Annotated in this window: 46 protein-coding genes and 2 pseudogenes (1 of these 48 running past the window's edge); 30 read left to right on the top strand and 18 right to left on the bottom strand. The window is 60.1% G+C overall.

All coding sequences use genetic code 11. The features are described from left to right. From CEC48_RS20770 to CEC48_RS31895, 6 genes are all read left to right on the top strand, one after another. Window positions 1-620: the 3' portion of a CDP-diacylglycerol diphosphatase gene (locus CEC48_RS20770; protein WP_088425454.1), read on the top strand. It extends 172 nt beyond the left edge of the window; only the last 620 of its 792 coding nucleotides appear in the window; its start codon lies beyond the left edge, outside the window; the stop codon is at window positions 618-620. 103 nt (window positions 621-723) lie between these two features. Beyond that, window positions 724-2,718, top strand: a complete 1,995-nt coding sequence (locus CEC48_RS32045; RefSeq protein ID WP_088425453.1) for an aminotransferase class I/II-fold pyridoxal phosphate-dependent enzyme — start codon at window positions 724-726, stop codon at window positions 2,716-2,718. 25 nt (window positions 2,719-2,743) lie between these two features. Further along, window positions 2,744-3,580 carry a transporter substrate-binding domain-containing protein gene (locus tag CEC48_RS20760; protein ID WP_088425452.1) on the top strand — a complete coding sequence of 279 codons (837 nt, stop codon included), beginning with the start codon at window positions 2,744-2,746 and terminating at the stop codon, window positions 3,578-3,580. Between the two features lie 165 nt (window positions 3,581-3,745). After that, window positions 3,746-4,450, top strand: a complete 705-nt coding sequence (locus CEC48_RS20750; protein WP_088425450.1) for an ABC transporter permease — start codon at window positions 3,746-3,748, stop codon at window positions 4,448-4,450. 7 nt (window positions 4,451-4,457) lie between these two features. Further along, complete coding sequence (locus tag CEC48_RS20745; protein WP_088425449.1) at window positions 4,458-5,156, top strand: ABC transporter permease; 699 nt, start codon at window positions 4,458-4,460, stop codon at window positions 5,154-5,156. Continuing rightward, the gene (locus tag CEC48_RS31895) at window positions 5,153-6,151 is read left to right on the top strand and encodes a DMT family transporter (protein WP_088425448.1); all 999 of its coding nucleotides are present in this window, start codon (window positions 5,153-5,155) and stop codon (window positions 6,149-6,151) included. The genes CEC48_RS20745 and CEC48_RS31895 overlap by 4 nt, the downstream gene beginning before the upstream one ends. Here CEC48_RS31895 and CEC48_RS20735 read toward each other — a convergent pair. Beyond that, window positions 6,107-6,535 (bottom strand): annotated as a pseudogene (locus CEC48_RS20735) (TetR family transcriptional regulator C-terminal domain-containing protein); the annotation flags it as partial. The gene CEC48_RS31895 and the pseudogene CEC48_RS20735 sit on opposite strands and share 45 nt — an antisense overlap. Window positions 6,536-6,693: 158 nt before the next feature. Between CEC48_RS20735 and CEC48_RS20730 the strand changes: the two are divergent. Further along, on the top strand, window positions 6,694-7,689 hold the full coding sequence (locus tag CEC48_RS20730; RefSeq protein ID WP_088425446.1) for a succinylglutamate desuccinylase/aspartoacylase family protein: 996 nt from the start codon (window positions 6,694-6,696) through the stop codon (window positions 7,687-7,689). 25 nt (window positions 7,690-7,714) lie between these two features. Here the strand turns inward: CEC48_RS20730 and CEC48_RS20725 are convergent, their stop codons facing one another. From CEC48_RS20725 to CEC48_RS20715, 3 genes are read right to left on the bottom strand one after another with little or no spacing between them, the layout of a single operon-like run. After that, the gene (locus CEC48_RS20725; RefSeq protein WP_088425445.1) at window positions 7,715-8,968 is read right to left on the bottom strand and encodes an EAL domain-containing response regulator; all 1,254 of its coding nucleotides are present in this window, start codon (window positions 8,966-8,968) and stop codon (window positions 7,715-7,717) included. Between the two features lie 9 nt (window positions 8,969-8,977). Continuing rightward, window positions 8,978-9,361 (bottom strand): response regulator, encoded by a 384-nt coding sequence (locus tag CEC48_RS20720; RefSeq protein ID WP_088425444.1) that lies wholly within the window; start codon window positions 9,359-9,361, stop codon window positions 8,978-8,980. Beyond that, window positions 9,346-10,701: a HAMP domain-containing sensor histidine kinase gene (locus CEC48_RS20715; RefSeq protein ID WP_088425443.1), complete on the bottom strand. Its 1,356-nt coding sequence runs from the start codon at window positions 10,699-10,701 to the stop codon at window positions 9,346-9,348. The genes CEC48_RS20720 and CEC48_RS20715 overlap by 16 nt, the downstream gene beginning before the upstream one ends. Before the next feature lie 412 nt (window positions 10,702-11,113). Between CEC48_RS20715 and CEC48_RS20710 the strand changes: the two genes are divergently transcribed. Genes CEC48_RS20710 through xylB form a run of 5 tightly spaced genes read left to right on the top strand, consistent with a single transcriptional unit; the run spans window position 11,114 to window position 17,106 of the window. After that, window positions 11,114-12,646: a sugar ABC transporter ATP-binding protein gene (locus CEC48_RS20710; protein WP_088425442.1), complete on the top strand. Its 1,533-nt coding sequence runs from the start codon at window positions 11,114-11,116 to the stop codon at window positions 12,644-12,646. A 25-nt stretch (window positions 12,647-12,671) separates the two neighbouring features. Then, window positions 12,672-13,640, top strand: a complete 969-nt coding sequence (locus CEC48_RS20705) for a ribose ABC transporter permease (protein WP_088425441.1) — start codon at window positions 12,672-12,674, stop codon at window positions 13,638-13,640. Window positions 13,641-13,673: 33 nt separating this feature from the next. Beyond that, a complete protein-coding gene (locus CEC48_RS20700) occupies window positions 13,674-14,615 on the top strand; it encodes an ABC transporter substrate-binding protein (protein WP_088425440.1) in 942 nt (313 codons plus the stop codon). A gap of 21 nt (window positions 14,616-14,636) precedes the next feature. Beyond that, complete coding sequence (locus CEC48_RS20695) at window positions 14,637-15,629, top strand: LacI family DNA-binding transcriptional regulator (RefSeq protein ID WP_088425439.1); 993 nt, start codon at window positions 14,637-14,639, stop codon at window positions 15,627-15,629. A gap of 1 nt (window position 15,630) precedes the next feature. Beyond that, window positions 15,631-17,106: a xylulokinase gene (gene xylB, locus CEC48_RS20690; protein ID WP_088425438.1), complete on the top strand. Its 1,476-nt coding sequence runs from the start codon at window positions 15,631-15,633 to the stop codon at window positions 17,104-17,106. Window positions 17,107-17,166: 60 nt separating this feature from the next. Here xylB and CEC48_RS20685 read toward each other — a convergent pair whose 3' ends face one another. Both CEC48_RS20685 and CEC48_RS20680 read right to left on the bottom strand, forming a co-directional pair. Further along, complete coding sequence (locus tag CEC48_RS20685) at window positions 17,167-17,514, bottom strand: hypothetical protein (RefSeq protein WP_256579759.1); 348 nt, start codon at window positions 17,512-17,514, stop codon at window positions 17,167-17,169. Beyond that, window positions 17,511-17,954: an Lrp/AsnC family transcriptional regulator gene (locus tag CEC48_RS20680; protein WP_088425437.1), complete on the bottom strand. Its 444-nt coding sequence runs from the start codon at window positions 17,952-17,954 to the stop codon at window positions 17,511-17,513. The genes CEC48_RS20685 and CEC48_RS20680 overlap by 4 nt, the downstream gene beginning before the upstream one ends. 130 nt (window positions 17,955-18,084) lie before the next feature. On the opposite strand from CEC48_RS20680, the gene CEC48_RS20675 reads away from it, so the two are divergent. Beyond that, entirely contained in the window at window positions 18,085-18,984 is a 900-nt protein-coding gene (locus tag CEC48_RS20675) for a DMT family transporter (protein ID WP_088425436.1), read from the top strand. 19 nt (window positions 18,985-19,003) lie between these two features. Here the strand turns inward: CEC48_RS20675 and CEC48_RS20670 are convergent, their stop codons facing one another. Beyond that, a complete protein-coding gene (locus tag CEC48_RS20670; RefSeq protein ID WP_088425435.1) occupies window positions 19,004-20,992 on the bottom strand; it encodes a U32 family peptidase in 1,989 nt (662 codons plus the stop codon). 190 nt (window positions 20,993-21,182) lie between these two features. Next, a complete protein-coding gene (locus CEC48_RS20665) occupies window positions 21,183-21,563 on the bottom strand; it encodes a RidA family protein (protein ID WP_088425434.1) in 381 nt (126 codons plus the stop codon). An 818-nt stretch (window positions 21,564-22,381) separates the two neighbouring features. Between CEC48_RS20665 and CEC48_RS20660 the strand changes: the two genes are divergently transcribed. Continuing rightward, on the top strand, window positions 22,382-23,323 hold the full coding sequence (locus CEC48_RS20660; RefSeq protein WP_088425433.1) for a cupin: 942 nt from the start codon (window positions 22,382-22,384) through the stop codon (window positions 23,321-23,323). Here CEC48_RS20660 and CEC48_RS20655 read toward each other — a convergent pair. Beyond that, window positions 23,316-24,230: a LysR family transcriptional regulator gene (locus CEC48_RS20655; RefSeq protein WP_088425432.1), complete on the bottom strand. Its 915-nt coding sequence runs from the start codon at window positions 24,228-24,230 to the stop codon at window positions 23,316-23,318. The genes CEC48_RS20660 and CEC48_RS20655 overlap by 8 nt on opposite strands. Window positions 24,231-24,374: 144 nt before the next feature. Between CEC48_RS20655 and treS the strand changes: the two genes are divergently transcribed. Then, a complete protein-coding gene (gene treS / locus CEC48_RS20650) occupies window positions 24,375-26,444 on the top strand; it encodes a maltose alpha-D-glucosyltransferase (protein ID WP_088425431.1) in 2,070 nt (689 codons plus the stop codon). Window positions 26,445-26,613: 169 nt separating this feature from the next. Continuing rightward, complete coding sequence (locus tag CEC48_RS20645) at window positions 26,614-26,859, top strand: DUF2790 domain-containing protein (RefSeq protein ID WP_088425430.1); 246 nt, start codon at window positions 26,614-26,616, stop codon at window positions 26,857-26,859. Here CEC48_RS20645 and CEC48_RS20640 read toward each other — a convergent pair. The 4 genes from CEC48_RS20640 to CEC48_RS20625 all read right to left on the bottom strand — a co-directional run bounded on the left by CEC48_RS20640 (window position 26,856) and on the right by CEC48_RS20625 (window position 35,390). Beyond that, entirely contained in the window at window positions 26,856-29,921 is a 3,066-nt protein-coding gene (locus CEC48_RS20640) for an efflux RND transporter permease subunit (RefSeq protein ID WP_088425429.1), read from the bottom strand. The two genes, CEC48_RS20645 and CEC48_RS20640, sit on opposite strands and share 4 nt — an antisense overlap. 9 nt (window positions 29,922-29,930) lie before the next feature. After that, complete coding sequence (locus CEC48_RS20635) at window positions 29,931-31,118, bottom strand: efflux RND transporter periplasmic adaptor subunit (RefSeq protein ID WP_088425428.1); 1,188 nt, start codon at window positions 31,116-31,118, stop codon at window positions 29,931-29,933. Between the two features lie 29 nt (window positions 31,119-31,147). Continuing rightward, the gene (locus CEC48_RS20630; protein WP_256579758.1) at window positions 31,148-32,773 is read right to left on the bottom strand and encodes an efflux transporter outer membrane subunit; all 1,626 of its coding nucleotides are present in this window, start codon (window positions 32,771-32,773) and stop codon (window positions 31,148-31,150) included. Window positions 32,774-33,017: 244 nt separating this feature from the next. Further along, window positions 33,018-35,390: a response regulator gene (locus CEC48_RS20625; RefSeq protein WP_256579757.1), complete on the bottom strand. Its 2,373-nt coding sequence runs from the start codon at window positions 35,388-35,390 to the stop codon at window positions 33,018-33,020. 338 nt (window positions 35,391-35,728) lie between these two features. On the opposite strand from CEC48_RS20625, the gene CEC48_RS20620 reads away from it, so the two are divergent. Continuing rightward, the gene (locus CEC48_RS20620) at window positions 35,729-35,983 is read left to right on the top strand and encodes an Lpp/OprI family alanine-zipper lipoprotein (RefSeq protein WP_088425426.1); all 255 of its coding nucleotides are present in this window, start codon (window positions 35,729-35,731) and stop codon (window positions 35,981-35,983) included. Next, complete coding sequence (locus CEC48_RS20615) at window positions 35,973-36,398, top strand: hypothetical protein (protein ID WP_256579755.1); 426 nt, start codon at window positions 35,973-35,975, stop codon at window positions 36,396-36,398. The genes CEC48_RS20620 and CEC48_RS20615 overlap by 11 nt, the downstream gene beginning before the upstream one ends. 24 nt (window positions 36,399-36,422) lie before the next feature. Here CEC48_RS20615 and CEC48_RS20610 read toward each other — a convergent pair whose 3' ends face one another. After that, entirely contained in the window at window positions 36,423-37,127 is a 705-nt protein-coding gene (locus CEC48_RS20610) for a VIT family protein (RefSeq protein ID WP_218192535.1), read from the bottom strand. A 162-nt stretch (window positions 37,128-37,289) separates the two neighbouring features. Between CEC48_RS20610 and CEC48_RS20605 the strand changes: the two genes are divergently transcribed. From CEC48_RS20605 to CEC48_RS20575, 7 genes are all read left to right on the top strand, one after another. Further along, on the top strand, window positions 37,290-37,943 hold the full coding sequence (locus CEC48_RS20605) for a BON domain-containing protein (protein ID WP_088425425.1): 654 nt from the start codon (window positions 37,290-37,292) through the stop codon (window positions 37,941-37,943). Between the two features lie 139 nt (window positions 37,944-38,082). Further along, window positions 38,083-39,465, top strand: a complete 1,383-nt coding sequence (locus CEC48_RS20600) for an NAD-dependent succinate-semialdehyde dehydrogenase (RefSeq protein WP_088425424.1) — start codon at window positions 38,083-38,085, stop codon at window positions 39,463-39,465. Between the two features lie 69 nt (window positions 39,466-39,534). Further along, a complete protein-coding gene (adhP, locus tag CEC48_RS20595) occupies window positions 39,535-40,569 on the top strand; it encodes an alcohol dehydrogenase AdhP (RefSeq protein WP_088425423.1) in 1,035 nt (344 codons plus the stop codon). 14 nt (window positions 40,570-40,583) lie between these two features. Further along, a complete protein-coding gene (locus CEC48_RS20590) occupies window positions 40,584-42,071 on the top strand; it encodes an NAD(P)H-hydrate dehydratase (RefSeq protein WP_088425422.1) in 1,488 nt (495 codons plus the stop codon). A gap of 27 nt (window positions 42,072-42,098) precedes the next feature. Next, on the top strand, window positions 42,099-42,677 hold the full coding sequence (locus CEC48_RS20585) for an N-acetyltransferase family protein (protein WP_371917777.1): 579 nt from the start codon (window positions 42,099-42,101) through the stop codon (window positions 42,675-42,677). 28 nt (window positions 42,678-42,705) lie between these two features. Then, on the top strand, window positions 42,706-43,482 hold the full coding sequence (locus CEC48_RS20580; protein WP_256579754.1) for a cyclic nucleotide-binding domain-containing protein: 777 nt from the start codon (window positions 42,706-42,708) through the stop codon (window positions 43,480-43,482). Window positions 43,483-43,507: 25 nt separating this feature from the next. Continuing rightward, a complete protein-coding gene (locus tag CEC48_RS20575; protein ID WP_088425420.1) occupies window positions 43,508-44,431 on the top strand; it encodes a universal stress protein in 924 nt (307 codons plus the stop codon). Window positions 44,432-44,468: 37 nt separating this feature from the next. Here the strand turns inward: CEC48_RS20575 and CEC48_RS20570 are convergent, their stop codons facing one another. Next, window positions 44,469-45,038 (bottom strand): GNAT family N-acetyltransferase, encoded by a 570-nt coding sequence (locus CEC48_RS20570; protein ID WP_088425419.1) that lies wholly within the window; start codon window positions 45,036-45,038, stop codon window positions 44,469-44,471. 424 nt (window positions 45,039-45,462) lie between these two features. Between CEC48_RS20570 and CEC48_RS20565 the strand changes: the two genes are divergently transcribed. From CEC48_RS20565 to CEC48_RS32220, 4 genes and pseudogenes are all read left to right on the top strand, one after another. Beyond that, window positions 45,463-46,419, top strand: coding sequence for an ABC transporter substrate-binding protein (locus CEC48_RS20565; protein WP_088425418.1), 957 nt, complete (start codon window positions 45,463-45,465; stop codon window positions 46,417-46,419). 26 nt (window positions 46,420-46,445) lie between these two features. Continuing rightward, window positions 46,446-47,774, top strand: coding sequence for an LLM class flavin-dependent oxidoreductase (locus tag CEC48_RS20560; protein ID WP_088425417.1), 1,329 nt, complete (start codon window positions 46,446-46,448; stop codon window positions 47,772-47,774). Window positions 47,775-48,083: 309 nt separating this feature from the next. Then, window positions 48,084-48,848 (top strand): annotated as a pseudogene (locus CEC48_RS32225) (MCP four helix bundle domain-containing protein); the annotation flags it as partial. Continuing rightward, complete coding sequence (locus CEC48_RS32220) at window positions 48,843-49,706, top strand: methyl-accepting chemotaxis protein (RefSeq protein WP_371917778.1); 864 nt, start codon at window positions 48,843-48,845, stop codon at window positions 49,704-49,706. The pseudogene CEC48_RS32225 and the gene CEC48_RS32220, both read left to right, overlap by 6 nt. 65 nt (window positions 49,707-49,771) lie before the next feature. Here CEC48_RS32220 and CEC48_RS20550 read toward each other — a convergent pair whose 3' ends face one another. Together CEC48_RS20550 and CEC48_RS20545 are read right to left on the bottom strand one after the other, a co-directional pair. Continuing rightward, window positions 49,772-55,234 carry a WGR domain-containing protein gene (locus CEC48_RS20550; RefSeq protein ID WP_088425415.1) on the bottom strand — a complete coding sequence of 1,821 codons (5,463 nt, stop codon included), beginning with the start codon at window positions 55,232-55,234 and terminating at the stop codon, window positions 49,772-49,774. Beyond that, entirely contained in the window at window positions 55,222-56,424 is a 1,203-nt protein-coding gene (locus tag CEC48_RS20545; protein WP_088425459.1) for a M48 family metalloprotease, read from the bottom strand. The genes CEC48_RS20550 and CEC48_RS20545 overlap by 13 nt, the downstream gene beginning before the upstream one ends. A gap of 241 nt (window positions 56,425-56,665) precedes the next feature. On the opposite strand from CEC48_RS20545, the gene CEC48_RS20540 reads away from it, so the two are divergent. Continuing rightward, a complete protein-coding gene (locus tag CEC48_RS20540; RefSeq protein ID WP_088425414.1) occupies window positions 56,666-57,274 on the top strand; it encodes a dTMP kinase in 609 nt (202 codons plus the stop codon). Between the two features lie 108 nt (window positions 57,275-57,382). On the opposite strand, the gene CEC48_RS31190 is transcribed toward CEC48_RS20540, so the two are convergent. Continuing rightward, a partial coding sequence (locus CEC48_RS31190; protein ID WP_256579752.1) for a diguanylate cyclase domain-containing protein occupies window positions 57,383-57,671 on the bottom strand: 289 nt, incomplete at its 5' end.

Here is a 57,671-nt window from a genome sequence, read left to right as displayed (position 1 = left end):
CGGACAAGGGCTTTGCGTTGCTCAAGGACCTCAACGGCCCTTATCAGGACTTGCTGATCCCCACCGACAAAGTCACCGGCATCGAAGACATCGCACTGACCCGTGACCTGCTGCCGCATTACTTTGCCCAGGCCTGGAAACACCACGATGTGCTGTCCACCGGCCTGGCAACGCCGATTGCCGACCGCTATGTCTCCCTGGCGATCAACTCGCGTTATGGCCGCTCGCAGAACCAGCTGCACATCCACATCGCCTGCCTGCGCCCCGACGTCTTCAACACCCTTAACGAGCGCGCCACCACCCTCAATGAGCAATGGCAAACCCTGCCGGTAAAACTGCAGGGGCATACCTACAGCGCCCGCACCTTGTCGGCGGCGGACTTCGACCTGCGTGACCCGCTGGCGATATTGAATGAGTACGTGCAGGCCCAGGGCGCCGCCATGGCCAGCTACAGCTTGCTGCTGGCACCGGGTGCCAACGGCAATTTTGTGCTGTTGACCACGCGGCTGACGCTCAAGGAATGGAACCTGGCGTCGGCCGAGGAGCTGCAAGATCACCAGTGCAACCTGATGGGCAAACCACCACAACGACCTGTTTTAGCTGTTAACGACATCCCGTGAAATTTGCCGTTGAACGAGTGTTCAGTTTCAATTATGTTGGCTGCACCCCCTGCCTGGTAACAGGCGGGCTTGCGCTTTTTCTGATTGAACGAGAGGCACTGGCATGCGGTTTTCACCCTTTGTTGAGCGAATTGCAGGGCAGGGCGTAGCCGCCTGGGACATCCACCACGCCGCCTTCCAGGCCAGCAGCAAAGGCGAAGACATCATTATCCTGAGTGTGGGCGACCCGGATTTCGCCACCCCTTCGTTCATCACCGACGCCGCCGTCGAGGCCCTGCGCCAGGGTGACACCCACTACACCGAAATCGCCGGCCGCCCGGCACTGCGCGATGCGATTGCCGCCCGTTACAGCCAGTCCCTGGCTCGCCCGATCAACGCTGAAAACGTCATCACCGTGGCCGGTGCGCAAAACGCCTTGTTCGTCACCTCGCTGTGCCTGTTGCAAGCCGGTGATGAAGTGATCGTGCTCGACCCGATGTACGTCACCTACGAGGCCACGCTCAAGGCCAGCGGCGCGACGCTGGTGCGGGTGCCGTGTTCTGCCGACGCGGGCTTTCGCCTGGATCCGGCGCTACTGGCCGCCGCCATCACGCCGCGCACCCGGGCGATTTTCTTCTCCAACCCCAACAACCCCACCGGCGTTGTGCTCAACCCCCAGGAACTGCAAGTGATTGCCGACCTGGCGATCGAGCATGAGCTGTGGGTGGTGGTGGACGAGGTCTACGAAAGCCTGGTGTTCGATGGCGAGTACCATAGCCTGGCTGCGCTGCCGGGCATGGCCGAACGCTGCATCGTGATTGGCAGCCTGTCCAAATCCCACGCCATGACCGGCTGGCGTATCGGCTGGATTATCGCCGAGCCTGCCATGGTTGCCCACGCCGAAACCCTGGTATTGAGCATGCTGTACGGCTTGCCGGGCTTTGTGATGGAAGCCGCGACCGCCGCAGTACTGGCCCACGATGAAGTCACTCACGGCATGCGGGAAACCTACCGGCGTCGCCGTGACCTGGTGGTAGCAGGCCTGAGCGGTTGCCCGGGCATCCACGTGCAAACCCCGCAAGCAGGCATGTTCGTGCTGGTGGATGTGCGGGATACGGGCCTCAGTTCGCTGGACTTCGCTTGGCGGCTGTTCCGCGAAGCGGGGGTTTCCGTGCTGGATGCCGCCGCCTTCGGTGAACCGGCCCAGGGCTTTGTGCGGCTGTCGTTCACCCTGGGTGAAACGCGGCTGGCCGAGGCCTGCGAGCGTATCAGCGGCTTCGTCGACAAGCTGGCCGGCGAACCACGAATAGCGCCCGCAGCGAAAATCATCAGCGTGCAGCCGGTCGCCGCGAAGAAGATGATCGAGGTGCTCGACCTGCACAAACGCTTCGGCAATATCGAAGTGCTCAAGGGCATCTCCCTGACCGCCCACGAAGGCGAAGTGATTTCGCTGATCGGCGCCAGTGGCTCGGGCAAAAGCACCTTGCTGCGTTGCATCAACATGCTCGAAGTGCCGGACCAGGGCAGCATTCACGTCGACGGCGAAAGCATCAAACTCAACTACGGCCGCCCCGGCGCACCGCTGGTGGCCGATGCCAAACAGCTGGTGCGGATCCGCTCGACCCTCGGCATGGTGTTCCAGAACTTCAACCTGTGGCCCCATCGCACGGTACTGGAAAACCTCATCGAAGCGCCGATCCAGGTGCTGCGCGAAAGCCGTGCCGAAGCCATCGAACGCGCCGAAGCCTTGCTCGACCGGGTGGGCCTGGCCGCCAAGCGCAACGAATACCCGGCGTTCCTCTCCGGCGGCCAGCAACAGCGGGTGGCCATCGCCCGCGCCCTGGCCATGCGCCCCAAAGTCATGTTGTTCGACGAACCCACCTCGGCCCTCGACCCGGAGTTGGTCGGCGAAGTGCTGCGGGTGATTCGTTCCCTGGCCGAAGAAGGCCGCACCATGATCCTGGTGACCCACGAAATGGCGTTCGCTCGGGATGTGTCATCCAAAGTCGCGTTTTTGCATCAAGGCCTGATCGAGGAAACCGGCTCGCCGGACTCAGTGTTTATCGACCCACGCAGTGAACGTTGCCGGCAGTTCGTCAACGCGCATCAAACTCGCTAACTCCAAAAAAAGACGGGGCAAGATCATGAAATCCAAACGATTGGCAAAGTGGTTGAGCAGTGCAGTATTGATGCTGGCGGCAGGTTCGGTGCTTGCAGCGGAAAAACCCATCGTGTTCGCGGTGGCGGCGGAACCCTACCCGCCGTTCACGGTGAAGGGTGGCAACGGGGAATGGACAGGGTTTGAGGTCGACCTGATTCACAAGCTCTGCGGCTTGATGAAGGCTGAGTGCCAAATCAAGGAAGTGGCGTGGGATGGGATTATTCCGTCGTTGCTGGCTAAGAAAATCGACGTGATTTTCTCCTCGATGTCGGTCACCGACGAGCGCGAAAAACAGATCGCTTTCAGCCGCGCTTATTACGATTCGCTGCTCGGCATTGCCGGCCCCAAGGGCACAACGGTCGAGGTCTCGCCGGCGGGCCTGAAGGGCAAGATCATCGGCGTGCAGATCTCCACGGTCAGCGCCAACTACCTGAAGAAGTACTACGAGAACATTGCTGACCTTAAGTACTACGACACCCAGGAATCGGCCAACGCCGACCTGATTGCCGGGCGCACCGACTTGATGATGGCCGACGGCATCGCTATCGCCATGATGGTCAAAACCCCTGAAGCCCAGGGCCTGGCCGAAATCGCCGAGGTGCCTTACGACCCCGTTATCGGTCGCGGTGTAGGCGCTGGCCTGCGCAAGGAAGACACCGAACTGAAGGCCCGCCTGGACAAGGCCATCGGCGAGTTGCTGGTGAGCAAGGACTACGCTGACCTCTCGCAGAGTGTGTTTGGTGTCTCGGTCAGCCCCTGCAAGCGCGCTGATACCCCGGCCTATGTGAGCAAAGTCTGCGACAGCCCCTACACAAACTAACCCGGTAGAAAGGGAGTTCTTGTGGCGAGGGAGCTTGCTCCCGCTGGGGTGCGAAGCACCCCCAAAAAATGGGCCTGCTACGCAGTCCAGCGGGAGCAAGCTCCCTCGCCACAGCAAGCTCCCTCGCCACAGGGGCATCGCCTGTCATAGAAATAGGGAGCGCCGATGTTCGATCTACTCAACTTCAGCGAGCAAGGCTGGGGCAATGCACTGCTCAAAGGGTTATGGATGACCCTGCAGATCTCCGCCGGCTCGTTTGCGGTGGGGCTGCTGATCGGCCTGGTGGTGGCCTGCGCCAAGCTCAGTGCACCTCGCCCGATTGCCATGCTGATGCGCGGCTACACCACGGTATTTCGCGCAGTGCCCGAGCTGCTGTTGATCCTGCTGCTGTATTACGCAGGCTCCATGGGCCTCAACGCGCTGATGCTGTGGCTGGGGTTTGAGCAGTTCAACATCAGCGGCCCACTGGTGGCGGTGCTGGTATTGGGGCTGGTGCAAGGCGCTTACGCCTCGGAGATTTTCCGCGCGGCGATCCTGGCGATTCCCCATGGCCAGATTGAAGCGGCGCGGGCCTTTGGCTTGAGCGGCTTTGGCCTGTTCCGCCGGGTGACCCTGCCGATCATGGCGCCGTATGCCTTGGCCGGCATGTCCAACCTGTGGATCAACCTGATCAAGGACAGCGCGCTGATCAGCGTGGTGGGCACCAACGAACTGCTGTACACCGCGAAACAGGCGGCGGGCTCGACCCGGCATTACCTGTTGTTCTACCTCACGGCCGCCGCCTTGTATTACCTGGTGACATTGGCCTCCAACTACCTGTCCGGGCGCCTGGAGCGACGTATTCGTCGCTGGATGCCGGTTGTCGAGTGAGCCGCACATGCCTGAGTGGATAAGTTATTACGCAGGACTGATCGCCAAGGGCTTGCAGACGACGCTGTCACTGCTGGTGATCTCGGCAGTGTTCGGCTTCGCCCTGGCGGTGCTGGTGGCCTTGGCGCGGCTGTCCCGGCGCAAGTGGCTGGCCCGTTCTGCGCTGGCGTACACCAGCGTGCTGCGGGGCACGCCGTTGCTGATCCAGATCTACATTTTCTACTACGGCCTGGGCAGCCTGTTTGCCCAGTTCCCGATGATTCGCGGGAGTTTCCTGTGGCCGTTTCTGCGGGACGGTTACTGGTACATTGTGTTTGCCCTGGTGCTCTCGGTAGGTGCGTACGTCGGTGAAGTGATTCGCGGCGGCCTGCTGGCAGTGCCCAAGGGCGAAATGGAAGCCGCCTCGGCGTTTGGCATGACGCCGCGCCAGGCACTGTTGCGAGTGCGCTTGCCACGGGCCATGCGCCTGTTGCTGCCGACACTGGCGGGGGAGACGGTAATGCTGTTGAAATCCACGGCGCTGGCCTCGACCATCGCGGTGGTCGACCTGCTCGGCGCCGCCAACGTGGTGCGCGCCCAGACCTTGCAGATCTACCAGCCGCTGCTATTGGTGGCCGGGGTTTACCTGTGCCTGACCTTCCTGATCGAAGCCCTGTATGCGATTGCCGAGCGGCGTGGCACGCCGTTGCGCAGGTCTGCCGGATGAAAACCGATCGCTCGTTGCAAGGGATTGCCCTGTGCTCACTGGCCTATGCGTTCCTGGCGTTGCAGGACGCCGGGATCAAATGGCTGGTGGCCGACTATTCAGTGTTCACCATCCTGTTCTGGCGCAGCCTGGTGGTGGTCGCCGCGTGTGTGATCGCCGGGCGCCTGGGCTTGCTCAAGCGCGCGTGGCACTCGGTCAGCCGCAAGCTGTTGATCATCCGGGGCCTGCTGTCGCTGCTGGCCTGGTTGCTGTATTACACCGCCGCCAAGGACTTGACCCTGGCGGAAATGACCACCCTGTATTTTTCCGCGCCCATCATGGTCACCTTGCTGGCGGCGCTGATCCTCAAGGAGCGCGCCAGCCGCGGCCAGTGGGTTTCGCTGATCATCGGTTTTGTCGGTGTGGTGATCGCCTGTCGCCCCAGCAGCATGGTCGACCCGCTGCCGATCGGCCTGACGCTGGCCGCAGCACTGTGCTGGGCATTTACCTATATCCAGTTGCGCCAGGTGGACGACAACACCTCGGTGTTGGAGCAAATGCTGATCACCAATGTGGTGTTCGTGATTTGCATGGCGGTGACACTGCCCTGGACTCACACACCGTCGCCGACGCCCGCATGGCTGGGCATGCTCGGTGCCGGGCTGGTGGGCGGCATTGGCCAGTTCCTGCTGTTTGCGAGCTTCCGCCGGGCCACGGCGACGCTGTTGGCGCCGTTCGAATACACCGGGCTGATCTGGGCGTTCCTGCTGTCGAGCCTGGTGTGGGGCACGGTGATGGACGTGTCGCTGATCTTCGGCGCCGTACTGATCGCCATCAGCGGCACCCTGGCCATGCTCAGCGCCCGGCACCCCGTGTCACAGGACGTGGTCGGCGCCGAATGCTCCGTGACGCAGCCCCTGTATCCAGCAGCGGCAGATGTGCAGCCCGTTGGCGGGGCTGAAGGTGCCGGGGTTGAGGCACCACTCAAGCCAGAGTCCGTCGAGCATCGCCGATAGTCCGATGGCCGCCAGGCGCGTGTCGTGGATCACGAAGCCTTCGCTCTCGGCCAGGTCGTCGAGCAGTTGGCGGATCAGTTCGAGGTAGGCGCGGTAGCTTTTTTCATGGGAGTCATTTACGTGCCGGGAGTGGCGGATCAGGCTCCAGAACACCACCCACACGCCCAGCAACTTGGGGTCCATGACCCGGGAGGAAAACGACCCGGCGAGGAACGCGTCCAGCCGCGCCGCCGGGCCCTGGGCCTGGTCGACTTCCTGCCAGAGGGCGGTAGTCAGTTCACTGGCGAGTTTGTGGTAGGTCTCGGCGATCAGTGCGTCGATGCTGCCGAAATGGTGATTGAGCAACCCCACCGAAACCCCGGCTTCAGCGGCGATGCGCCGCACGGAAATGCCGGCATGCCCGTCCCGGGCGAGGCTGGTGAGGGTGGCGGCAATCAACCGGTCGCGACGGTCTTCGGTCACAGGCACACCCTTGATCAAGATAGAAAGTTGAACGGTCGTTCAATATATACCTGCAGCACCAACAAGAGGAGAGCAACGGCATGGCAAAAGACCTTTCGTGGCCAGTCCCCGGCGACTCCGGGAACACCCTGCACATCGGCGCCTGGCGCTTTGAGGGGGATGGCAGCGGCCCACGGGTGCACCTGCAAGCCGGTGTGCACGCCGATGAAATCGCCGGGATGCTGGTGTTGCACCAGTTGTTGCCGCGGTTGCAGGCGTGCCAGGAGCAGGGGCGGCTCAAGGGCACCGTGACGGTGGTGCCTCAGGCTAATCCGTTTGGCATCGGGCAGTTTCGCCAGGGACGGCTGTTGGGGCGGTTTCATGAGGCCACCGGGCAGAATTTTAACCGGGCGTTTGATCATTCATTGGCGATGGAACGCCCGGCGAGCAACCTGGCGCAGTGGCAGAAAAGTCTTGTGCAGTTGGCGGCTGATGCGGAGTTGGTGCTGGACCTGCACACGGATGATGAGGCGCTGCCGTACCTGTATATCCACCGCAGCTTTTGGCCAGAAGGGCGAGCGTTGGCGGCGGCGTTGCAGGTGGAGGTGGTGATTGTGTGGGACGAGGGCGGCGACGGGTCGTTTGAAGAAACCATCATCAATCACGCAACCCCGCGATTGGCAGCGACCATTGAATTGCGTGGGCAGGCGGATGTGGGTGATGCCTTGGCACAGCACGATGGCGACGGAATCTGGGCCTGGCTCTGTGCAAGCGGGGTGATCGACGAAGCGCCAGTGATTGCCGATTGGCAGGGGCAGGTGGTGGACATGGGCTGTATGGAGACCATTCTGGCACCGTGTGCCGGGGTGCTGGTGTTTGAAAAGGGTTTGGGTGAGGAGGTTGAGGAAGGGGAGCGGTTTGCACGGATTATTCGGCGGCCCGGAGATCCGGACTCCGAGGTGGTGCTGCATGCCGCGCAAAGCGGGCGCATGGTGACGGGGCATCGGGAGCGGCTGGTATCCCAGGGGTCGGTGGTGGCCAAGTTCACCGGGTCACGGTTGTCCGACAGCTATAGCGGTGGGGTGTTGGATCCTTAGGGTTGTCGCACTCAGGCCTACTGGCTCAGGCGAGGGTGCGTTTATCCAGCAACAGGCGCTCCAGCTCCTTCATTGGCAACGGCCGGCTGAACAGATAACCCTGGATCTGATCGCAGCCGGCGTCCCGCAGAAACTCCAGCTGTGCCTGGGTTTCCACACCTTCGGCCACCACCCGCAGCTTCAGGCTGTGGGCCAGTTCGATGATGGTGCGGGTGATCGCGGCGTCCTGGGGGTTGCTGGTGACTTCGCGGATAAACGCGATGTCGATTTTCAGCGTATCAATCGGAAATCGCCGCAGGTAGGCCAGGCTTGAATAGCCAGTGCCGAAATCGTCGATGGAGATCTTCACACCCATCGCCCGCAAGCGTTGCAAGCTGGCGATGGTGTGCTGGGTGTTTTCCATCAGTGAGCCTTCGGTCAATTCAACCTCTAGCCAATGCGCTTCCACGCCAGCCCTTGCAAGGGAATGCGCGATATCGGCAATCAAGTCGCCTTCGATCAATTGATGCCCCGACACGTTGACCGACACCTCGACCGCGCCCACTGCCGTGGATTGCCAGGCGGCGATCTGGCGGCACACATTGTCGATCACCCAACGACCGAGTGTCACGATCAACCCAAGGCTCTCCAGGATCGGAATAAATACCGCCGGAGACACCGCGCCGTAGCCGGGCCGGTCCCAGCGCAGCAGTGCTTCAAGGGCACACACCTGACCGCTGGCCAGCTCGACCTTGGGCTGGTAATGCAGCACGAATTCTTCCTGCTCAACGGCTTGGCGCAGGGCTTTTTCCAGGTCCCGGCGGGCCAGGTCATGGACGTTCAAGCGGGCGGTTTCGTGATGGTGATGCTGCAGTTGCTGCTCAAGCAACAGGCTGTGGTTTTTCAACTGGTCGCTGTGGGCCTTGAGCCGCAGCAGGTTGCGGACCCGTAGCCACAATTCAACCCGTTCCACCGGCTTGCTGAGGAACTCTTCGGCCCCGGTTTCCAGGCCGCTCACCCGTGCGCTGGATTCACTCAAGGCCGAGAGCATGATGATCGGAATGTTCGCCGTGGCCTGGTTGCCCTTGAGCTGGTTGGCCACTTCGTAGCCGTCCATGCCCGGCATCATGATGTCCAGCAGGATCAAGTCCGGCGGCTGTTGCGCCACCAGTTGCAAGGCTTCTTCACCACTGGCGGCGCTCAAGATCTGGTAACCCTCATGGCGCAGCAGGGTTTCCAGCAGCTTGCGCACCTGGATTTCATCATCAACGATCAAGAGCGTTGCGGGTTGGCTGGCCATGGAGAGGACTCAAGTTGGAGGTGTAATGTTCTTTTGCAGCAGCGTGTCGATCACCTGGTACAGCTCTTTGTAGCGCAGGGGCTTGATGATGTAGGCGTCGCAGCTGGCCCGAAGGGTTTTATCGCGGTCTTCCTTCATGGCCATGGCGGTCAGGGCGATCACCGGGATGTGCGCGGTGTGCGGGTCCTGCTTGAGCAGTGAAGTGGCCGCCAGGCCGTCCATGCCGGGCAACTGGATGTCCATCAGGATCAGCGCCGGTTGTTTTTCCCGGGCCAGGGTCAGGCCGGTCTCGGCATCGGCGGCCCACAACACGCTATGGCCGGCGTTCACCAGCAGCAGGCGGGCGAGGCGCATATTGGCCTCGTTGTCTTCGACGATCAGGATTTCGGCCATGCGGCCTCCGTGTCCGCTGCGCGATGCAGCGGCAACCACACCACAAAACGCGCCCCTTCACCTTCGCGGCTGGCCACGGCGACGCTGCCGCCGTGCAGGTCGGTCAGTTGCTTGACCATCGCCAGCCCCAGGCCCGTGCCTTCGAATTTGCGTGCCAGGCTGCTGTCGATCTGGCTGAAGGCCTTGAACAACTTGCTCATGTCGTCCCGGGCGATACCGATGCCGGTGTCGCTGACACTCAATTCCAGAAACTGTTGGTGCGCGCTTGGCTGCAGGACAAAGCCGTGGGTGGGCCAGTCGCCGGGGATCTGCCCCACTTGGGCACGACTCACCTCGCGTACCGACAGGGTCACGGAGCTGCCGTGCTCGCTGAATTTCACGGCATTGGCCAGCAGGTTGTAGATGATCTGCTTGGTCTTGCGCAGGTCCAGTTCCAGGATGCCGAAGTCATCCGGGCTTTCGAGCTTCAACTGGATGCGTTGAAGGGCGGCCTTTTCCCGCACGATCAGCAGACTGTTGGTTAACAGGCCCGCCAACTCCACGGCTTCCAGCTCCAGGTCCATCATTCCGGCCTCGACCTTGGACAGGTCGAGAATGTCGTTGATCAGCGACAGCAAGTGCTGGCCGCTGGTGAAGATGTCGCCAATGTATTCGCGCTGGGTATCGCTCATGTCACCCACCAGGCCGTCCTTGAGTGCCTCGGAAAAGCCGATCACTGCATTCAGCGGCGTGCGCAATTCGTGGGACATGGTGGCGAGGAATTCGGACTTCATGTGGCTGGCGTGTTCCAGCTCCAGGTTCTTTTCTTCCAGGGCACGCTCAAAGCCTTTGCGTTGCGCCTCTTCCTGCTTGCGGGCGGTGTTGTCAGTGCCGATCAGCAGGTAGCCGATGATCGCGTCGTTTTTATTGCGCAGGGCCGTCACCGAGACCATGGCCGACAGGCGACTGTTGTCCTTGCGGATGTAGGTCAGCTCGTAGATGTCCTCGATGCCCCGCGAGGCCTTGAACACCAGGGCTTCAAAGCCGGGGGTGATCGGCGTGTCCAGTTCCAGGCTGAGGGCAGCGGCGCGGGTGATCAGTTCGGCAGGGTCGGAAATATCGGCCGGCGTGACGCGGTTCAGCACATCGGCGGCGGCATACCTGAGCATGCGTTCGGCGCCGACGTTGAAGATCTGGATCACGCCTTTTTCGTCGGTAGCGATGCTGGAGAAATAGGCGCTGTTGAAGATCGCGTCTTGCAGGGCGCCGGTCTTGAGCAGGGCTTTCTGGCGTTTGAATTCGACGATTTTCTCAGCCCGGGATTGCGGCTCCACCGGGCTGTCGACTGAAGAATTATCCATCGTAAAGGTGTTCCGCGAACTTCAGGCCCGGCACCGCCAATGGCAGCGCCGCAGAGCATGCTCACAGAAGATCGCGCAGGCGCGATGAGGAGGAGATGAGGTCTTTGGACGATAGCAGATAAACAGCAAACGACCTGTCTTTTTATGGCCAAAAGCATACCGTTTTTCGAAAAAATACCTTGAATGAATAGATTCAGATAAAGAGGGTTCGGTTTGTTTGCGATTAGCCGCTCTATATCAGCGATATGAGCATTTATTCATTAGGTGAAACGTTTAATCAAACGATAAACGGCTCACGCAAGCGCTTGCGTAAACAAATGTAACTGAATTAGAGTCGGCAGTAATCAGGTCTGCCGATGAGTGCCATTGGCAAACGCTTGAACACAAAAATAATAAAACCAGGAGCTCAGTCATGAGCCTTGACCCCTTGCTTGAAATGCACGGCATCAGCAAGACCTTCAATGGCCTGCGGGTGCTCAAGAACGTCAGCCTGAAAGTCTACCCCGGTGAAATCCACGCCTTGATGGGTGAGAACGGCGCCGGCAAATCGACGCTGATGAAGATCCTTTCCGGTGCCTACCAGGCCGACGACGGCGGCACTATCCGTATCGATGGCCAGCCCGTCGCCAGCTACAATCCCGCCTCCGCAAAAGCCCTCGGCATTGCCGTGATCTACCAGGAACTAAGCCTGTGCCCGAACCTCACGGTGGCCGAGAACATCTACCTGGGCCGTGAACTGCGCCGTGGCTGGACCATCGACCGCAAGGGCATGGAAGCCGGGGTTGCCGAGGTGCTGGCAAGGCTCGGCGCGGAGTTTCTGCCCACCACCCGCGTCACCAGCCTGTCCATCGCCGAGCGCCAACTGGTGGAAATCGCCCGCGCCCTGCATGCCCACGCAAAAATCCTGGTGATGGACGAGCCCACCACGCCGCTGTCATCCCGCGAGACCGACCGCCTGTTTGCGCTGATCAAACAGCTGCGCAGCCAGGGTTTGGCGATCATCTATATCAGCCACCGCATGGCGGAAATCTACGAGCTGTCGGACCGGGTCTCGGTGCTGCGTGACGGCGAGTACGTCGGCGAACTGGCGCGGGACGTGCTGTCCGCCGAGGTGCTGGTGAAGATGATGGTGGGTCGCGACCTTTCCGGCTTCTACAAGAAAGAACATGCCGCCTACGACCCGGGCCAAGTGGTGATGCGCGTGCGTGACATGGCCGACGGCAAGCGCGTGCGCAACTGCAGCTTCGACCTGCACGCCGGTGAAGTGCTGGGCATCGCCGGGCTGGTGGGCGCCGGCCGTACCGAGCTGGCGCGGCTGATCTTTGCCGCCGACCCACGCACCTCCGGCACGCTGGAGGTGGTCGGCAAGACCGTGACCCAACTGCGCAACCCGGCGGACGCGATCCGTGCCGGCGTGGTGTACCTCACCGAAGACCGCAAGGCCCAGGGCCTGTTTCTCGACATGAGCGTGGCCGACAACATCAACGTCTGCGCCTGTGTGCCGGATGCGCATGCCGGCGGCGTGCTCGACCGTGGCCACGGTGCGCAACGGGCTAACGACGCGATCAAGTCGCTGTCGATCCGTGTGGCGTCGGGCAAGGTCAATGTCGGCGCGTTGTCCGGTGGCAATCAGCAGAAGGTGCTGCTGGCGCGGCTGCTGGAGGTCAAGCCGCATGTGCTGATCCTCGACGAGCCTACGCGGGGCGTGGACATCGGTTCCAAATCCGAGATCTACCGCATCATCAACCAGTTGGCCAAAGCCGGAGTCGGCATCGTGGTGATCTCCAGCGAGTTGCCGGAAATCATTGGCACCTGCGACCGCGTGCTGATCATGCGCGAAGGGCAACTGGTGGCCGAGGTAGGCGGGGCATCGGGGCTGGATATTTCCCAGGAGGCGATTATCGACCTCGCCACCGGCAGCGAGCAGGTGGTCGCCCATGGCTAATTCAACTACAAGCGGGAGCAACACCATGACTGTGGCAACGATCGGCAAGGCTGAGCGTATTCGGGAACTGATGCGCACGGTGGGCATGTTGCCGGTGCTGGTGCTGCTGTTGGTGGGCTTTGCCCTGGCCAGCGAAAACTTCATGACGGTGCAGAACCTGTCGATCATCACCCAGCAGGCGTCGGTCAACGTGGTGCTGGCGGCGGGCATGACCTTTGTGATCCTCACGGCCGGTATCGACCTTTCGGTGGGGGCGATTCTCGCGGCCTCAGCCGTGGTCGCGCTGCAAGCCTCGATGTCGCCGCAATTCGGTATGTTCGGGATTGCCGCCGGGATTGGCTTCGGCCTGTTGCTGGGCCTGGTCAACGGCGGGCTGATCGCCTTTATGCGCCTGCCGCCGTTTATTGTGACTCTGGGTGCACTGACGGCCATGCGCGGTTTGGCGCGTTTGCTGGCCGACGACAAAACAGTGTTCAACCCGGACCTGCCGTTTGCCTTTATCGGCAACGATTCGGTGCTGGGCGTGCCATGGCTGGTGATTATCGCCGTGGCTGTTGTCGCGCTGTCGTGGTTCATCCTGCGGCGCACGGTGATGGGCGTGCAGATCTATTCCGTCGGTGGCAACCCGGAAGCGGCGCGCTTGTCGGGGATCAAGGTGTGGAAAGTCTTGCTCTTCGTCTATGCCATGTCCGGCGCCCTGGCTGGCCTGGGCGCGGTGATGAGTGCCTCACGCCTGTTCGCCGCCAATGGCCTGCAACTGGGGCAATCCTATGAGCTGGATGCGATCGCTGCGGTAATCCTCGGCGGCACCAGTTTCACCGGTGGCGTCGGCACCATCGGCGGCACGCTGATTGGCGCGCTGATCATCGCGGTATTGACCAACGGCCTGGTGCTGCTTGGCGTGTCGGATATCTGGCAGTACATCATCAAAGGCATCGTGATCATTGGCGCGGTGGCGCTGGATCGTTATCGCCAGTCCGGTGCGCGGACCTGATTTCACTCAAACAACAATCACAAGAGAGTCATCATGAACTTCAAACGCATTTTTCCTGTTGTCGCCTCCCTGGGCGTTGCCGTGTTGATGTCCCAAGCCGTGGAAGCCCGTGAACTGAAAGCCATCGGCATCAGCATGGGTTCCCTCGGCAACCCGTACTTCGTGACCCTGGCCGACGGCGCCACGGCCCGGGCCAAGGAGCTGAACCCGGCGGTCAAGGTGACCTCGGTGTCGGCCGACTACGACCTGAGCAAGCAGTTCTCGCAGATCGATAACTTCATCTCGTCCAAGGTCGACCTGATCCTGATCAACGCCGTCGATCCGTCGGCCATGGCCTCGGCGATCAAGAAAGCCCGTGACGCGGGGATCGTGGTGGTGGCGGTGGACGTCGACGCCAAGGGCGTGAACGCCACGGTGCAGACCGACAACGTCGAAGCCGGCAAGCTCGCCTGCCAGTTCATCGTCGACAAGCTCTCGGGCAAGGGCAACGTGATTATCCAGAACGGCCCGCAAGTGACGGCCGTGACCGATCGCGTCAAAGGCTGTAAAGCGGCCCTGGCTTCGGCGCCGGATATCAAGGTGCTGTCTGATGACCAGGACGGCAAAGGCTCCCGCGAAGGCGGTTTGAACGTGATGCAGGGCTACCTGACGCGTTTCCAGAAAATCGACGGCCTGTTTGCAATTAACGACCCGCAAGCCATCGGCAGCGACCTGGCCGCCAAGCAGCTCAAGCGTAGCGGCATCATCATTACTTCCGTGGACGGCGCGCCGGACATCGAGAATGCCCTGAAGACTGACACCATGATCCAGGCCTCCGCCAGCCAGGACCCATGGGCCATGGCCCAGACGGCGGTTAACGTCGGCAACGACATTCTCAATGACAAACAACCCGCCGAAGCGGTTACCCTGCTGGCGCCAAAATTGATCACCCGCGAAAACGTAGGTTCCTACAGCGGTTGGTCAAGCAAACATTAAAAGCGCGCAGGAGTGAGTACCGTGGCAACCATGGAGGATGTGGCAAGAATTGCTGGGGTGTCGACATCGACGGTTTCCCACGTCTTGAACGGCACCCGCAAGGTCAGCCCGGACACGGTGCAAGCGGTGCAGAGCGCGATCCGGCAGTTGGGCTACATCCCCAATACGCTGGCGCGCTCCCTGGCCAGGTCCACCACCAATACGATTGGTGTGGCGATCTCGGCACTGTCCAACCATTACTTCAGTGAAACGGTGCACGCGATTGAAACCGAGTGCGCCAAGCACGGCTACATGATGCTGTTTGTCGATACCCATGACGATCCCGAGCAGGAATTGAAGGTGGTCACGACGCTGCATCATCGGCGGGTGGACGGCATTCTGCTGGCGCCGTCTACCGGTTCGTCGGCACTTGAGTACTTGCAGGTCAATGAAGTGCCGGCGGTGCTGGTGGACCGAATGATGAGCGACCGTTTTGATCAGGTCGGAGTGGAAAACACACTGTCCACCCAGGCCTTGGTGGCGCACTTGATCGAGCATGGTCACCGGCGCATCGGTTTTATTTCCGGGCGAGCGGGGCTTGGCACTTCCGCTGAGCGCGTTGCTGGGTATCAAGCCGCGTTGCAGGCGGCGGGGTTACCATTTGATCCGCAGTTGCTGGTCAATGGTGGTTCCAGCAGCGAGCCTGCGCGCCACGCCACGGCGCAGTTATTGGCGTTGGCAACACCGCCCACGGCAATCATGGCGGGCAATAACCTGATGACCCTCGGTGCAATGCACGCCTTGCGTGATGCGCACATCGATGTACCCGGGCAAATGGCCTTGGTGGGCTTCGATGATTTTGAATGGGCGGATTTCTTTGTGCCGCGCCTGACGTTGATCGCGCAGCCGGTCCAGGAACTGGGCGCCCGAGCGGTCAACCTGCTGCTTGAGCGCATGGCGTCGCCCAAGCGTAAAAAACACAGCGTGCGGCTCGCGCCCACCCTGAAGATTCGTAATTCATGCGGCTGCCCCTGATATGAACAACCCGGTTTCCCTTGGCATTGATCTTGGTACCTCGGAACTCAAGGCGATCTTGATGGACGAGCATGGCAGCGTCCTCGCCCATGCGGGGGCGCGGTTGACGATATCGCGTCTGCACAGCGGCTGGTCCGAGCAGGATCCTGAGGATTGGTGGCAAGCGTGCCTCCGTGCCCTGGACCAGTTGCGTGCGGATCAGCCGCAGGCTTATGGCCGGGTGAGCTGTATCGGTTTGTCCGGGCAAATGCACGGTGCCGTGCTGTTGGGGGATGACGATCGGGTGTTGTATCCGGCCATTCTTTGGGACGACTCCCGCGCCATGGCACAGGCTGAGGCCTTGGGCAGCGAGTTTGCCGACGTCACTGGCAGCTTGCCGATGGCCGGCCTTACCGCGCCGAAACTGCTGTGGCTGCAGCAGCACGAGCCTATCGTATTCGAGGCGATTGGCTGCGTACTGTCGCCCAAGGATTACCTGCGCCTGCGCTTGAGTGGCGAGCGTGTCAGTGATGTGTCCGATGGGGCCGGGACGTTGTGGCTGGATGTGGCCAGCCGGGAATGGTTTGAGCCCATGTTGCGGGCAACGGGTTTGCGATTGGCGCAGATGCCAAGGCTGGTGGAGGGTGGGGCGGCCAGCGCTCATTTGAATGCCGCTGCGGCGGGGCGATTGGGCTTGGCGCAGGGCCTGGTGATTGCCGGCGGTGGCGGGGATAACCCGGTCGCAGCGGTGGGCATCGGCGCGGTGAATGCCGGTGACGCATTTATCACCCTTGGTACCAGTGCGGCCATCGTTGCGATTACCGACCATGCGGCGGGAAATCCGGCGAGCGCCGTGCACAGCTTTTGCCATGCACTGCCCAACCGCTGGTACACCATGGGCGCGATGTTGGCCGGGGCCAGTTGTTTGCGTTGGGTGACGCGGTTGACCGGGTCTGCTGATGAGCAGGCGTTGCTGGATCAGGTGCAGGTCGCGTTGCCGATCGGGCGAGGTGTACCGGTTTCCAATCCGCTGTTTTTGCCGTATCTGGCGGGTGAGCGTACGCCGCATAATGATCCGTTGTTGCGTGGTGGGTTTATGAATTTGGGGCATGACTGCACGCCTGCGATGCTTGGGTATGCGGTGATGGAAGGGGTTGGGTTTGGCCTGCTGGATGCGTTGAATGCGGTGCAGTCGGCCGGGGCTACGGTAGGCGCTTGCGCGTTGGTTGGCGGTGGCGCTCGCAGTGAGTATTGGGCGCAGTTGCTGGCCAATATTCTTGAGCGGGAGATCTTCACGTTACACGGCAGTGAGTTGAGCGCGTGTATTGGAGCAGCCAAGTTGGGGTTTCTGGCGGGTGGGCAGGGCGCGGCGCTTTTGCAGGCGGGCATGCCGGTCAAGAAGCGGTTTTTCCCGGACGGCACTCAACGGGTCGTGTTGCAGACGCGTTATCGAAAATTCCAGGGGTTGCTGGTTGCCGCCAAGGCTTTGCACGAATAGGCACGGCGCGGTCCAGTGTGGGAGCGGGCTTGCTCGCGAAGGTCGTTAACGATGGCGGTGTCAGGTTTTTGCAGCCAACTCGCGCAGCACCCTCAGCAACGTGGTCTCACCCTTGACCACCTCGGCATGCTCAAAGCAGATCCAGCCTTCATTAAGCCCATCGATCATGCGCATGCGCGGCATTGGATTCTGCGCACCTTGCTCACGAAACATCGGCTCCCAGGTATCGCGCGGCACCACCTGCGCAGTCACGCCACGGTTGAGCACTTCGGTCAAGGTGCGGGCGATGTCGTTCGGGCTGACCCACTGGCCTTCCAGTTCCACTACCCGGCGCCCGGCCCAGTGCTGCTGCAACAGTTGCGCGGCGAGGCCACCGACCCCGTCATTGCATAAGTGACTGAAAGTCATGAGTCGCCGAGTGGCGGCAACCGGCGTTTCACCGGGGTTTTCTTGACGATGGCGGTGTTGGTTTCGGCATACACGTTGAGCCGGTCCAGCAGCGTGTCGAGTTGATCCATGGTGCGCACATGCAGGCGCGCGATGAAGCAGTCGTCGCCGGTCACCTTGTCGCATTCGGTGAACTCGGGGATCGCCTGGATCTGCCGTTCCACTTCCTGCAATTTCCCGGGCAAGGGGCGAATGCGCACGATGGCTTGCAGCAAATAGCCGAAATGCTTGGGGTCGATGTCCACGGTGTAGTTTTTCAACACGCCGCGCTCTTCCAGGCGCCGCAGCCGCTCGCCGACGCTGGGGGAGGAGAGCCCCGTGATGCCTGCCAATGCCTTGAGGGAAAGGCGCGAATCATCCATCAGCGCGGCGATCAATTGCTGGTCAATGCTGTCAATCATGGTTGCTCCAAAAGTGTTTGCCCTGGTTTGCCTAATAAGAATAGGCGAAATACAAGGTTCGCCTTATTTAGTATCTGGAGTCGCTGCTAGCGAGATTGCCATAATTGAGCCTCATTTGAGGAGCTCAATCATGGACAAATCCATACGTCGCGGATCATGGGAAATGGTCGCCGCCATGCTGATATCCGGCACCATCGGCTGGTTCGTGCTGGTGTCGGGGGTGCCCGTTGTCGAAGTGGTGTTCTGGCGCTGCGTGATCGGTGCGGTGACGTTACTGGTGGTGTGCTGGCTGATGGGTTATTTGCGCCTGGACCTGCTGAGTTACCCAAAGCTGGGGCTGGCGATGCTCAGCGGCGTGGCGATTGTGGGCAATTGGTTGCTGCTGTTTGAGTCGTACGCGAGGGCTTCAATCTCCATCAGTACGGCGGTGTATAACGTGCAGCCGTTCATGCTGGTGATGCTGGCGGCGGTGTTTCTGGGCGAGAAAATCACCGTGCAAAAGCTCGCCTGGCTGAGCGTGGCATTTGTCGGGATGCTCGCCATCGTCACCGCCCATGGCGATCAGCAAAACACCGGGGATGACTACCTGGTGGGCGTGGCATTGGCGCTGGGCGCGGCCTTCCTGTATGCGATTGCGGCGCTGATCATCAAGCGTTTGAAGGACGTGCCGCCGCATTTGATGGCGCTGATTCAGGTGACCACGGGCGCCTTGCTGCTCGCGCCGTTGATGCAATGGCAAAGCCTCTCGGCGTCGATCGATGCCTGGGCGGCACTGCTGACCTTAGGCGCGGTGCACACCGGTTTGATGTACGTGTTGCTGTATGGCGCGATTCAGAAGTTGCCCACGGCAATCACCGGGGCGCTGTCGTTTATCTACCCGATCGCGGCAATCTTTGTCGACTGGATTGCCTTTGGGCATCGCCTGGGCTGGCTGCAATGGCTCGGCGTGGCAGCGATTTTGCTCGCCGCAGCCGGGTTACAGCGGGGTTGGTGGTGGCGAACCAAGGCGGTGGTGAGCGCTACGCCGTAGCGTGACACTCGCCTCCCGGTCAGTGCGTACCGCGTGGAATGGTCTTGAGCAGGTCGTCCGGGCTGATATAACCCACCACGCTGCCCGGTTGCGGCAAGCCGAGGATATGGCCCTTGATCTTGCCGATCACGTGCATTTCGCACGGCTTGCAGTCGAACTTCAGCGTCAGTACTTCATCGCCGTGGATCAACTGCATCGGCGCCACCTTGGTCTTCACGCCGGTCACACCCTTGGCCTGTTTGGGGCACAGGTTGAACGAGAAGCGCAGGCAGTGCTTGGTGATCATCACCGGCACTTCGCCGGTTTCTTCGTGGGCTTCGTACGCCGCATCGATCAGTTGCACGCCGTGGCGGTGATAGAAGTCGCGAGCCTTTTGGTTGTAGACGTTGGCCAGGAATGACAGGTGCGATTCCGGGTACACCGGCGGCGGCGTGGTTTCGGCCTTGCGGCCACCCCGTGGATGGGCCTGGATACGCGCCTCGGTCAGCGCCTCGATGACTTCACGGCGCAAGGCCTTGAGCTGCGAGTTCGGAATGAAGAACGCCTGCGGTGCATCCAGTTCGATCGCGGTGGCGTGGTACTGGGTGGTGCCCAGTTGGCCCAGCAGGTCGCGCAGGGTCTCGAGTGCCTGTTCCGGCTTGTTGGCCACGCCAAATGGGCCGGGCAGGGCGACGCTGGCGCTGATGCCTTCCTCGCTGGTGACGGTCAGGTCCAGGCGATCTTCCTGCAAACGGGCAACCCACGACACGCCGATACGGCGCTCGGCGGAGGTCTTGAGCAACGCCTGCTGCCAGTTATGGTCCAGGTTACGGTTCAACGGGTGATTCGGCCGCAGTTGATGCAAGCCGGCCGGCATCTCGTTGGGCTCGACGCGGTAGCGGTAGCGCTTCTCGCCGTCTTCTTCAAACTCGCCCTTGGCTTCTGCGATGTTGGCGCGAAAACCCACCACTTCGCGCTTGATCAGCACATTGAGGCCGTCGCCGTTGGACAGCGGCTCATGGGTGACCACTTGCAAGTCACGCTTGCCGGCTTTCTCCACCACACCCACCGGCAGGCCGGTAAAGGTCGGGGTGTCGAAGGCGCCGATGTCGACTTTGCGGTCGGTGACGAAGTAGTCGGTGCTGCCACGGTGGAAGGTCTTTTCCGGGTCTGGCAGGAAGAAATGCGCGGTGCGGCCGCTGGAGGCGCGAGCCAGGTCCGGGCGGTCTTCGAGAATCTCGTCCAGGCGCTGACGGTAATAGGCGGTGATGTTCTTCACATAACCCATGTCCTTGTAGCGGCCTTCGATCTTGAACGAACGCACGCCGGCATCTACCAGGGCGCGCAGGTTGGCGCTCTGGTTGTTGTCTTTCATCGACAGCAGGTGCTTTTCAAAGGCAACCACACGGCCCTGGTCATCCTTCAAGGTGTAGGGCAGGCGGCACGCCTGGGAGCAATCGCCACGGTTGGCGCTGCGGCCATTCTGGGCGTGGGAGATGTTGCACTGGCCGGAGAAGGCCACGCACAAGGCGCCGTGGATGAAAAACTCGATGGCGGCATCGGTTTCATCGGCAATCGCACGGATCTCTTGCAGGTTCAGCTCGCGGGCCAATACCAACTGCGAGAACCCGGCCTGGTCGAGGAACTTGGCCCGGCCCAGGGTGCGGATGTCGGTCTGGGTGCTGGCGTGCAGCTCGATGGGCGGAATATCCAGCTCCATCACCCCCAGGTCCTGGACGATCAGCGCGTCGACACCGGCATCGTAGAGCTGGTGGATCAGCTTGCGGGCCGGCTCCAGCTCGTTGTCGTGCAGGATCGTGTTGATGGTGGTGAACACCCGCGCATGGTAGCGCCGGGCAAACGCCACCAACTGCGCGATATCGCTCACCTCGTTGCAGGCATTATGGCGCGCGCCGAAACTCGGGCCGCCGATGTACACGGCATCGGCGCCATGCAGGATGGCCTCGCGGGCGATGGCGACATCGCGGGCAGGGCTGAGCAATTCCAGGTGATGCTTGGGCAAGGACATAGTTTTTTTAGTCAGGCTTGTCACGGTTGAGGCGGGCATTGTAGCGGTGAAATCCCCTACAGGCACCTGCGCGTTATCCTATAGCACCGCTTCTCCGTAGGAGCGAGCTTACTTGCGAAAAAGCTGAGGCTGCCACGTAGCTTCAAGCTGCCAGCGTCATTGTTAACGACCTTCGCGAGTAAGCTCGCTCTTACACTTTGGCCGCCATCGCCGTGACTTCCACGCGCATGCCTTCCACAGCCAGGGCCGCAACGCCCACGGCTGCACGTACCGGCCAAGGCTTGGCGAAATAGCGTTTGTAGACTTCGTTGAACGCGGCGCGGTCGGCCATGTCGGTCAGGTAGATGGTCAGGTGCATGACCCGGTCAATCGAGCTGCCGGCGCGTTCCAGGGCAACCTTGAGGGCTTGCAGGGTGCATTCGCTTTGCAGAGTGATATCGCCCAGTTCCAGGCTGCCGTCGGCGCGAGTGGGGATTTGCGTGGAGACGAGGATGCCGTTGAAGCCGATCACGTCGCTGGAGATGGAGTCCGGGTCGAGGTCGGGGGTGAAGGCGAGGTCGTGGTTGGCCATGGGAATCTCTTGGGTGACGGAAGACAGAAGGCCGGTATCGTCCCCGAAAAAAAGGCCTGGGGCAAACCCAGGCCTTTTCTTTATCCACCGTGCCATTTTCCCGGTTACGAGTCATGTAATAGTTGCGCAGCAACCCGTAAGGCTGGTGCCGTCAATAAAGCCCTTGGCGCATACCTGATCCGTTACTGAGTTTGCCAAAGCCAATTATCAGCGCTAATAGCCCTCCACTGTTTAACCATGGTTGTTACTTTCCTAGTTGATTAATCGCTACTCGTTGCGTGCGCAGGTGCACGATCTTAGTTTTATGGCGCCTATAACGTTTCGGAAGGATGTATTAAGTTTAGCGTTACACGCCTGATTCGCGTGTTGTATTTTTCGCCATGGCCACCCAGGCGGGCGGCGCAGTCCTTTGCGGAATGTGTGATTTTTAACCGGTTCGCGATAAAGAACCAGTGAAGGGATGGTTAAACTCGATTAATTAAAATTCACTATGCTACCGCGCACGCTGCTGTAGTTTTGGCACTGTCTTAGCCGCTCTGCTTCGACAAAATCCTTTGGTTTGCCGCCGCAGTCTTCTGCGGCGGATTTTTTATGAGCGTTAAATGTAGATATATTTAACTTTTAAATAAAGTTGCACTTTTATAGTTGATCAAATCAAATTTTCAGTGCCGGAGGAGGGGTTCGCACCTGCCCCCTTTCGCATAACTGCTGTGCCGCATAAGGGATTAATCTACCGCCGTTGAGTGCCTATAGTTCTTTCACCGCCGCAATGCCCCACGGGGCATCGCGAAATCCAGCCGTAGATTGAGGTGATCATAATGAATAGCGAATTCAAGCCAGCCCTAGCCGATACCCCGCCCCTGCACCTGCTCGACGCCGAATACTTCGAATACAGCAAAGCCGCCAATCCCATCAGCGCCAACCTGATTACCCGGATTCCCTACCACAGCTTCCCGGCCTCGCTGTACGACAGCGGCCCGTCCAGAGTGGTCCCGCTGGACCTCAGCGACGCACTGGGCTGCGAAGGCCCGGCGACCGGCCCGGGGCTGTGCGCGAACTTCATTCGGCTGAACGCAGGCGATACGCTTAACCTGCAGCCCAATGCCACCTCACAGGTTTTTTATGTGATCGCCGGGGAGGGCAGCGTGGTCCAGGGCGAGCATCAGATCGAATGGTCCAAGGGCTGCTTTATTGCGTTGCCGGGTCTGCTGCAAGCGAGCTTTCGTGCCTCACAGGATGCTCGCCTGTACTACGTACATGACGAGCCGCTGTTGCGCTACCTGGGCGTGACCCGCAGCGCCGATCGCTTCATACCGACGCTGTACCCGGCAGAGTTGGCCAACGCAAAACTGCGTGAAGCCGCCGATGATCCCCGCGCCCAGGACCGCAGCCGTATCAGCATCCTGCTGGGCAACCGCCATTTCCCGCAGACCCGCACCGTGACCCATGTGCTGTGGGCGATGTACGGGATTCTGCCCGCCGGGTCGATTCAAAAGCCCCATCGGCACCAGTCGATTGCGCTGGATTTCATCATCGATTGCCCCAAGGGTTGCTACTCGCTGGTGGGCACCGAACTGGACGCCGACGGGCAAATCCGCAATCCGGTGCGGGTTGACTGGTCGCCGGGCCTGGCGTTCGTGACGCCTCCAGGCTACTGGCATGCCCACTTCAACGAGTCCGACACGGAGGCCTTCCTGATTCCGATCCAGGACGCAGGGTTGCAAACCTACCTGCGCTCACTGGATATCCGGTTTAGTTGACGCGTTTCCAGTGCGGTGTTTCGCCTAGCTGCTCGACGATAAAGTCGATGAAGCACCGCACCTTGGACGACACGATACGTTTGGGTGGATAGACGAACCACACCGCCGATTGGCGGGCTGCGATACGGATATTCCACTCAGGTAACCACACCATCAGGGCACCGGCTTCTATGCGCGTGGCCACCAACCAGTCGGGCAGCAAGGCAAACCCCAGGCCTTGCTGCGCGGCGATCAGCTGTGCGTCCAGATCGTTGATCCGGATACAGTCTTTATGCACCAACGGCGAGACCTCATGCCCGTTGGCAAACGCAATATCAGCCGCGACATCCCGCCCCAGAATCGCCGGCAGCGCAGCCAGTTCCGCTGGGTTGGACGGCGCCGGGTGCTCCAGGCAGAACGCCTGGCTGACCACCAACCGCCAGGTTTCATCGCAGATCTTGCGTGCCTTCAATGTGGAATCCGCCAGGGTGCCAATGCGTATCGCCAGGTCTGCGCCGGCGTGAATCAGGTTGACGTGGGTGTCATCCAGCACCAGCTCCAGCTTGATCTGCGGGTAGCGGGCCAGGAACGTATTCAAGGTGGGCAGCACATGGTGGCGGGCAAAGGCCGGCGGCAGGTTGAGCTTGAGCAAGCCACGGGGATGCTCATTCAGCGCGGAGGTGGCCGCCTTGGCCTGTTCCAGTTCGTCCAGCACCCGACGGGCGTGCATCAAAAACGTCTGGCCACCTTCAGTCAGGTGCAGCGTGCGGGTCGAGCGGTTGAATAGGGCGATGCCCAGGTCCAGTTCCAGGTCCTTCACGTAGCGTGAAACGGTGGAAGCCTTGATGCCAAGCCGGTCAGCGGCACGGGAAAAATTATTGCCCTCGGCGGCTTCGACAAAGGCGGTTAACGCTGCGAAATAGTCCACGTGCAGGCCTCAGTCTTGATGATGGGTGACGGCCAATGCAACGAATGGCCGCCCAGGCCCTCATACAATAACCAACGGTGCGGCGATGCAAGTTCAAATGCAGTCGCCACAACCGAATACTTCATGACCGCAGGTGATCGATGTATGACGGATGCTGATAACAATCATGTGACCTGGCTGGTGGAACAATCGATGCTGCACGCCGCCAAACAGCGGGCCAAACTCTACTCGGGGCAAGGCAGATTGTGGCAACAGCCTTATGCACATACTCGGCCCCGTGATGCTTCCGCCCTGGCGTCGGTGTGGTTCACGGCGTACCCGGCGTCCATCGTTACCCGGGAAAATGGCAGCGTGCTGGAGGCCCTGGGAGATGAAACCTTGTGGCATGCGCTGTCGAAAATCGGCATCCAGGGCATTCACAATGGCCCGCTGAAACGCTCGGGCGGCCTGACTGGCACCAGGCACACGCCGACCATTGACGGCAACTTTGACCGCATCAGCTTCGACATCGACCCGCAGTTGGGCACCGAGGCCCAGCTTCAATCGCTGGCCCGCATGGCCGCCGCGCATAACGCAGTGATCATCGACGATGTTATCCCGTCCCACACCGGCAAAGGTGCAGATTTCCGCCTGGCCGAGATGGCCTACGAAGACTACCCCGGGCTCTACCACATGGTGGAAATCCGCGAGGAAGACTGGCCATTGCTGCCCGAGATCAGCGAGGGCCGCGATGCACAGAACCTCAGCCCGCCGCAGGTCGACGCGCTCAGAGACAAGCACTACATCGTCGGCCAGTTGCAGCGGGTGATTTTCTTCGAGCCTGGAGTCAAGGAAACCGACTGGAGCGCGACCGATGTGGTGATTGGCGTGGATGGCAAACCCCGGCGCTGGGTGTACCTGCATTACTTCAAGGAGGGGCAGCCGTCGCTGAACTGGCTGGACCCGACCTTCGCCGCGCAGCAGATGATCATTGGCGACGCACTGCACGCCATTGACGTAATGGGCGCGAAAATCCTGCGTCTGGACGCCAACGGATTCCTCGGCGTAGAGCGAAAACTCGAAGGTAACGCCTGGTCTGAAAGCCATCCGCTGTCGATCACTGGCAATCAGCTACTCGGTGGCGCGATTCGCAAGGCGGGCGGCTTCAGCTTCCAGGAACTGAACCTGACGGTGGACGATATCGCCGCCATGTCCCACGGCGGTGCCGACCTGTCCTACGACTTCATCACCCGGCCGGCGTACCAGCATGCGTTATTGATGGGCGACACGGAATTCCTGCGCCTGATGCTGCGGGAGATGCATACCCTTGGCATCGACCCCGGCTCGCTGATCCACGCCTTGCAGAACCATGACGAACTGACCCTTGAACTGGTGCATTTCTGGACGCTGCACGCCCATGACACCTACCTGTACCAAGGGCAGACGTTCCCTGGCGGCATCCTGCGCGAGCATATCCGCGAGCAGATGTATGAGCGCCTGGCCGGTGAACACGCGCCGTATAACCTGAAGTTCGTGACCAATGGGGTCTCCTGCACCACCACCAGTATCATCACGGCGGCGCTGGGGATTCGCGACCTTGAGGCGATTACCACGGCGGATATCCAACAGATACGCCAGATCCACCTGCTACTGGTGATGTACAACGCGATGCAGCCGGGGGTGTTTGCGCTGTCCGGCTGGGACTTGGTAGGCGCGCTGCCGTTGCCGGCGGAGGAGGTCGCGCATTTGATGCTTGATGGCGACACGCGCTGGATTCACCGTGGTGCCTACGACCTGGTGGACCTGAACCCGGATGCGCCGCAATCCGCCGGGCAAATGCCGCGCCCCAAAACGTTGTATGGCAGCCTGACCAGCCAGTTGACCGACCCGGATTCGTTTGCCTCGCAGTTGCAAAGAATCCTTGCAGTGCGCCGTGCCTACGACATCGCCGCCAGTCGCCAGATTCTGGTGCCGGACGTGCAGCACCCGGGGCTGTTGATCATGGTGCACGAGCTGCCGGCGGGTAAAGGCACCCAGATCACCGCGCTTAACTTTGGCTCCACGCCCATCACCGAAACCCTGCACCTGCCCAATATTGCGCCCGGGCCGGTGGTGGACATCATCAATGAGCGGGTAGAAGGCGATTTGACCCCCGAGGGTGACTTCACCATCACGCTGGATGCGTATGAAGGGTTGGCGCTGCGGGTGGTGAGTAGTTCGCCGATGAACTATTGAAGCGAGGCTGCCGCGTAGTGGTTTATTAAGTAGGTGTTAAGGATTTTGGAAAATAATCCGGCCAGTGTTAACAAGAGCGTTAAATCTTGTTACCTCTCGGACAGTTCCTACAGATCAAGCGCCTGATACCTACTTAATATGGCTCGCCATCCACTACCAAGCACCTTTTATGAAAACTCCATCCCGCGTCATTTTGTTCGGCTGCGCGCTGCTAAGCGCCAATGTTTTCGCGTTAAACCAACAGCCTACGGCGGTCTCGACACTCAACAGGCATGATATTGCCGAAGTGATTCGCATCGATTCGAACCCGTCAGCCTGCGGCATCACCGATGCTTCAATGATCTACAAGACGCCATCAGGCGAGTTGAAAAAGTTTGACTACAGGATCTGGGGTGCCGGTTGCATGGGCGGTTAAAGCACCTCTTCATCTTGGCCAGGGAACGGCCGCTCAACTTCCTGATGATGCGTGGAGCCAATAAACATATACATCGCCGGTACCATAAACAGCGTCAGCACGGTGCCGATCGACAACCCGGCGAAGATCACCAGGCCCATGTCATGCCGCCCCGCAGCCCCGGCGCCCGAAGCCCAAACCAGCGGCACCACGCCCAACACCATCGCGGCCGTGGTCATCAGGATAGGCCGCAGACGCACGCCGGCAGCTTCCTCAATCGCCTCACGCTTGCTGTGACCTGCGCGCTGCAACTCGTTGGCAAACTGCACGATCAGAATCCCATGCTTGGTGATCAACCCCAACAGCGTCACCAGGCCCACCTGGGTGTACACGTTGATGGAGGCAAACCCCATGGTGATAAAGGCCAGCGCGCCAAAGAGAGCAGGGGGCACCGAGAACAGAATCACCACCGGGTCGCGAAAGCTCTCGAACTGGAAGGCCAGGGCCAGGTAGACAATCAGGATCGAGAACATCAGCAACCCGAAGAACCCGCCGGACTCCTGTATGAACTGACGCGACTCGCCGGAAAAGTCCGAGGTGTAGCCCGAGGGCGCAATGTTGGTCAGGATCGTGTTCAGTTTCGCCAGCAGTTCGCCCTGGGCCACGCCACTGACGCCCGACAGGGTCGCCGAGTTGAGTTGCTGGAAGTGGTTGATCGATTCCGGCTGCGTCGAGGTTTCGATATGCGCCACGGTGCGCGCCTGAATCATCGCACCTGCGGGTGTGCGAATGTAGTAATCGAGAATCTGATCGGGGTTCAGACGGTCAACCTGCAACACCTGGGGAATGACTTTGTACGAGCGCCCGGCGGTGGAGAAGTAGTTCACGTAGTTGCCGCCCAGAGCGGCAGACAGCGCCGCTCCGACATCGGCCTGGGTCATGCCCAGTGCGGCAATTTTTTCCCGGTCGACCACCAGCTTGGCTTGTGGCTTGTCGAGTTTCAGGTCCATGTCGGAGAAATAGAACAGCTGTTGTTTCTGTGCCTCGGCCACCACCGCTTGCGCGACTTCGTTGAGGTTCTCTACCGAGTCGGTGGTGGTGATCACAAACTGCACCGGCAACCCCTGGACACCCGGCAGCGACGGCAGCGGGAACGCCGCGATGGTGGCGCCCGGTACCTGATTCCATTTTTGCTGCAGGTCCAATATCAGTTGCGCTTGGGAGCGCGTGCGGTCGCCCCAGGTTTTGAGCAGCACGCCGCCCAGGCCTTGATTGAGGATGGGCAGCCCGGTCAGCTGGAACATCTGCGCGTATTCAGGCTCTTTGTTGGCGATCTGGAAAGCCTGGTCGGCAATCCGCTCCATCTGCTGAGGCGAGGCGGTCGGCGGGCCTTTGATCTGCATGAACACCAACCCCTGGTCTTCGGTGGGCGACAGTTCGCTTTTGGCGGTCATGCCACTGGCGGCCACCAGCAAAAACAGCACAAAGCCAAACGTCACCAGCACCGGCCATACGTTCAGGCCGCCGGAAAGTACGCGGTGGTAACGGCCCCGCAACCAGTCAAAGTATTGATCGAGCTTGCGCGCAAAACGACCTTCTTCCTGCCCGGATTTGAACAGCCGGGAAGTCATCATCGGCGAGAGCGTCAGCGCCACCACAGCCGATACGGTCACGGCACCCGCCAGCGAGAAACAGAATTCCTTGAACAGTGCACCGGTAAGGCCGCTGCGCAGCCCGATGGGGACGTAGGCGGCAATCAATACCACGGTCATCGCGATGATCGGCCCACCCAGTTCCCGCGCCGCGACCAGCGCCGCCTCCAGCACGCCTTTGCCTTCCTCCTTGATATGCCGGTCGACGTTTTCCACCACGATAATCGCATCGTCCACCACCAGGCCGATCGCCAATACCAGGGCGAGCAGGGTCAGCAGGTTAATCGAGTAACCCAGCAGGTACATGATGAAGAAGGTCCCGACCAGCGACAGCGGTATCGCCACCAATGGCACAATCACCGCGCGGAACGAGCCGAGGAACAGGTAGATCACCACCGAGACAATGATCATCGCCTCTACCAGGGTTTTCACCACCTCATAAATCGAGGTGTTGATGAACTCCGTGGAGTCATACACGATCTCGCCGCGCACCCCGGTGGGTAACTGGGATTGCAGCTCGGGGAAGGCCTGGCGCACGCTGTCGGCCACCGTCAGGATGTTCGCATTCGGCGCCGCCTTGATGCCGATGAACACCGAACGCTTGCCGGAAAACGCCACGCTGCTGTCGTAGCTTTCGGCACCCAGGGTGACCGTGGCCACGTCCTCCAGGTACACCAGCGCATCGCCTTTCTGCTTGATTACCAGCCGCTTGAATTCGTCCACCGTGTGCAAGTCGGTCCCGGCCGTCAGGTCGACCGTTACCGTTTGCCCGCGGGTGGAGCCGACGGCAGACAGGTAGTTGTTGTTGGCCAGGGCGGTGGACACGTCCTGCGCCGTCACGTTATGCGCCGCGAGTTTGTTGGGGTCCATCCAGGCGCGCAAGGCGAACTGGCGCCCGCCAAGAATCTCTGCAGTTTGCACGCCCTGGATCGAATCCAGCTTGGGCTTGACCACCCGCACCAGGTAATCGGTGATGTTGTTGGTGGCCAGGGTGTCGCTGTAGAACCCCAGGTACATCGCGTCAGTGGTCTGCCCGACCGCCACCGTCAGCACCGGCTCCTGGGACTGTGCCGGCAGTTGGTTCTTGACCGAGTTGACCTGGGTATTGATCTCGGTGAGTGCCTTGCTGGCCTCGTAGTTCAGCCGCAGCGTGGCGGTAATGGTTGAGACACCGGTGATGCTCGTAGAGGACAAGTAGTCGATGCCCTGGGCCTGGGCAATGGCCGATTCAAGCGGCTGGGTGATGAAGCCCGCAACCGTGGACGCGTCCGCGCCGTAGTAAGCGGTGGTGATGGTGACCACGGTATTTTCGGTGCGTGGCCATTGGTTCACCGGCAACTCGAAGATCGAGCGCAGCCCCAGGATCAGGATGAACAGCGAGACCACGATGGCCCAGACCGGTCGCTGAATAAAGGTATCGGTAAGCTTCATGGGACACCTTTAGTGTTCTTGGGGAGTCGGTGCAGGGTCGTTCAGCGGCGCGCTGCTGTTATCGACCTTCACCGGCGAGCCATTTTTAAGCTTCATCTGGCCGCTGGTGATCAGCAGGTCGCCTTCTTTCACGCCGGATAGGATCGCCACCTGATCGCCCCGGGTCGGCCCGGTCTTGATGAAGGTTTGTTGCGCGGTGAGTACGTCCTCACCCTTGTCGTTCTTGGCCGATGTGGCGATGAACACTGTTGTGCCGTAAGGGTTGTAGGTGACCGACGTCTGCGGAACCGTGAGGTAGCGCTGGGTGGCTCCGGAGGTGACCACGGCGCGAGCAAACATCCCGGGCACCAGGCTTTGTTTCGGGTTGTCGACGGTCGCTTCCACAGTGACGTTGCGTGTGGTTGAGTCGAACTGGGTGTCGATGGTGCTGATCTTGCCCGTGAAGGCTTGATTGGACAGGCCGTCGGCCGTCACCGAAACCCCTTGGCCGATGGCGATGGCCTCCAGCTGGGCCTGCGGCACCGTGAAGTCGATGTAGATGGGATCGAAGGTTTGCAGCGTGGCGATCTTGTCGCCGGGGTTGAGGTATTGGCCGGGGTTGACGCTGGTAATCCCGATACGCCCGGCAAACGGTGCGCGAATGGTTTTTTTCGCCACCAGCGCCCGCTGTTGCTCGGCGGCGGCGAGTTTGGCTTTCAGGTCGGCGGTGTCGGTGTCCACTTGGGCCTGGGAGATGGCGTTGACGGCGAGCTGGGCCTTGTCACGTTTGAGGACGATCACCGCCAGGTCGGCAGTGGCCTCGAGGGAATGCAATTGCGCGATGTCAGAGTCGGCATTCAACTGCACCAGCAGCGCCTGGGCCGCCACGGCTTGCCCCGGCGTGAAGCCGATGGTGCGCACGATGCCGCCCACTTCTGTAGTCACATCCACCCCTCTGACCGCTTTCATGGAGCCCACGGCAGTGACATTGGGTTGCCAATCGCTGAACGGCACCTTCATGGCCGTGACCACGGAGGCAGGCAAGGGCATTTTGGACTGGGCGATCAGCGCCGAAATCTGCACGAACTTCACCCCGGCGATGATCGCGACAATCACCAGTACCACCACCACCATGATGAGCATCGGCCGCCATAGTCGACGCTTGCGCGGGGCGCCGGGCTCGGGGGACAGGGGAGAGGCAGTAATGACGTCAGCCATGGGTATTCTCGCTGTTTCAAGATTTCAGTTCAGTCGAACCGTGCCGAATCGGCAGGCGCTGCCTTGTTGTTGGCCGGCATGATCTCGTGCCACGACGGCAGGCCGAAACGATCCGGGCGGCCCTTCGTGGCAGGGTCCACGTCCGTGCGGTTCCACCAGCCGCCACCCAATGCCTGGAAGAGCGCCGTGGTATCGCTGTAGCGGGAGGCCTGCGCCTTGACGCGGGCAAGCACGGTGTTCTGATAAGTTTGTTGGGCCGTGAGCAGGTTGATGTACGCTACGGCGCCGAGCTTGAACTGCGCCTGCACCAGGTCCAGGTTGGCCTGCGCGGAGCGCTCAGCCACCACCTGCTGGTTGAGCGCATCGGCATCAGCCTCCAGCGCCCGCAGCGCGTTGGCCACATCCTGGAACGCACCAATCACCGTGCCACGGTAGCGGGCCGCCGACTCGTCGTAGGCCGCCACAGCCGCACGTTTACGATGTTCGAGTGCGCCGGCGTCAAAGATCGGCTGGGTGATCGACCCGGCAAGGCTCCAGACGCCGCTGCCCGCCGAAAACAACTTGGTCCCGCTGGCCACCGTAGAACCCACCGAGCCGGTAATGCTGAACTGCGGCAACTGGTTGGCGACGGCCACACCAATATTGGCGCTGGCTTGGTGTAGTTGCGCCTGCGCTGAACGCACATCCGGCCGCTGGCCGACGATGGCCGAGGGCAGGCTGAGGGGCAGTTCTTCCGGCAGGTGCAGCGAGGCCAGGTTGAAGCGCTCGTCCCGGTCCTGGTTGGGAAACCGGCCGAGGTAGGCCATCAATTGGTTGCGGGTCTGCGCCAGTTGCTTTTGCAGGGGCGGCAAGCTGGCACGGGTTTGCGCCAATGCGGTCTGCTGCGTGAGCACGTCGGTGTCGCCGATGGCGCCCAGCCGGCGCTGCGCCTGCAAGAGGTCGAGCTGGCCGCTCTGGATCCGGATGATTTCTTCGGTGGCGGCGACTTGATCGCGTATCGACGCGAGGCTGACCGCGGTATTGACCACATTGGAGGTCAACGTAAGGTACGTCGCCTCCAGCTGGAAGCGTTCGTACTCGGCTTGCGCCGAGGTGGATTCGATTTGCCGGCGCGTGCCGCCGAACACGTCTGGCGCATAGGACACGCTCAGCGACGCGGAACTGACCGTGAGAATCGGCGACTCCGGAATGCCCGACGTGACCCCCGATACTTTCTCCCGGGCTTTTTGCACATTACCGCTGACGGAGGGGAACAGCGACGCCTGGTCGGCATAGACCAACTCATTGGCCTGGCGCAATGCCGCTTGAGCGGCGGTGACATCCGGGTTGGCGCGTAATGCTTCTTCCACCAAGGCGTTCAATGCCGGTGACCGGAACAACGTCCACCATTGCCCGGGAATATCCATCCCGGCGATCAGCCGCTGTGCCGCGCCACCGGCGTCTATATCAGCCTTGGCGGTTGCGGTGAGTTTTTCACGTGAATAATCGGCGTTCGCCGGCACATCGGGGCGCGCGAAATCGGGCCCGACGGTGCAGCCGGCGAGGGCAATGCACAGCAGGCTCAACGGAGCCAGAAGGTGTGGTTGTAGAAAAAGGGCGCGGCTGTGCGCCACTTGTTGCGGTGCCGATGCAAGCTGCCGAGGCTGCTCTTTCATATTTACTCTGATTAATCAGTTGGTTAACTGTTTGGTTGAGCAATGAGTGGCGGTGCATCAGGCCGGCCCATCGAGGGCGCGGGTGGACTGGGTTGAAGTCACGCGGGTCAGGTGGGTTGAACGTTAATTCAAGAACGGAGTAACCGCCAATAGAGGGAATCTTTAACGGGCGGGGTTGAGTGAGGTTTGGGGCTATCTTGCTTAAACGCCGCGCAACATGCTCTGCGCGCTCGTTAAGTTCACCTTAGTTTTTATGCGCCGTCTTCGCCAAGGTCTGCGGGTTTGCCGCAAGTGCAATACGCGCCAGTGCGGGAATGGATTTGGAACGCGTACGGTTCATGATCGAGGCGCGGTGATTTTCAACCGTGCGCTGGCTGATTCCCAGTTCAGCCGCAATGTTTTTACTCGGGTGACCGGCCAGCACCATGTCCATGATTTGTCGCTGTCGCAGAGTCAGGCTCTCGATGCAATGGGTCGCTTCCTGGCGCCAAGCCAGTTTTTTATTCGCGTCGAGTGCATGCTCCAGGGCGCGCGCAACACTGTGAAGGACGTCGCTACGGCCAAATGGTTTTTCAATAAAATCTGACGCACCCGCCTTCATGGCATCCACCGCGACCGAAACCTGGCTGCTACCGCTGATCATTACGGCGGGCAGGTCGTCGCCGGTGCGCCTCAATCGGTGCAGGAGCTCAAGCCCCTCCATGCCTGGTGCGTGAGCATCGACGAGCAAGCACGCGCGCAGGCCCGGCGAGTAGTCCGCTAAAAACGCCTCGCATGTCGCGTAGTCCTGGACGAGATAGTCACTGGACTCAAGGACGCCGCGGATCGTATCGCGAAAAAGATCATCGCGATCCACGACGAAGATGATGGATGTCTTTGTTTCGCGTGGCTCGGTTTCCTTGAGTTGCCTGCCTTCAGCCAGCGCCTGGTGTTGCTGTGCAAGCAGAGACCGAATGACAAAAATCACCTCTTTGAGTTTCGCGGGTTTGTTGAGCTGGGTGCAGTGTTCAAACGCCACGTCATGGGAGGTTTGACGCGAAATATCCCCCGTCAGCACCATCGCGGGAATAGTGCGGCGCATTTTCTTGCGCAACTGCACGATCATTTGTAAGCCATTGATCGGTCCTGGCAGATTGAAGTCTGCCAGGATCAGATCGGGTTGCACGCCACCATGGATGACACTATCCAGCGCCGTCGCCGCGTCGCTCGCCATGGCGACTTGGTAACCTTCAGACTTGAGCAGGGCGCCCAGCAACTCGAGCAATTCCACGTCGTCCTCGACCACCAGGATCATTTCACTGCCCGGTACGCGGCCTTGCTCCTGTGGAACGGTTTCTGGCACGGCGCCTGGTACAGCGATGGCCTTACGAGACAAGGCGACATCAATGGCGAATGCCGAGCCTTTTGCGAGACTCGATTGCGCACGAAACCGATGCCCCAACACCGCACACAAGCGCTTAACAATCGGCAAGCCCGCGCCATGCATCAGGCTTGGGCTGTCGACCGGCACCGCCTCATCGAGGATTGATTCCAGCGCCGGGGGGCCAATGCCGACACCCGTATCCCAGACTTCAATACTCAACCACGCACCGTGGCGGCGGCACCCCATGAGGATGCGGCCTTCTCGCGTGTACTTCAGTGCGTTGGAAAGTAAATTGCGCAACATCTGTTCCAATAAGCGTGGATCACTTTCAACTAACAGCTGACAAGGCACGACCTTGAGTTTCAAACCTTTGGCACCGGCCTTGTAGCTAAACTCATCGGCAAGTCTATCCAGCAGGTCACTCATTCTGAAACTGACAGGGTTTGCCAGTATTGCGCCGGTCTCAATGTGGTTGATATCCAGAAGCGCATTGAGCATTCCGGACATGGCGCCCACGGTTTCGCCAATCCTGGCCGTCAGTTTTCGCGGCTGCTCATCTTTCAGAATGCTGAGCAACAGCCCTTGCAACAACTTGAGTGTTTGTAACGGCTGGCGTAAGTCATGGCTGGCGGAGGCGAGAAAACGTGACTTGGTGGCAGTTGCCAGTTCCGCTTTGTGTGTCAGGCTTTTGATCTCCTGGGTGGCCTGTTTTTTGTCGCAGCTATCCGTAAAGGTAATCACCACCCCTTCAACAAAATCATCTTGTTTGTTATAGGGTGAAATCCGCCGGGTAAAGCTCACGCCACTGCTTGATTCGACGTCTCGCTCCAGCGAGGTCATCTCACGCAAGACGGTTTTTGCATCATCCAGCAGGTTGATATCAGTGGCCATCGGGCGCAGGTCCGCCAGTGGTCGTCCAATGTCCTGGGGAAGAATGTTGAACAGCGACTGACTGGCCGGGGTGAACAAACGGATATTTAGATTGGCATCCAGCAGAATCGCAGCGATGTTAATGCTGTACAGCACATTCAGAGACACCAATGACGCCGCCCGCTGCTGCTCGAGGGAGCCACGAAGCTGATCGTTCATCTCCGTCAGTTCTTTGTTCAGCGCACGCATTTGATCAATGGATTCAGTCGGCGGGGAAGGCGTCAACCGCTGTTTTGGGCCCGGCGTTGCAGCATCGGCTAAAGACGATGGGGTAATCACCTTGGGCGTGGCCGTTCCAGCGTCGAGTGGAAGGCGAACAGGCATAGCGATCTACCGCAGCAATGCGTTCCGAAGGAACACGTCTTTGGATCCTACACTCCTTTAGTGGCTACGCAACGTCCACGTTTGCGGCGTGTGCGGCTTAAAGACATTGCACGTTGCATTCACGCCAGGCCACCTGAACGTTATCCCGCCATTGCTGAGCCGCACGTTCCTTTGCATAGAAAAGGCGCCGCATAAGCGTCCGACCGATGGTTGTGGTCGAACCTCTTGCGTGCAAAAGCCTTCTAGGTAGTTTCCGAGCCTGCTGCGGTATCCAGGAAACGGATAACGTGTCCCATGCAGCACCGGCACCGACTATTCAGTTTAAAAGGAGCGACACCATGAGAAGACTCATCCTGATCACACCATTGATCGTGAGCCTGGTTTTGACCGCCGGTTGCAGCCAGCGGCGCCAGGAAGTGGACGCAAGGATCAGCGGCGCCGAAGACATGGCAACCGCAGCAAGAGTGCACGCGGATGAGTCAGCCATAAAGGCCGACCAGGCACTGCAGGCCGCGCTTGCGGCAAAAAAATCGGCAGACGAAGCCAATCAGCGGGCGCAACTGATGCTCAAGAAGGCCGGACGTGCCAATTAACCCGGTCAGTATTTTGCCCTTGAACGTCATCGCCAGGCTCGGACTCGCCTGCGTATGCCTGGCCGGCTGCAGCCAAACCCCGCCAGAAACGGCCGTCACGACACCGGACTCGATCGAAAGCCTGAACCAACCCCGTATCAAGGTGCCGGTTGCCGCCAAGGAAGAGCGCGCTGCCAAGACCAAGGCATTGGCTGGGTTTGAAGGAGGAGGGTGGGTGTTCGACCCGGTCTACGCCACCGCAGTGAACGCCGATGGCCGTGACTTGGCGGTGTGTGGCTTTGCACACCAGCGGGTAACCGAAAACTCGGTGTCTTTCGCCTACTATAACGGCGAGCTGTTCCTTTCAGATGACCGGGCGCCGGCAGGCGTCAGTGTCGAGAATCAATTCCTGACACTGATTTGTTCCCACTCCTGAATCCCCAGGCTGATATATGTTGTGCTAAACCACTGCACCGAATACTCGGCCCACCACCGCAGTAATGACCATCGCCAACGCCCCCCAAAACGTCACACGCCAGGCGCCCGCCAACAACGGCGCGCCTCCGGCCTTTGCGGCGACAGCCCCCAGGGCCGCCAAAAACACCAGTGACATGATCGATATCCAGAGAATCACGTGCTCTAGCGCCACTACCAAGGTAACCCCGACCGGCAACGCGGCCCCAACGATGAAACTCGTCGCCGAGGAAAACGCTGCAGAGAGGGGTTTGGCGCTTAGCTCCCTGGAGATACCCAGTTCGTCCCGTGCGTGCGCCCCCAAGGCATCGTGGGCCATCAACTGAACTGCCACCTGCCTGGCCAGCTCCGGATCAAGGCCACGCCTGACATAAATCTGCGCCAGCTCCCGGTGTTCAGCCTCAGGCTTGGTCGCAAGCTCTCTTTTCTCTTTTAGCAGGTCGGCGTGTTCGGTGTCGGCCTGGGAGTGCACCGAAACATACTCACCTGCCGCCATCGACATGGCGCCCGCCACAAGCCCTGCGACGCCAGTGACAATCAGCGAGTTGTGCGTAGCGCTGGCGGCCGCCACGCCGATCAGCAGGCTTGCGGTTGACACAATTCCATCGTTTGCGCCCAGCACCGCAGCCCTGAGCCAGCCGATTCGGCTGCTGTTGTGGGTTTCTGCATGACGACGCATGAATTTGGTCATTGGTGTTGGCCTGTTACGCGATGGCTCGGGCCCAGAGTGTAGGTAGTTTCCGAGGCTACTCACCAGACATTCAGGCGCCTAACGTGAATGGCTCTGCGGTGTCTTTGTCGCGCCGACTGTCTCGGCGTAATGACCTGCAATCACCTGGTCGGGAGCAATGACATGAAAATGGACAGGCAATTGAAAAATGACGTGCTTGCAGAGTTGCGCTGGGAGCCGTCAATCAATGCTGAGCAAATCGGGGTCGAGGTTCAGGATGGCGTCGTGACCCTGGCCGGGCACGTCGACAGCTTCGTTGAAAAATGGGCTGCCGAAGAAGCTGCCAAAAAAGTCTCGGGGGTTCGCGCGCTGGCAGTAGAAATAGACGTGAAATTACCAAGCCTGACCCAGCGCACCGATGCCGATATCGCCCGTTCTGCCGACAGCGCCCTGGAGTGGACAACGTATCTGCTCAAGGACTCCATCAAGATCCAGGTCGAGGGCGGCTGGGTAACCCTGGGCGGCGACGTGGAATGGGAATACCAGCGCCGGGCGGCACTGGACGCCGTTCGCAACCTGATGGGCGTCAAGGGCATCACTAACAACATCGTCATCAAGTCAACAGTATCGGCCAAGGATGTGAAGTCAGACATCATCGAGGCGCTCAACCGTCGGGCCATTATTGACTCGCACAAAATCAACGTGGAAGTCCAAGGCGCCAACGTGACGCTCTCCGGGACTGTCGACAGTTGGGCCGAGCGCGACCTGGCGAGACATTCTGCCTGGGGGACAGCCGGCGTCCAGAATGTACAGAACAACATAATTGTCGCGCACTGATCTTCGCCCGGTCCGGGCGGTTCAATGGTCGCGTTGTACTTATCAAGCCCAACCAGAGCACTCCCCTAGGGCTTAGCCCTTGAGGGGCTCTTAGCCGAAATCCATCGGCGTGCGTCACCTCACGGGAAAGGCATTCATCATGGCTTATACAAGCGTAAACCCCAGCGACGGCCAGTTACTGGAAAGCTTCGAGCAAATCAGCGATGGGGTGCTGGAGGAAAAACTGGCGACTGCGCAGCGTTGCTTTCAGAGCTGGAAGCACACGTCTTATGCGGCACGTGCCGCCATTATCGGCAAGGCTGGCGAGCTAATGCGTTCCAGGGTGGACGACTTCGCTCGGCTGGCAACCCTGGAGATGGGAAAACGCATCAGTGAGGCCCGTGGCGAGGTGAGTTTCAGCGCAGACATCCTTGACTATTACGCGAAAAATGCCGAGCGTTTTTTGGCCCGCCACAAGCTCCATCCCAAAGAGGGCGAAGCGCATATGGAAAGCAGCCCGATCGGGGTGATCTTCTGCGTTGAGCCCTGGAACTTTCCTTATTACCAATTGGCCCGTGTCGCAGGGCCACACTTGATGGCGGGTAACGTACTGGTGGTTAAACACGCCGGTTGTGTGCCGCAGTGTGCGATTGCTTTCGAAGCCTTGTTGATTGAGGCGGGGGCCCCTGCGGGCCTGTATACGAACCTGCTGATATCCCACGAGCAGTCGGACAGTGTCGTGGATGACGCCAGAGTCAAGGGCGTCGCCCTGACCGGGAGCGTACCTGCGGGCCGCAGCCTCGCAGCAAGGGCCGGGGCCAACCTCAAGCCGTCGTCCATGGAACTGGGAGGCAGCGACGCCTTCATTGTTCTGGAAGACGCCGACATGGACCTCACCCTCAGTTGGGCGGTGTGGGGCCGTATGTACAACTGTGGACAAACCTGTTGCGCCGCCAAGCGCTTTATCGTGGTGGAGGACGTCGCGGATGCGTTTATCGAGCGCTTCAGGGCGGCACTGGCCGAGCTTGAGCCAGGCGACCCGATGCACGAGAGCACGATGCTGGGCCCCTTGTCGTCAGAGTCGGCGCTGCAGCAGTTACTGGTGCAGGTAGACGACGCCGTTTTTTCCGGCGCGCAGGTACTGCTTGGTGGTGAGCGCATTCAACGCCCGGGTTCTTACATGACCCCGACCATCCTGACCAACATTGCACCGGATAACCCGGCGTTCAGGGGCGAATTTTTTGGCCCTGTGGCGCTGTTTTTCCGGGTCAAGAACGAAGAAGAGGCGATCGCGTTGGCCAACGACTCGGACTTCGGCCTGGGCGGCTCTGTGTTCACCCAGGATGTAGCGCGTGGCCTACGGGTGGCCAGCCAGATCGACACCGGCATGATGTTTATCAACAACATCAGTTGGTCAGATGCCGAACTGCCCTTCGGCGGGATCAAAAACTCCGGTTACGGCCGTGAGTTGGGCGATATGGGCATCCAGGCCTTCGTCAACAAGAAACTGGTGCGTTACTTAAGCACCGACGCACCGGTGTGAGGGACAGGACACCGGCCCAGGGGCGCGCCACATGGCGCGCTTGCGAGATCACCCAATAAGGAAATACCCATGACACACCAAATGCAGGCCGCCGTCGTTGAACAATTCGGCCAACCGCTGGTGCTCAAGCGTTGCGACATTCCGACCCCGGGGCCGGGGCAGATCCTGGTTCGCACTGAGGCCTGCGGGGTCTGTCACACCGACCTGCATGCCGCGAAGGGCGATTGGCCACTTAAGCCCGGGTTGCCGTTCATCCCCGGGCACGAGGGGATTGGCATCGTGACGGCGCTGGGACAGGGCGTCACCAGTGTCCGCGAAGGCGAGCGGGTAGGGGTGCCCTGGTTGTATTCGGCGTGTGGGCATTGTGAATACTGCCTCAGTGCGTGGGAGACGGTCTGTGCCCAGGCGCAGTTTGGTGGGTATACCCAGAACGGCGGGTTTGCCGAATACATTCTGGCCGACCCGAATTACGTCGCCCACATCCCTGAAGGACTATCGGCTTGCGAGGCGGCGCCAATCATCTGCGCGGGCGTCACCACCTACAAGGGCATCAAGGAAACCGCAACCCGTCCAGGGCAATGGCTGGTGGTGTCCGGCGTCGGCGGCCTCGGTCATCTGGCGGTGCAATACGCCAAGGCCATGGGGTTGCGGGTCTGCGCAGTGGACATCGACGACGGCAAGCTGGCCCATGCCACACGCCTTGGGGCCGACGCGGTGGTGAACGCCAAACAGGGCGACCCGATTGAGGCAGCCATCAAGGCCACCGGCGGCGGCGCCCATGGTGTGCTGATCACCGCGCCGTCCCTGGGCGCCTTCCGCCAGGGCGTGGGCATGACGCGCAAGCACGGTACCTGTGTGCTGGTGGGCTTGCCGCCCGGTGAGTTCCCGCTGCCATTGTTCGACGTGGTTGCCAACTGCATCACCGTTCGCGGCTCATTTGTCGGCAACCGTCAAGACATGGCCGAAGCGCTGGACTTCGCCGCCCAAGGCAAGGTCAAGGCCGACATTGAATTGCAGCCGCTGTCAGCGATCAACCAGATTTTCGAGCGCCTCGAACACGGCGACGTTCCATCGCGGGTGGTCATAGATTTCGGTGCTGTTTAAGAGAGCGAAAACCCATGAGCAGGTTGAATTCCGAGTCTGAGCTGAGCAGTCACCAGAGCGCCTTGTTAACGGTGCGACAGATGGCGGAGGCCGACCGGCTTTCGGTCGTTGCCGGCGTCTCGTCTTTCGAGTTGATGGCCAACGCCGGGGCAGCAGTAGCACGCGAAATCGAGAGCCGCTGGACACCCAGGCCGCTGTTGGTTTTGTGCGGGCCTGGCAACAACGGCGGTGACGGGTTTGTCGCCGCGCACTTGTTGGCGCAAGCCGGCTGGCCGGTGAGAGTGGCGATGCTGGGTAGCCGTTTCAGCCTGCAAGATGAGGCCAGGCAACATGCACAGCGCTGGGAGGGGGAAGTCGAAGCGTTGAGCCCAAAGGTGCTTGAAGGGGCCGAATTAATCATAGATGCGCTATTCGGTGCGGGCCTCAGCCGTCCGCTGGAAGGGCAGGCGCTGGACACCCTGGCTGCTGCCGGGCACGGCTGCGCGCCGATCGTCGCGATCGATACACCCAGTGGCGTCATGGGCGATACCGGTGAAGCGCTGGGCGCCGTCACCGCCGTGCTGACCGTAACGTTCTTTCGCAAGAAACCAGGCCATCTGCTGTTACCGGGTCGAGACCTGTGTGGCGAAGTCGTTGTTGCCGATATCGGCACGCCCAAATCGGTCCTCGACACCATCACGCCCGTGGCCTTCGAGAATCACCCAGCCTTGTGGCTGGCGAGCCTGCCAAGAGCCCATGCCGGCACCGATAAACACAGCCGTGGCCATGCATTGGTATTTGGTGGCTACCCCATGACCGGTGCCGCGCGCATGGCGGCCAGAGGTGCAGCACGGGCCGGGGCAGGCCTCACGACCCTTGCGGTGCCTGAAATGGCGCTGCCCATTTACGCCGCAACGTTGAGCAGCATCATGGTACGGCCTTGGGTCACGCCCGAGGATTTTGGCCATTTGCTCAATGCCAGCCGCTTTTCCGCCTGGTTGATCGGGCCGGGGGCTGGTGTGGGTAACGGCACGTTTGGCCACGCCTTGGCGATGCTTGCAACCGGGCGCCCAACGGTCATTGATGCTGATGCAATTACCGCTTTCCAGGATGACCCTGGCGCATTGGACCGTGCGGTGCAGGGCCCTTGTGTATTGACACCCCATGAGGGCGAGTTCCGCAGGGTATTTGACCCCGCCGGCGACAAGCTGACCCGCACCCGGGCCGCAGCCCTGCGTTGCTCGGCGGTCGTGGTGCTCAAGGGCAGTGACACCGTGATTGCCGCGCCGGATGGCCGGGCAATTATCAACGCCAATGCGCCCCCGACGTTGGCCACCGCAGGCTCCGGCGACGTGCTGGCCGGGATCATCCTGGGCCTGCTCGCCCAAGGCATGACGGCCTTTACGGCAGCCGCCGCAGGTGTCTGGCTGCACGGGGCGGCGGCGGCCGAATTTGGTCCCGGGTTATTGGCAGAAGATTTGCCGGATTTGCTGCCGACGGTGTTCCGTCGGTTGTACAGCTGAGTGGAGGTCCGCCAGGACGGCATTATGATGACTGATTACGTAGTAGCTGAAATTCTCGCGGCGCTCGCCGACGAGCCGCCCAGTGAGCATTGGATCGAGGCCTTGAGCAACGATACCCATGTGCTGATTCGCCCGTTGCACCCACAAGACCGCCATCTTGAGTTCGACTTTATCAAGCAACTGTCTGCCGAGTCGTTTCGCACGCGTTTTTTCGGGGCGATGGGGCAAGTGGATGTGTCGCTCATGGACCAGATGATGGACGTGGACTACTGCAACCGCACGGCGTACATCGCGATGGTTCATGAAAACGGCCAGTTGTGCGAAGTCGGTATCAGTCGTTACACCACCAGTGCCGACGCCCGGCAGTGTGATTGTGCGGTGGTAGTCGCGGACCGCTGGCAACGCCATGGCATGGGTACGTTGTTGATGGGACACCTTATCGTGGCGGCGCAACGTAACGGCTTCAAAACAATGATGTCGGTGCATCAGAATAATAACTTTGGCATGCATCGGCTAGCGCGAAGCCTCGGATTTCATAGCCGGTATCCGGCGACTGGCGATGACGAAATCATTTACGAACTCGACCTGACGCCCGCCTTCGGGTGATGCCCCAGTTAACGCTGCCGGAGTGTGCATGATGCAGATCAATACCGAACAAACACGAGTGGCGACACCCTTTTCCTTGCGGTCCTATTCCTCGACTAAAACCGTTGACCATGGCGCCATTCAAGAGGTGTTTTTGTCTTCAGAGTGCTCCGAGTCGGAGTCTGAACGTTTCGATGAACTCATCACCCACACCGTACGTATTGGCAAAGGCGCAGAGCTTTATCACGCGGGCGTACATTCGCAGTATTTATATTTTGTACGGTATGGCAGTTTTAAAACCGTACTCGTCAGCGAACAAGGGTTCAGCCTGGTAACCGGATTTACCATGTCCGCAGAAGCCATCGGGCTGGAGGCAATTACCGGTGAGCCTTATCTATGCTCGGCGGTGGCGCTGGAAGACAGTGAGGTTTATGTCATTTCGTATCGGCGCCTGGAAAGTCTTGCTCGCGATGTGCCCGTCTTGCGCTTGAACTTGAGCAGGATGCTCAGCCGAGAGATTACCCATGGCCAGACCCGGCTGTTCACACTGTGGCATTACAGCGCAGAAGAGCGCTTGGCGATCTTCATGCTTGGGCTTTCAAAGCGCTTTGCACACCGCGGCTACTCGGCGCACCGTTTTCTGTTGCGTATGTCACGTGAAGACATTGCGTCGGCTATTGGTGTGCGGTCCGAAACGATTTGCCGAGCGATTGCGCGTCTGCGGGAGTTGAGTTTGATGACGTTCGAAGGGCGTAGCGTTGAAATCATGGATTTAACCTTGCTTAAAACGTTTTGCCAGCGCGGGCAAACCATCAAGTCACAGTAACAAAACAACTGATCTGAGGTGTCCCATGTCACAGACACAGCGTTTACTGTTGATAGCCCCTCCAGCCATGACCCGCACACCCTCGTTCGACCGGGCCAATGCGCTGGCCAAAGCCATGCAACTACCGTTGCACATCGTTGCGTTTGATTATGTGCAGGCGTTGGCGGTGGCGGGTCTGTTCGCCCCTGAACAAATAAGCCTGGCGCGGGAGGGGTACCTGCAAACCCATCGCCGCTGGCTTGAGAAGCAAGTGGAACTGGCCAGCAAACACGGGGTTAACGCCACCTGTGAAGTGGTATGGGTTCAGCATCCCTACGAGGAAATCCTGCACTTCGTCAACGAAATGCAGCTGGCCTTGATCATCAAGGACGCCGAAGAAGAGTCCGTGTTGAAACGCATCTTCTTCACACCACTGGACTGGCAACTGCTGCGCAATTGCCCCGCGCCGGTTCATCTGGTGACCAACGCCCTCAACCCACAGCCACGCAATGTGCTGGCCATCGTCGATCTGCTGCGCAGTGAAGAGCAGGACATGGTGTTTAACGACCAGATCATAGACGCTGCGGTGAAACTGGCCGAACAGTGTGATGCCCGGCTGGAATTGGTACACGTGTATGACTGGACGTCCGTGTATGCCCAGGACATGGGTTATGGCGCGCTGCCGTTGGCCACCGGTATCTATGAAGCGCTGGGCGTGGCTCAGCACGAGGCATTTGCCGCGATGAGCGAACGCCACGGCGTGCCCCCTGAATGTCGCCACTTCATTGAGGGCGTGCCGCTGATGAGTATTTGTGAGTTCGCCACCTTGCATCACACCGACGTCATCGTGATGGGAACCGTGCAGCACAAGGGGGTTAAAAAGCTATTAGGCACCACCGCCGAACAGCTCTTGCATCAGGCGCCGTGCAGCGTGCTGGCGATAAAACCAGAGAAAGTGCTGCAATCCTGAGATTGCCCAACAGCCCGTTGCCCCTCAACACTGAGGTTCAGTTCAGCGCCAACCGATACACGACCTGCGTCGCGTCCAGCGGGTCGTGATGGCTCTCGAAGCCGAGGTCTTGCGCCAACCGGCGCATATGAGAGTTCACCGCCGAGTCCATCGACATCATGGATTCAAAGCCGTTGAGGCGTGCCGCATCGATCAAGTGTTGCATCAACCGCTTGCCCAGGCCTTTGCGTTGCCATTGATCGGCAACCACCACCGCCGACTCGCATTGGGTGTCGCCTTCAGCCGAGGCATAACGCGCGACGCCGACCTCGATCAAATGCCCACCGTCCATGAAAAGCGCGACATAGGCCATCTGGTACTGGCTGTTGACGTCCATCAATTGGTTCATCAGGGCGATACCAGGCTCTGTGATGGTGCCGAGAAAGCGAAAATGCCGCGACTCTGGAGAAAGGTTTTTGATGAAGGCGAACTCGCGCTCGCGATCCTTGGCCTCCAGCGGCCGGATCAGCACATGGCTACCGTCTTTCAAGGGGTCGATCCAGTGATCGGTTTTCACATCCGGCACAGGGGTAGCACTGTTTGAAGCGTGATGGGGAACGACGGTCATGGCGAGAGTCCTCGTAAACAGCAAGCTCCACTGAGATGAAGCAGTCCTTCCTGTTTACCCCTCGGTTGCCGGGTGTTTCTGATCCAGGTCAAGACTGTCCGCTTATTGGCGATCAGACTGACCATTGGCTTGTTCGAACGTACTGTTACCCGGCGGTGGATTTTTTCGAGCATCAATTGCCTGAAAGCTTGCAAGCCGGCCAGTCCTGATAATGCACGTGGCGCATTATTATTGAATTACGTTATGCATAATAAGTATTTTACACGTCGTCGTCATAGCCTCATCGTATAAGCGATCGGATTTCATCGCGATAAAGCTTCGGCATGCCTTATGGAGCTGTAATCGGCTCATCCATTCCTACACAGTACCGAGACCGCACGCGCGGATCGACTTGAAATGCCCGAGAAGGCATCTGGAGACGAACGTGCGTTACCTGACAAAACTGGCGGCCGGGTTAACCGCCGCATTGCTGTGCCTGACCGCGAACGCGCAAACGCTGGTGGTCGGAGACCAAAGTTACAACACCCAGGCCGTGATGGAGGCGGCGGGGGTGCTTGATGATCTGCCCTATACCCTTGAATGGAAGCAATTCACCGCCGGGTCACCGGTCGCCGAAGCGCTCAACACTAACAGCCTGGACATCGGCTTGCTCGGAGATGCGCCCGTGCTGTTCCTGGGCGCACTGGGCGCGCCGATCAAGGTGATTGGCATCAGCCAGCAAAACCTTGATGGCGTGGCCATCCTGGTGAAAAAGGATTCGTCGATCCACAGCCTTGCGGACCTGAAAGGCAAGCGCGCGGCCATTTGGAAAGGCTCCTGGAGCCAGCAGTTGCTGCTGACCGCGCTGGATAGAGCGGGTGTGCCAAAAGACTCACTGCAATTGCGCTACCTCAGCGCACTGGATGCCTCCCACGCGTTGGAAGGTGGCTCAGTTGACGTCATCGCCACCTGGGAACCCTACGTCACACAACAGGAACGCCAGGGTGCACGGGTTCTGGCGACCGCTGACGGGTTGATCCCGGCCCAGAGCTTCATCGCCGCCAGCACCCAGGCAGTCGATACCAAGCGCGCACAAATCAGCGACTTTCTACAGCGCCTGAAAAAAGCCCGTGACTGGACTCGCCAAAGCCCGGCCAACGCTGACGCTTATGCGGATGCCTGGGCCAAACGCACCCGGGCAGATGCTGACATCGCCCGCGCCTGGTTTGCCCGGGCACGCACGACGGTCGAGCCTGTGACGGCCCAATCGCCTGTGGAAGCGCAAAAGACCGTGGACTTTTTCGCAAGCCAGGGCCTGGTCAAGTCTTACCCGGCAGCCAAGCTGTTCGACGACTCCTTCTCGGCATCGTTGCAGCCAGCCATTGCCAAAACCCAGCCCTGATCAACGCTTCAAGGAATACGTTAGACATGACCAAAAGACAGCTCAAACTTGGCGCCCTGACCATGGGCTGTGGCGGGCCCGGCCGCCATAACCTCTGGCTTGATCCTCAATTGCCGGCCGATGCCAGCGTCAACGTCGACTGGTACATCGACATTGCACGCCAGGCCGAAGCGGCACTGTTCGACTTGATGTTCATCGTCGACAGCCAGTTCATCACACCCGGCTCTCCATCCCACTACCTGAATCGCCTGGAGCCGCTCACGCTGTTATCGGCACTTGCCGTGAGCACCCGCCATTTAGGCTTGGTTGGCACGCTGACGACCTCTTATAACTCGCCCTATAACGTCGCACGGCGCCTGGCCTCACTGGACCTGATCAGCAAAGGCCGCGCCGGCTGGAACGTAGTGACCAGCGGAGATGCCGGCACCGCGGGCAACTACAGCCGCGACGAACACTATGACTATGACACGCGCTACGGCCGGGCCGCCGAACACGTCCAGGTGGTGCAGGGGCTGTGGAACTCCTACGAGGAAGATGCGTTCGTGCGCGACAGGGCCACGGGCCAGTTCCTCGACCCGAGCAAACTGCACAATCTGAACCACAAGGGCGAGCACTTTTCCGTGGTCGGCCCGCTGAATATCCAGCGTTCACCCCAAGGCCAGCCGGTGATATTCCAGGCCGGCGACTCGGAACAAGGCCGCGACCTGGGCGCCGCCACGGCCGATGTGATCTTCACCCATGCGGCCAGCATCGAGCAGGGCCAGGCGTTTTACCGGGATATAAAGGGCAGGGCGGTACAACATGGCCGCGGCCCGGAGCAATTGCTGGTGATGCCCGGTGCCGAAATTTACGTGGGCGACACCGATGAACAGGCGCGTGAAATCGAGCAGTACTACCATCAGGCCGACCATAGCGTTGAGCTGGCGCTGAAGGAATTTGGGCGCAATTTTGGTTGGCATGATTTCAGCCAGTACGACCTTGATGCGCCGTTTCCGCAGGAAAGCCTGGAGGCTGCACGCAGCAGCTTTTTTACGGCGGCCAAACGCATTGCCGATCAGGCTCGGGACAACGGTTTTACATTGCGCCAGGCCGTGGAGTTTGGGCGGCAACTGCGGCCGGGGGCGTTTGTTGGGTCGGCGGATACGGTCGCGCGGAAGATGGTCGACTGGTTTGAAGCGCGGGCGGTGGATGGGTTCAACATCTACATCGGGCATCCGGAGCAGTTCAAACGGTTTACCCAGGAGGTTATCCCGTTGTTGCAGGCGCGTGGTGTGTATCGCACGGCATATGAAGGGACGACATTGCGCGAAAGCCTGGGGCTGGAGATTCCGCGATGGGTTAGTAAAAGGCAGTAGACGTCGTCTTACCGTCACGATAAAAGTGCCCACTGAAATCACAACAGTTCCGATGCCGAGTGTTGGTGTGAGTCGCTCTCCCGGAAAGGCCACCGATATCAATAAACCTATGACGGGCACCCAGCATGGCTGTCGACCTATTCGTGCTGGATAACCCTATGCAGGTCAGGTCGAATCTTTGTGCTCAAGGTTTTCGGTTTTCTACCGACAGTAACGGAGGTGGCTAAGGTTTTTCCGCTTGATGGATCCGCCCAATGTCACCTGCCAAGATTGCTGCTAAATGCTTTTCGAACCTGAGCGAAAAAATCCATGTTCTTAAGAAATATACGAATCGCCGCCAGAGCGTTCATCGCTTTTGCCGCTATTGCGTTGCTGAGTGTGTTTCTCGGCCTCTTCGCGTTGAAGCAGATTCGAGAAGTTCAGTTCCAGGCGGCTGATATCCAGAACAACTGGATGCAGCGGGTCAGGATCCTCGCGCTGGCCAATGCATCGCTAGACCGTTTTCGCTTGGGTGAGATGGCACACATCCTGTCTTCAACCAACGCAGAAATGCAGACCTACGAAGAAAAATCAGCAGGTCGCCTGAAAATCGTCAAGGAACAATTGACGCAGTACGCAGGATTACTCAGTACGGCGGATGAAAGATCACGTCTCGCTGTGTTCAACCAGAGTCTTGATGTTTATGCGAAGAACCATATCGAGATGCTCCGGCTCTCGCGGGCGGGCGATAAAAAGGCTGCCGTAGAGTTTCTCAACAGCATACGAGACAGCTATGAGCAGATGACAAAGAACTTCGATCAACTCATAGACCTTGCCAATAAGGGCGCCGAACAGGCTGGCCAACAGTCTGTAGACGCTTACGAGCATGCCATCGGTGGTATCGCAATCGTGATTCTGCTGGTGAGTGCGGGAACAGTGATTGTTGCCTGGCTGCTGACCCGAAGCATTACCGCGCCCATCATCGAAGCGGTGCACGTGGCCGAAACCATTGCCAGGGGCGATCTGACCCAACCGATCAACCCCACCGGTAACGACGAGGCCACACGCTTGCTCAGGGCGCAGGAGGTGATGCGCGATAACCTTGTGCAGACACTCCGGCAGATAACCGGCTCCTCCAACCAACTGGCCGCTGCGGCTGAAGAACTGAATGCTGTCACCGCCGAGGGCAGTCGCGACTTGCAACAACAGCATGGGGAGATTGAGCAGGCAGCCACGGCGGTCACGCAGATGACAACAGCCATTGAAGACGTGGCGAGGAATGCCGCGTCGACTTCCGAGCTTTCACAGGAATCGCGAAACATCGCCTTAAAAGGCCAGCAGCGAATGGTTGAGGCTTTAAATTCGATTCGATCGCTGACACAGGGTGTCGAGCTGAGTTCCGAGCAAGTCGGCGGCCTTGCCGATCAAGCCAAGAGTATCGGCAAAGTCCTTGATGTTATTCGGGCGATTGCCGAACAAACCAATCTTTTGGCGCTGAACGCTGCCATCGAGGCCGCACGTGCGGGGGATGCGGGCCGTGGTTTTGCGGTGGTGGCCGACGAAGTGCGTGCCCTGGCACACCGTACGGCACAATCCACCCAAGAAATTGAGCAGATGATCGGAGGCATCCAGACCGGGACCGCCAACGCCGTCAACACCATGCACGCCAGTAGCAGCATGACTCAACAGACCCTCGAGTTGGCCGAGCTTGCGCAAAAAGCCTTGGCGGACATTGTTGCAGCCAATGACGAAATCAATGACCGTAACCTGGTGATTACCACCTCGGCTGACGAGCAAGCGCATGTCGCGCGGGCGGTAGATCAGAACCTGCTGAATATCCAGCAACTGTCGATTCAATCCTCAGAGGGTTCCAGCCAAACGACGGCCGCTTCACAGTCTCTTGCAACCCTGGCGTCTGAGCTGAACACAATGGTCAAGCATTTCCAGATCTGATCAGTCATGGGATCGCTACAGCGCGTTCTGATTGAACGCGCTTATCTCATTCATGCCGGATCTACTCAGAGCGGCCCGGTGTGATTGAGCCCCACCTGCTCTTGATACCCTTTGCGCAGTTTCTCCGCGATCAGCTTCTCTGCTTCGCGCAAAGCACGTTCGGGGCTGTCGAGGGACTTGATAAGGGTCTGGCCCTTGGTGCCGATGCGGCCGAAGTTCACCACCACCTCCGTCTCCGTGACGCCGATACGCCAGAACTTGTTGGAGTTGCCTTCACCAAAGGTGAACCCGCGCATCGGGGGCGCCGCTTCAGGGGTTGGCGCCGGCTCGACCTCAACCGTTTCCAGCTCCACTAGCTGTTCCGGCTCTGGCAGCGCGGGTGCCTCTTCACCCCTCAGCAACGCTTCGATGCGATTCAGCACGTCTTGCGGGTCTCGCAGCCAGTCATGGCTGGGCACGTCGATGATCTTCCAGCCAAAACTGCGCAGCACGGTCGGGCGGAAGATATAGCGCTCACGCACGTCAGCCGCGCTCGCCGTATCGCCGTCCAGCAGTACGCCGAGGCCGAAGTGTTCACCACTGGCGTCACTGATGGCCAGGTCGCAGCGGAACTGCGAACGCCCGACATATTCCTGCACCGTATGCCCGCGCTTGCGCAACGCGGCGGCGAGGGCACTGCGCAGGCTGTCCTTGGGCAGGCTGACGGCAAAGGATTGCTTGGCGCCCGGGTTGAGGTTGGCGAGGATACCCTGGGAACGCGGCGCATCCCCACTGGCGCTGGCCTGGGCGAACTGCAGGAACGCGCGCAGCGCAGCCGCACCGTCGTTGTGGGTGTTGGTGATGGCATCTGCTTCAATGCTGGAGACGATCGCCATGCGCTTGCGTGCGCGGCTGAAGATCACATTGAGGCGTTTTTCCCCGCCGCGCTGGTTGATCGGGCCGAAGTTCATCAGCATCTTGCCGTTCGGTCCTGGCGCGTAGCAGATGCTCAGGATGATCACATCGCGCTCATCACCCTGGACGTTCTCCAGGTTCTTGACGAACAGGCCATTGAACTGCCCGGCGTCTTCACGCACGTACTCTTGCTCAAGGCGTGTGGCAAAGGCCGAGTCACGGGCAGCCAATTCCTCCAGGGCCTGTTCGATGGCACCTTGTTGGGCTTCGGAGAAGGCCACGATGCCCAGGCTCAGGCCGGTCTCGCGTTGCAGCAGTTCACGCACCAGGTTGGCGATATACCGTGCTTCGGCCAGGTTACTGCGGCTGAGGTAGACGCCATCGCTCATCTTCAAAAAGCTGATGGGGCTGTCGAGCAACGTGTCGGCGCCCTGCGTCACTGCCTGGGCATCCAGGGAGTCGAGGGCCGCATGGGCCGGGGCAGGGCGCTCGATACGACGGTCGGGAATGGTGATCAGTCGCCCTTCGTAGAACGCCGCGTTGGAGAAGCTGATCAACGCTTCATGGCGGCTGCGGTAGTGCCAGGCCAGCAGGGTCGCCGGCAAATTACGCGCGGCCTGGCTCAGCAGGCTGTCGGCATCGAGGTTGATTGCAATCTGCTCGCCGTCCTCCATGGCAATCAGTTCGTTATCGTCCTGGTCGCCTGCGCTGGAGAAAAAGTTGGTCGGTGGCAATTGCATCTCGTCACCCACCACAATCACCTGCTGCGCACGGCTCAAGGCGGGCACGGCTTCTTCGCTGGGGATCTGGCTGGCTTCGTCGAAAATCACTACGTCGAACAGGTCCGGGGTCAGCGGCAGCGTGTCGGACACTGACAGCGGGCTCATCAGCCAGATGGGCTTGAGGTCGTTGATCACCCGGCCACTGTCGCCACTCGCCATTTCGCGGATGGAGCGATAGCGCATGGTCTTGCCCAGCTCATGCTCCAGTTCGCGGCGGCCCTTGGCATAGGTTTTCTTGAACTCACGGGCCTGGGCGTCCATCTGGGTAACCGACATCGCCGATTGCTTCACATGCTCCAGGAAGCGCTGGTGCAGTGTGGCGCTGAGCACATGGGCGTTGTGCTTGAGAAGGCCGCTTTCAGCCTGGCTGACCTGACGGGCTGCCAGGCTCAAGGCCGAGCCGTCGAAGCGCGCCAGTTGCGGGTTGGCGCGATACAGGCGAGTCAGGTTTTCCTGGGCAACCAACCCATCCAGCGCACGTTGCGCCAGGGCGTGCTGTTGCAGGGCCAACAGGCAGACGGGATCGGCCTGGTGCAGCTCGTTGAGCAGGGGCAGGGTGTCGGGCAGTTCGTCGAGTTCTTCACGCAAGTCGCGCAGGTATTCGGCCAACGTGCCCAGGCTCGGCGCGGGTTCGAACACACAGTGTTGCGCAACCAGCTCGGCCAGACGTGCAACCGGCTGGCGCAGGCTGGCTTCCTGGCGCACACCGGGCAGGGCGTCCGGGCTGCCGCGCAGGCCTTCGACCCACTGGCGCAACAACGCTGATGCGCTCAGTTGCTGGAGCAGGGCTTGCAGGTTTTGTACGAACAGGTCGATATCCTGGATGCCGTAGCGACTTTGCAGGCGCTGCTGTTCGGCCTGCAACTCGGCGGTGGTACGGTGTTCGCCGGCCAGGTTATCGAGCACGCTGCGGTAGCTGGGGCGAACCGCGTGCTGGCTGAAGTCGTAGCGCCGTTGCAGCTCGCCACGCAGGCGCCACCAGGACGGTTGCAGCCAACGCAGCAGCGAACCTTCCAGGCGCTGCACCAGATCCTGCGCAGCCTGGGTGTCCTGAGGCGCGAGTTTGTCGCGCCAATGGCGGGTGGTTTCACCGGCGTTATGTTGCTGCACGGCCAGCGTTTGCAAAGCAGCCTGTTCGGCGTGCAGCGCCTGGGAACCCGGTGAACCCGGCTCCAGCAGGTCGAGGTGCGATGCCAAGTTGGCGCTGGTCAGTCGCTCGGCGGCCTGGGTCAGTACGTGCGCATCTGCCAGGCTGGTGTCGCTGGACAGCAGGCTTGAGGATGACTCCAAAAGCTGCTCGACACTGTCCATCAACCCGCTGGCTTCATCCAGGAATGTCTTGAGCTGGCCATAGGCGTGCTCGTGGGTAATGAGGCTTGAAGCCAGGTGGCTGAAAGGGTGGCGTGCAAAACTGTCGAGGCCGAAGCGCTCGTTGATCGCCTGATACAGGCGGCCAGTCAGCTCACTTTGTGCCTGCCAGTGACGCCATTCGGGCAAACGTTCCAAGGCTTGCGGTGGCAGCTTTGCAGCAACGGCCGGCAGCTCGATCAGATGCCGCACCAGTTCGCGCACTGAGCAGGCCAGCGTCTCCGGCACCCCGGCCATGGCCTGTTCAAAGCGCTCGATCAGGCCCAACTGTTGGCTCAAGGTGGCCAGTGTGGCGCCGCGTCGGGCTTGCAACTGCGGTGATTGAGCATCGCCGGTGATCCAACGCTCATAACACTCACGCAGGTTGCCCACGAAGGCCTTCTTGTCGGTCTGGGAGTCGTGAATCAGGCAGCACAATTCGCCCAGCTCACTTTGTTGCAGGCGATGGAATACCACATCCAGTGCCGCGCGCTTTTCACACACAAACAGCACGCGCAGGCCGCGACCGGCGTAGTCGGCGATCAGGTTGGTGATGGTCTGGGACTTGCCGGTGCCCGGCGGCCCCTGAATGATGAAGTTGCGCCCGGTGCGGGCCAGACTGACGGCGGCATTCTGCGTAGCGTCGCCGGCCACCACATTCCATTGTTCGGGCAACGGGATCGGGTCCGGCGCCTGAACTTCGACCTCCCGTGGCTCAATGGAGAACATCCGGTCAAACGCTTCGTTTTGGGCCGGTTCTTCGATCAACTGCGCGTAGTCGCGCACCAGCGACATCTTGCGATAGTTGAAGTTGGCCAAGGTGACCTGGGTCAGGTCAATGTCCCAGGCGTAGCGATGCCCCTGATTCTCGGGCAGGGCGAAGGTGCTGTTTTCGGTGCTGCTGGCCACCATTTGCGGATGCTGGTCGCGCAGCGAAGGTTTGCCACCTACCGCAAGGCGCAGCGGCAACCCGCTGGGCAGCACCTTTTGCTGAAACAGTTGCAGGCCCAGCGGGCGGTAGTCTTCGCGGTCGTAGCTGAAATCCGGTTTCACCAACGGCATGGCCGAGCGCTGGCGGGCGCGGCGGCGCTGGAAGTGGTGCAGATGCTGCACCGCCTTCTGGTGGATCAGTTCGATTTGCGGCTTGCTTTGCAGGCGCAACTCTACGCCGGGCTCGGTCAGTTTGATCTGCCGCGCAATGTCGGCGTGAATTTCTTCCAGCGAGGTCTTTTGCAGGTCGACGGTTTCCGGCAACTGGATATCGTAGAGCTGGCGCAACTGATGACGCAGCACCGGGTTGAACTCTGCCTCGGTCTCATCGCACTGCAACATGAACTGATCGCGCACGCCCTTTTTGCGGCTCAGTTCCACCGGTAGCCACAGCAGCGGGGTGACGATGCGTTCTTCCGGCGTGTCCTTGAGGTTGTGCCAACGCATGAAGGCCACCACCAGGCGCAGGTTGCTGAAGCCGAACTCGGCACGGTCGCGGCGGGTTTCCTGAATGATGCGTTCCAGGGACGCCTGCAGCCAGGTCTGGTCTTCAAACCGCAGCCATTGCTGCAAGCCAACGGGCTTGCCACTCAATACCTGCTCGGAGAAACCACCGAGGGTCGGCTGCCAGGTGCACAACGCTTCGGGTCGGATGCTTTCAATCTGCATCACCAGCGGCACGCTGGCCACGGTCAGGTTGACGTTGGCCTGGGTCGGCCGGAAGTGCAGCAGTCGATTGCGCCGCGACAGGTCGAACAGCCGGTTGCGCAGATGCTCCAGCACCACGGTGCGCCGCGAGGCCGGGCCTTCGGCCTGGGCCAACACACGCTCGACATCCAGGCTGGCCGGCTGCTCGCGCCAGGACTCCAGGCGCCGGGCCAGAGAGCTGACATCGGTGGCGCGCTCATGCCGGTTGAGTTCGGTCATCTCCACGATCAGGTTGGCCAGCACCGGGTTGAGCCGGCCATTGAGCTGGAACAGGTTGCGCCGGTGCCGGGCAAACGTCTTGATGTCGTTGATATCGGCAAAATCCAGCCCGCAGGCCAGGCACGCCAGTAACTGGCCAAGTTGGAAAATATCGGTAATTTCATCGTGATGCCCCAGACGATGCTCCCAACTGTGCAAGTCCGTCAGGAACACCGGGTGGTCGATGGCCTGGTGCGGGTCTTCCTGCACTTGCAGGTCGGTAATCGCCACGCCAGTTTCCGAATCCCGGGTCAGGCGGACGTTGCCGACGATATTCAGCGCCGACTCCGGGTTGGGCTGCACCCGCTTGATCGCCTCCAGCGCCAGTCGCGGCGGCACGCCCTCGGGGTTGCGCAGTTGCAGGGTACGCTCCGGGCCTTGCAACACGTCGAGGTAACTGAGCTGCGCGACACGCCCAAGCTCATGCAGTTGCGCCACCTGACGCAGCAGCGGCACCGCGAGGAACAACACATCGTCGATGGGCACAGCGGCGCCGTCGTAGCTCTGCAGCAATTGAGTGAACGTGACGGGTTGGGTTATTGGGTCCATGTGTCGACCTCCGCTTTGAGCGCGCGAACGATCGGGTCGAGCTCACGTTTGGGTAATTTGATATCGCGCTTGAGCACGCTGACAAAGTCGTCGGCGCTGCCCAGCTTCTTCGCGGTGCGCGCGGCATGCAGCAATGCTTCATCACGCAAGTCACGGTCCACCAGGCTCAGGTCGAGCATGATGAAGTGCAGGTATTCGTGGATGCTCGCGTCGATACGCTCGGCATTCAGCGTGCCAAGGTCCAGCGGCGCTTCATTGTCCTTCCAGTCGGGAAAGAAACCACGCACCTGATTGAGCACAACCTCGGACTGCAACACCGCAGCGCCGATAAAGCTGGCGATAAAGCCACGGGTGAGGGCAGTCAATTCGACCTGGTCGGTCACATCCAGGCGACTGAGCGACAACGGCCCGCGCAACCGGCGGTGCAGCCAGGCGTCCGTCTCCGGTAGCTGCCGCCACCAGCTGTCTACTGCCTGGGAGCGCAGAAACGTCTCCGGATGCGATACGCCCTGGGACACTTGCGCATCCTTGCCATCCAGCTCGCGGGCCTGCTGCAGATAGCTGGCGGCATCGACACTGACAATCCCGGTGTGAATCTTGACCAGTGAGGTGATGGACGCTTCCGATCCGCTGGCCACCAGGGCCGCACCGCGGTCGGCGTAGATTTCGGTATGCAGGCTATATAACCGTGCGGTCTGTTCCAGACTGGTTGGCGTATACACGTCAGCCATCGCGTGATTAAGAATTCGCTCGGCGGTGAGATAGTCACCGCCGTGCTCCGACCATAAACGGTAATGGGCCAGCTCGTGTCCCAGCAGCGCCAGTAACTCCCGGGCCTCGAGCCGTTCCAGAATCGGCCCGTAAAACACCACATGCACTTCACCGGCCAGGTAATAAAGGCTCGCATTCATCGCGCCATCGCCGGCCTGGTAGAGGGTGGCGGGTGCGTGGATCTGCAAGCATTGCAACGCCGTCTCACAAGCCTGATAGGCCTGCGGGTGAGTCTCGGGGCTCAGGCGATAGGTGTCTCGCAGCAGTTGCGCGCGCACATCCTGGGCATGTTCCTGCTGGACGTCCAGGGACGAGGCCCAGCTCCACACGGCAGGCTCACTGGTTTTCAGGTACTCGACCACCTGCTGATGGTAAGGCAGTGGCGTCAGGTTGCTGATGTCCAGCGCAAAGGTACTCATCATTCAAACGTCCTTGAGGATACGGCTCCATAAGCTGCGCCTGGGCAGCAGAGGCTTGGGCTGGCATCCCGGTGTCAGTGATAGGCAATAAACGCGGAGCATACCTAGGAAGGGCAGATACGTCATTTAAATAGGGACAATGATGGGTGTTCATAAACGGCTGTAACCCAGGGTTTTGAGAACCCTCAGCCACAAATTCAGATAGAGTTCATCAATGCCTACATCAATCATTAGTTAAAAGATGAATCGTCCGTTGTTTATTTCGCTGGATGGGCCCAAGGGCACCGGCAAAACCACGCTGTTGGAAGCCGTTACGAAAGCCCTGAGGGCAGACAATAAAAAGGTGATTCGGCTTTGCGAGAAAAAAAGCGATCCCTATCGGGGTGAAACAATGACCCTCGTTAACCAATTCGTCAGAAATCCCACCCGGGATTTGGAGCTGGAGGTGTGTGAGCGCTTTGCTGATAGCCGTGCCTGGATTAGTGAAAACGTGCTCGCTAAACAGCCACCAGGCAGCATCGTCCTGATTGATCGCTGGTACCCATCTGATGCGGCGTTTCGCCGGATAGTCCCGTTTGCAGAAATTCTACAGTTGAACATTGATCGAAACGTTCAAGTGCCGGACCTGCATGTCGGGGTTGTCACCGCCCCCGAAATTTCATGGGCGAGGGCCGCGGCACGACGGCGTGGGCTGAGCAGTACGGTGATGCATACGCTGGAAGAACATGTCGCGTGTACCCAGGCGTTCGAGCGAGCGGTTGCAGATCACGGCTGGGTGTTATGCCGTAATGAAGGAACGATCGAAGACGCAACGATGCAGGTGGTTTCTGAGATCTATCGGGTCCTTTGATAATTGCTGATCCATGAGCGTCTTCACCAGATACGCGAAACCGCAAAGCAGTCGAACTCGCTGTTTTGCTAAGCCCGCGGACTAGGCTCATCCCTGTCCACCAGAGACTTATCCAAACCTGAAACAGTTCTTGCCCGCAGATTTTGCGTTATACATCGCGACATCAGCTCTGGATAAAATCTGCCCAACACTCCCAAGCTCTGAAGGGGAGGTCTCGGTAATGCCGATGCTGACGCCGAGACCTTCATAATTCGCGTTTTTACCCGTGTATGTTGGCGCTGATTGAAAACTGACCCACCCTGCCGATTGAAAATTGACCCAGGACGGATTGCTGATTTTTGTCCCAGCAATTGTGGATAAGCTTAGCAGCAGTGTTCTGGTTGACGACGCATCCAGC

Origin of the sequence: Pseudomonas sp. K2I15 (genome assembly GCF_002204795.1) — a bacterium.
Classification (GTDB): Bacteria; Pseudomonadota; Gammaproteobacteria; order Pseudomonadales; family Pseudomonadaceae; genus Aquipseudomonas.
The sequence above is the reverse complement of the archived record's forward strand: the minus strand, read 5'-3'. Positions and strand labels throughout refer to the sequence as shown.

Bases quoted from the DNA above. Each gene is read 5' to 3' on its own strand.
- CEC48_RS32045 (WP_088425453.1), top strand. From the start codon at position 724: ATGCGGTTTTCACCCTTTGTTGAGCGAATTGCAGGGCAGGGCGTAGCC.
- CEC48_RS20760 (WP_088425452.1), top strand. From the start codon at position 2,744: ATGAAATCCAAACGATTGGCAAAGTGGTTGAGCAGTGCAGTATTGATG.
- CEC48_RS20750 (WP_088425450.1), top strand. From the start codon at position 3,746: ATGTTCGATCTACTCAACTTCAGCGAGCAAGGCTGGGGCAATGCACTG.
- CEC48_RS20745 (WP_088425449.1), top strand. From the start codon at position 4,458: ATGCCTGAGTGGATAAGTTATTACGCAGGACTGATCGCCAAGGGCTTG.
- CEC48_RS31895 (WP_088425448.1), top strand. From the start codon at position 5,153: ATGAAAACCGATCGCTCGTTGCAAGGGATTGCCCTGTGCTCACTGGCC.
- CEC48_RS20730 (WP_088425446.1), top strand. From the start codon at position 6,694: ATGGCAAAAGACCTTTCGTGGCCAGTCCCCGGCGACTCCGGGAACACC.
- CEC48_RS20725 (WP_088425445.1), bottom strand. From the start codon at position 8,968: ATGGCCAGCCAACCCGCAACGCTCTTGATCGTTGATGATGAAATCCAG.
- CEC48_RS20720 (WP_088425444.1), bottom strand. From the start codon at position 9,361: ATGGCCGAAATCCTGATCGTCGAAGACAACGAGGCCAATATGCGCCTC.
- CEC48_RS20715 (WP_088425443.1), bottom strand. From the start codon at position 10,701: ATGGATAATTCTTCAGTCGACAGCCCGGTGGAGCCGCAATCCCGGGCT.
- CEC48_RS20710 (WP_088425442.1), top strand. From the start codon at position 11,114: ATGAGCCTTGACCCCTTGCTTGAAATGCACGGCATCAGCAAGACCTTC.
- CEC48_RS20705 (WP_088425441.1), top strand. From the start codon at position 12,672: ATGACTGTGGCAACGATCGGCAAGGCTGAGCGTATTCGGGAACTGATG.
- CEC48_RS20700 (WP_088425440.1), top strand. From the start codon at position 13,674: ATGAACTTCAAACGCATTTTTCCTGTTGTCGCCTCCCTGGGCGTTGCC.
- xylB (WP_088425438.1), top strand. From the start codon at position 15,631: ATGAACAACCCGGTTTCCCTTGGCATTGATCTTGGTACCTCGGAACTC.
- CEC48_RS20685 (WP_256579759.1), bottom strand. From the start codon at position 17,514: ATGACTTTCAGTCACTTATGCAATGACGGGGTCGGTGGCCTCGCCGCG.
- CEC48_RS20680 (WP_088425437.1), bottom strand. From the start codon at position 17,954: ATGATTGACAGCATTGACCAGCAATTGATCGCCGCGCTGATGGATGAT.
- CEC48_RS20675 (WP_088425436.1), top strand. From the start codon at position 18,085: ATGGACAAATCCATACGTCGCGGATCATGGGAAATGGTCGCCGCCATG.
- CEC48_RS20670 (WP_088425435.1), bottom strand. From the start codon at position 20,992: ATGTCCTTGCCCAAGCATCACCTGGAATTGCTCAGCCCTGCCCGCGAT.
- CEC48_RS20665 (WP_088425434.1), bottom strand. From the start codon at position 21,563: ATGGCCAACCACGACCTCGCCTTCACCCCCGACCTCGACCCGGACTCC.
- CEC48_RS20660 (WP_088425433.1), top strand. From the start codon at position 22,382: ATGAATAGCGAATTCAAGCCAGCCCTAGCCGATACCCCGCCCCTGCAC.
- treS (WP_088425431.1), top strand. From the start codon at position 24,375: ATGACGGATGCTGATAACAATCATGTGACCTGGCTGGTGGAACAATCG.
- CEC48_RS20645 (WP_088425430.1), top strand. From the start codon at position 26,614: ATGAAAACTCCATCCCGCGTCATTTTGTTCGGCTGCGCGCTGCTAAGC.
- CEC48_RS20640 (WP_088425429.1), bottom strand. From the start codon at position 29,921: ATGAAGCTTACCGATACCTTTATTCAGCGACCGGTCTGGGCCATCGTG.
- CEC48_RS20635 (WP_088425428.1), bottom strand. From the start codon at position 31,118: ATGGCTGACGTCATTACTGCCTCTCCCCTGTCCCCCGAGCCCGGCGCC.
- CEC48_RS20630 (WP_256579758.1), bottom strand. From the start codon at position 32,773: ATGAAAGAGCAGCCTCGGCAGCTTGCATCGGCACCGCAACAAGTGGCG.
- CEC48_RS20625 (WP_256579757.1), bottom strand. From the start codon at position 35,390: ATGCCTGTTCGCCTTCCACTCGACGCTGGAACGGCCACGCCCAAGGTG.
- CEC48_RS20620 (WP_088425426.1), top strand. From the start codon at position 35,729: ATGAGAAGACTCATCCTGATCACACCATTGATCGTGAGCCTGGTTTTG.
- CEC48_RS20610 (WP_218192535.1), bottom strand. From the start codon at position 37,127: ATGACCAAATTCATGCGTCGTCATGCAGAAACCCACAACAGCAGCCGA.
- CEC48_RS20605 (WP_088425425.1), top strand. From the start codon at position 37,290: ATGAAAATGGACAGGCAATTGAAAAATGACGTGCTTGCAGAGTTGCGC.
- CEC48_RS20600 (WP_088425424.1), top strand. From the start codon at position 38,083: ATGGCTTATACAAGCGTAAACCCCAGCGACGGCCAGTTACTGGAAAGC.
- adhP (WP_088425423.1), top strand. From the start codon at position 39,535: ATGACACACCAAATGCAGGCCGCCGTCGTTGAACAATTCGGCCAACCG.
- CEC48_RS20590 (WP_088425422.1), top strand. From the start codon at position 40,584: ATGAGCAGGTTGAATTCCGAGTCTGAGCTGAGCAGTCACCAGAGCGCC.
- CEC48_RS20585 (WP_371917777.1), top strand. From the start codon at position 42,099: ATGACTGATTACGTAGTAGCTGAAATTCTCGCGGCGCTCGCCGACGAG.
- CEC48_RS20580 (WP_256579754.1), top strand. From the start codon at position 42,706: ATGATGCAGATCAATACCGAACAAACACGAGTGGCGACACCCTTTTCC.
- CEC48_RS20575 (WP_088425420.1), top strand. From the start codon at position 43,508: ATGTCACAGACACAGCGTTTACTGTTGATAGCCCCTCCAGCCATGACC.
- CEC48_RS20570 (WP_088425419.1), bottom strand. From the start codon at position 45,038: ATGACCGTCGTTCCCCATCACGCTTCAAACAGTGCTACCCCTGTGCCG.
- CEC48_RS20560 (WP_088425417.1), top strand. From the start codon at position 46,446: ATGACCAAAAGACAGCTCAAACTTGGCGCCCTGACCATGGGCTGTGGC.
- CEC48_RS32220 (WP_371917778.1), top strand. From the start codon at position 48,843: ATGCGCGATAACCTTGTGCAGACACTCCGGCAGATAACCGGCTCCTCC.
- CEC48_RS20550 (WP_088425415.1), bottom strand. From the start codon at position 55,234: ATGGACCCAATAACCCAACCCGTCACGTTCACTCAATTGCTGCAGAGC.
- CEC48_RS20545 (WP_088425459.1), bottom strand. From the start codon at position 56,424: ATGAGTACCTTTGCGCTGGACATCAGCAACCTGACGCCACTGCCTTAC.
- CEC48_RS20540 (WP_088425414.1), top strand. From the start codon at position 56,666: ATGAATCGTCCGTTGTTTATTTCGCTGGATGGGCCCAAGGGCACCGGC.